Annotated in this window: 49 protein-coding genes (1 of these 49 running past the window's edge); 21 read left to right on the top strand and 28 right to left on the bottom strand. The window is 72.1% G+C overall.

The window, feature by feature from the left end; genetic code table 11:
- Positions 1-8 precede the first annotated feature (8 nt).
- A complete protein-coding gene (locus tag ACH4S8_RS29040; protein WP_398399115.1) occupies positions 9-542 on the bottom strand; it encodes a hypothetical protein in 534 nt (177 codons plus the stop codon).
- A gap of 169 nt (positions 543-711) precedes the next feature.
- Between ACH4S8_RS29040 and ACH4S8_RS29035 the strand changes: the two genes are divergently transcribed.
- Positions 712-1,980, top strand: coding sequence for a histidine kinase (locus ACH4S8_RS29035; RefSeq protein ID WP_398399113.1), 1,269 nt, complete (start codon positions 712-714; stop codon positions 1,978-1,980).
- The gene (locus ACH4S8_RS29030; RefSeq protein ID WP_398399111.1) at positions 1,968-2,618 is read left to right on the top strand and encodes a response regulator; all 651 of its coding nucleotides are present in this window, start codon (positions 1,968-1,970) and stop codon (positions 2,616-2,618) included. The genes ACH4S8_RS29035 and ACH4S8_RS29030 overlap by 13 nt, the downstream gene beginning before the upstream one ends.
- A gap of 191 nt (positions 2,619-2,809) precedes the next feature.
- Here ACH4S8_RS29030 and ACH4S8_RS29025 read toward each other — a convergent pair whose 3' ends face one another.
- The 12 genes from ACH4S8_RS29025 to ACH4S8_RS28970 form a co-directional block, all read right to left on the bottom strand.
- A complete protein-coding gene (locus ACH4S8_RS29025) occupies positions 2,810-4,048 on the bottom strand; it encodes a M20 family metallopeptidase (RefSeq protein WP_398399196.1) in 1,239 nt (412 codons plus the stop codon).
- Positions 4,049-4,473: 425 nt separating this feature from the next.
- Positions 4,474-5,298 (bottom strand): phosphate ABC transporter ATP-binding protein PstB, encoded by an 825-nt coding sequence (gene pstB, locus ACH4S8_RS29020; RefSeq protein ID WP_398399194.1) that lies wholly within the window; start codon positions 5,296-5,298, stop codon positions 4,474-4,476.
- Between the two features lie 351 nt (positions 5,299-5,649).
- Positions 5,650-6,558, bottom strand: coding sequence for a sortase (locus ACH4S8_RS29015; protein ID WP_398399109.1), 909 nt, complete (start codon positions 6,556-6,558; stop codon positions 5,650-5,652).
- A gap of 124 nt (positions 6,559-6,682) precedes the next feature.
- A complete protein-coding gene (locus ACH4S8_RS29010; RefSeq protein WP_398399107.1) occupies positions 6,683-8,677 on the bottom strand; it encodes an Ig-like domain repeat protein in 1,995 nt (664 codons plus the stop codon).
- Between the two features lie 136 nt (positions 8,678-8,813).
- Entirely contained in the window at positions 8,814-11,549 is a 2,736-nt protein-coding gene (locus ACH4S8_RS29005; protein WP_398399105.1) for a hypothetical protein, read from the bottom strand.
- Entirely contained in the window at positions 11,546-13,321 is a 1,776-nt protein-coding gene (locus ACH4S8_RS29000) for a phosphate ABC transporter substrate-binding protein PstS (RefSeq protein ID WP_398399103.1), read from the bottom strand. Before ACH4S8_RS29000 ends, ACH4S8_RS29005 begins: the two co-directional genes overlap by 4 nt.
- Positions 13,321-14,601, bottom strand: a complete 1,281-nt coding sequence (pstA, locus tag ACH4S8_RS28995) for a phosphate ABC transporter permease PstA (protein ID WP_398399101.1) — start codon at positions 14,599-14,601, stop codon at positions 13,321-13,323. Before pstA ends, ACH4S8_RS29000 begins: the two co-directional genes overlap by 1 nt.
- 1 nt (position 14,602) lies before the next feature.
- Entirely contained in the window at positions 14,603-15,697 is a 1,095-nt protein-coding gene (gene pstC, locus ACH4S8_RS28990; RefSeq protein WP_398399099.1) for a phosphate ABC transporter permease subunit PstC, read from the bottom strand.
- A 574-nt stretch (positions 15,698-16,271) separates the two neighbouring features.
- Entirely contained in the window at positions 16,272-17,351 is a 1,080-nt protein-coding gene (locus ACH4S8_RS28985) for a hypothetical protein (RefSeq protein ID WP_398399097.1), read from the bottom strand.
- 38 nt (positions 17,352-17,389) lie between these two features.
- On the bottom strand, positions 17,390-18,328 hold the full coding sequence (locus ACH4S8_RS28980; RefSeq protein ID WP_398399095.1) for an N-acetylneuraminate synthase family protein: 939 nt from the start codon (positions 18,326-18,328) through the stop codon (positions 17,390-17,392).
- Between the two features lie 14 nt (positions 18,329-18,342).
- Positions 18,343-19,650, bottom strand: a complete 1,308-nt coding sequence (locus ACH4S8_RS28975) for a cytidylyltransferase domain-containing protein (RefSeq protein WP_398399093.1) — start codon at positions 19,648-19,650, stop codon at positions 18,343-18,345.
- Between the two features lie 77 nt (positions 19,651-19,727).
- Positions 19,728-21,068, bottom strand: coding sequence for a DUF6716 putative glycosyltransferase (locus ACH4S8_RS28970; RefSeq protein ID WP_398399091.1), 1,341 nt, complete (start codon positions 21,066-21,068; stop codon positions 19,728-19,730).
- 198 nt (positions 21,069-21,266) lie between these two features.
- Here ACH4S8_RS28970 and ACH4S8_RS28965 point away from each other — a divergent pair, with 198 nt between their 5' ends.
- From ACH4S8_RS28965 to ACH4S8_RS28945, 5 genes are all read left to right on the top strand, one after another.
- Complete coding sequence (locus ACH4S8_RS28965; protein ID WP_398399089.1) at positions 21,267-22,247, top strand: glycosyltransferase family 2 protein; 981 nt, start codon at positions 21,267-21,269, stop codon at positions 22,245-22,247.
- Positions 22,244-23,578: an alpha-2,8-polysialyltransferase family protein gene (locus tag ACH4S8_RS28960; RefSeq protein ID WP_398399087.1), complete on the top strand. Its 1,335-nt coding sequence runs from the start codon at positions 22,244-22,246 to the stop codon at positions 23,576-23,578. Before ACH4S8_RS28965 ends, ACH4S8_RS28960 begins: the two co-directional genes overlap by 4 nt.
- 552 nt (positions 23,579-24,130) lie before the next feature.
- Positions 24,131-25,297 (top strand): acyltransferase family protein, encoded by a 1,167-nt coding sequence (locus tag ACH4S8_RS28955; protein ID WP_398399085.1) that lies wholly within the window; start codon positions 24,131-24,133, stop codon positions 25,295-25,297.
- 220 nt (positions 25,298-25,517) lie between these two features.
- A complete protein-coding gene (locus ACH4S8_RS28950) occupies positions 25,518-26,090 on the top strand; it encodes an RNA polymerase sigma factor (protein WP_398399083.1) in 573 nt (190 codons plus the stop codon).
- On the top strand, positions 26,087-27,169 hold the full coding sequence (locus ACH4S8_RS28945; protein ID WP_398399081.1) for a hypothetical protein: 1,083 nt from the start codon (positions 26,087-26,089) through the stop codon (positions 27,167-27,169). The genes ACH4S8_RS28950 and ACH4S8_RS28945 overlap by 4 nt, the downstream gene beginning before the upstream one ends.
- Before the next feature lie 59 nt (positions 27,170-27,228).
- Here the strand turns inward: ACH4S8_RS28945 and ACH4S8_RS28940 are convergent, their stop codons facing one another.
- The gene (locus tag ACH4S8_RS28940; RefSeq protein WP_398399079.1) at positions 27,229-27,888 is read right to left on the bottom strand and encodes a TetR/AcrR family transcriptional regulator C-terminal domain-containing protein; all 660 of its coding nucleotides are present in this window, start codon (positions 27,886-27,888) and stop codon (positions 27,229-27,231) included.
- A gap of 74 nt (positions 27,889-27,962) precedes the next feature.
- Between ACH4S8_RS28940 and ACH4S8_RS28935 the strand changes: the two genes are divergently transcribed.
- Complete coding sequence (locus ACH4S8_RS28935; protein ID WP_398399077.1) at positions 27,963-29,405, top strand: FAD-dependent oxidoreductase; 1,443 nt, start codon at positions 27,963-27,965, stop codon at positions 29,403-29,405.
- Between the two features lie 15 nt (positions 29,406-29,420).
- On the opposite strand, the gene leuE is transcribed toward ACH4S8_RS28935, so the two are convergent.
- The 3 genes from leuE to ACH4S8_RS28920 all read right to left on the bottom strand — a co-directional run bounded on the left by leuE (position 29,421) and on the right by ACH4S8_RS28920 (position 32,377).
- Positions 29,421-30,071 (bottom strand): leucine efflux protein LeuE, encoded by a 651-nt coding sequence (leuE, locus tag ACH4S8_RS28930; protein ID WP_398399075.1) that lies wholly within the window; start codon positions 30,069-30,071, stop codon positions 29,421-29,423.
- Positions 30,072-30,125: 54 nt separating this feature from the next.
- Positions 30,126-30,704 (bottom strand): Uma2 family endonuclease, encoded by a 579-nt coding sequence (locus ACH4S8_RS28925; protein WP_398399073.1) that lies wholly within the window; start codon positions 30,702-30,704, stop codon positions 30,126-30,128.
- A 92-nt stretch (positions 30,705-30,796) separates the two neighbouring features.
- Complete coding sequence (locus ACH4S8_RS28920) at positions 30,797-32,377, bottom strand: methylmalonyl-CoA mutase (protein WP_398399071.1); 1,581 nt, start codon at positions 32,375-32,377, stop codon at positions 30,797-30,799.
- Positions 32,378-32,533: 156 nt separating this feature from the next.
- On the opposite strand from ACH4S8_RS28920, the gene ACH4S8_RS28915 reads away from it, so the two are divergent.
- Entirely contained in the window at positions 32,534-33,409 is an 876-nt protein-coding gene (locus tag ACH4S8_RS28915) for a L,D-transpeptidase family protein (RefSeq protein ID WP_398399069.1), read from the top strand.
- Positions 33,410-33,659: 250 nt separating this feature from the next.
- Here ACH4S8_RS28915 and ACH4S8_RS28910 read toward each other — a convergent pair whose 3' ends face one another.
- The 8 genes from ACH4S8_RS28910 to ACH4S8_RS28875 all read right to left on the bottom strand — a co-directional run bounded on the left by ACH4S8_RS28910 (position 33,660) and on the right by ACH4S8_RS28875 (position 41,750).
- On the bottom strand, positions 33,660-34,748 hold the full coding sequence (locus tag ACH4S8_RS28910) for a hypothetical protein (protein WP_398399067.1): 1,089 nt from the start codon (positions 34,746-34,748) through the stop codon (positions 33,660-33,662).
- Positions 34,748-35,410: an RNA polymerase sigma factor gene (locus ACH4S8_RS28905; RefSeq protein WP_398399065.1), complete on the bottom strand. Its 663-nt coding sequence runs from the start codon at positions 35,408-35,410 to the stop codon at positions 34,748-34,750. The genes ACH4S8_RS28910 and ACH4S8_RS28905 overlap by 1 nt, the downstream gene beginning before the upstream one ends.
- 505 nt (positions 35,411-35,915) lie before the next feature.
- On the bottom strand, positions 35,916-36,719 hold the full coding sequence (locus ACH4S8_RS28900; protein WP_398399063.1) for a hypothetical protein: 804 nt from the start codon (positions 36,717-36,719) through the stop codon (positions 35,916-35,918).
- Between the two features lie 366 nt (positions 36,720-37,085).
- On the bottom strand, positions 37,086-37,703 hold the full coding sequence (locus ACH4S8_RS28895) for an RNA polymerase sigma factor (RefSeq protein WP_398399061.1): 618 nt from the start codon (positions 37,701-37,703) through the stop codon (positions 37,086-37,088).
- A 155-nt stretch (positions 37,704-37,858) separates the two neighbouring features.
- Positions 37,859-38,239, bottom strand: a complete 381-nt coding sequence (locus tag ACH4S8_RS28890) for a hypothetical protein (RefSeq protein WP_398399059.1) — start codon at positions 38,237-38,239, stop codon at positions 37,859-37,861.
- A 183-nt stretch (positions 38,240-38,422) separates the two neighbouring features.
- Positions 38,423-38,995, bottom strand: coding sequence for a hypothetical protein (locus ACH4S8_RS28885; RefSeq protein ID WP_398399057.1), 573 nt, complete (start codon positions 38,993-38,995; stop codon positions 38,423-38,425).
- A gap of 200 nt (positions 38,996-39,195) precedes the next feature.
- Positions 39,196-39,903, bottom strand: coding sequence for a DUF4328 domain-containing protein (locus tag ACH4S8_RS28880; RefSeq protein ID WP_398399055.1), 708 nt, complete (start codon positions 39,901-39,903; stop codon positions 39,196-39,198).
- A gap of 215 nt (positions 39,904-40,118) precedes the next feature.
- Positions 40,119-41,750: a glycoside hydrolase family 20 protein gene (locus ACH4S8_RS28875; RefSeq protein ID WP_398399053.1), complete on the bottom strand. Its 1,632-nt coding sequence runs from the start codon at positions 41,748-41,750 to the stop codon at positions 40,119-40,121.
- 325 nt (positions 41,751-42,075) lie between these two features.
- On the opposite strand from ACH4S8_RS28875, the gene ACH4S8_RS28870 reads away from it, so the two are divergent.
- From ACH4S8_RS28870 to ACH4S8_RS28845, 6 genes are all read left to right on the top strand, one after another.
- Positions 42,076-42,732 carry a 2-oxo-4-hydroxy-4-carboxy-5-ureidoimidazoline decarboxylase gene (locus tag ACH4S8_RS28870; protein ID WP_398399192.1) on the top strand — a complete coding sequence of 219 codons (657 nt, stop codon included), beginning with the start codon at positions 42,076-42,078 and terminating at the stop codon, positions 42,730-42,732.
- Between the two features lie 148 nt (positions 42,733-42,880).
- Positions 42,881-43,261 carry a succinate dehydrogenase, cytochrome b556 subunit gene (sdhC, locus tag ACH4S8_RS28865; RefSeq protein WP_398399051.1) on the top strand — a complete coding sequence of 127 codons (381 nt, stop codon included), beginning with the start codon at positions 42,881-42,883 and terminating at the stop codon, positions 43,259-43,261.
- Between the two features lie 5 nt (positions 43,262-43,266).
- Positions 43,267-43,758 (top strand): succinate dehydrogenase hydrophobic membrane anchor subunit, encoded by a 492-nt coding sequence (locus tag ACH4S8_RS28860; protein ID WP_398399049.1) that lies wholly within the window; start codon positions 43,267-43,269, stop codon positions 43,756-43,758.
- A gap of 23 nt (positions 43,759-43,781) precedes the next feature.
- On the top strand, positions 43,782-45,536 hold the full coding sequence (gene sdhA, locus ACH4S8_RS28855; protein WP_398399047.1) for a succinate dehydrogenase flavoprotein subunit: 1,755 nt from the start codon (positions 43,782-43,784) through the stop codon (positions 45,534-45,536).
- Complete coding sequence (locus ACH4S8_RS28850) at positions 45,536-46,315, top strand: succinate dehydrogenase iron-sulfur subunit (protein WP_339131059.1); 780 nt, start codon at positions 45,536-45,538, stop codon at positions 46,313-46,315. Before sdhA ends, ACH4S8_RS28850 begins: the two co-directional genes overlap by 1 nt.
- Positions 46,316-46,469: 154 nt before the next feature.
- Positions 46,470-47,081, top strand: coding sequence for a Uma2 family endonuclease (locus ACH4S8_RS28845; RefSeq protein ID WP_398399044.1), 612 nt, complete (start codon positions 46,470-46,472; stop codon positions 47,079-47,081).
- Positions 47,082-47,101: 20 nt separating this feature from the next.
- On the opposite strand, the gene ACH4S8_RS28840 is transcribed toward ACH4S8_RS28845, so the two are convergent.
- Positions 47,102-49,567, bottom strand: a complete 2,466-nt coding sequence (locus ACH4S8_RS28840) for a DUF4132 domain-containing protein (protein WP_398399042.1) — start codon at positions 49,565-49,567, stop codon at positions 47,102-47,104.
- Complete coding sequence (locus ACH4S8_RS28835; protein WP_398399040.1) at positions 49,564-49,956, bottom strand: hypothetical protein; 393 nt, start codon at positions 49,954-49,956, stop codon at positions 49,564-49,566. The genes ACH4S8_RS28840 and ACH4S8_RS28835 overlap by 4 nt, the downstream gene beginning before the upstream one ends.
- A gap of 184 nt (positions 49,957-50,140) precedes the next feature.
- Between ACH4S8_RS28835 and ACH4S8_RS28830 the strand changes: the two genes are divergently transcribed.
- From ACH4S8_RS28830 to ACH4S8_RS28820, 3 genes are read left to right on the top strand one after another with little or no spacing between them, the layout of a single operon-like run.
- Positions 50,141-50,548: a hypothetical protein gene (locus ACH4S8_RS28830; protein ID WP_398399038.1), complete on the top strand. Its 408-nt coding sequence runs from the start codon at positions 50,141-50,143 to the stop codon at positions 50,546-50,548.
- Between the two features lie 5 nt (positions 50,549-50,553).
- A complete protein-coding gene (locus tag ACH4S8_RS28825; RefSeq protein ID WP_398399036.1) occupies positions 50,554-51,069 on the top strand; it encodes a thiol-disulfide oxidoreductase DCC family protein in 516 nt (171 codons plus the stop codon).
- Between the two features lie 39 nt (positions 51,070-51,108).
- The gene (locus ACH4S8_RS28820) at positions 51,109-51,894 is read left to right on the top strand and encodes a TetR/AcrR family transcriptional regulator (protein WP_398399190.1); all 786 of its coding nucleotides are present in this window, start codon (positions 51,109-51,111) and stop codon (positions 51,892-51,894) included.
- Between the two features lie 59 nt (positions 51,895-51,953).
- Here the strand turns inward: ACH4S8_RS28820 and ACH4S8_RS28815 are convergent, their stop codons facing one another.
- Complete coding sequence (locus ACH4S8_RS28815) at positions 51,954-54,368, bottom strand: MMPL family transporter (protein WP_398399188.1); 2,415 nt, start codon at positions 54,366-54,368, stop codon at positions 51,954-51,956.
- Between the two features lie 160 nt (positions 54,369-54,528).
- Here ACH4S8_RS28815 and ACH4S8_RS28810 point away from each other — a divergent pair, with 160 nt between their 5' ends.
- The 3 genes from ACH4S8_RS28810 to ACH4S8_RS28800 all read left to right on the top strand — a co-directional run.
- Positions 54,529-55,218 carry a response regulator transcription factor gene (locus ACH4S8_RS28810; protein WP_398399034.1) on the top strand — a complete coding sequence of 230 codons (690 nt, stop codon included), beginning with the start codon at positions 54,529-54,531 and terminating at the stop codon, positions 55,216-55,218.
- Complete coding sequence (locus ACH4S8_RS28805) at positions 55,215-56,672, top strand: ATP-binding protein (protein WP_398399032.1); 1,458 nt, start codon at positions 55,215-55,217, stop codon at positions 56,670-56,672. The genes ACH4S8_RS28810 and ACH4S8_RS28805 overlap by 4 nt, the downstream gene beginning before the upstream one ends.
- Before the next feature lie 284 nt (positions 56,673-56,956).
- Positions 56,957-57,507: the 5' portion of a sulfatase-like hydrolase/transferase gene (locus ACH4S8_RS28800; protein ID WP_398399030.1), read on the top strand. 1,561 nt of this gene lie beyond the right edge of the window; only the first 551 of its 2,112 coding nucleotides appear in the window; the start codon lies at positions 56,957-56,959; the stop codon falls past the right edge of the window.

Genomic DNA, 57,507 nt, shown 5'->3' with positions numbered 1-57,507 from the left:
CCGACGGCTTACGCCTGTCGTCCCAGTGCGCGGATCGCGAGCCACGCGCACAGCGCGGCCAGCGGCAGTTCGGCGCCCAGCGCCATCGCCGCCGCCGTGGCGAGGTCGCTCCCCCCGGCCGCGGTCGTGGTGTCGAACCAGGCGTCGACCACCAGCAGCGTGGCGGTCGCGGTGGCCGCCAGGGCGTGCCGCAGGTGGCCGCGGGCAGCGAGGAGGCCGGTGGCGATCAGGCCGGCCGCCTCCAGCGCGTCGAGGCCCACCCAGGCGACGGGCCAGTGCGCCGCCGTCGCGGTGTCCGGCAGCCCTGTCGCCAGCGCGTACAGCCAGGGCAGCAGAGCGAGCCCGCACACGACCAGCAGCCGTCCGACCCGGCCGACCAGCCGCGAGCCCGGTTCGGCCCCGGCCTCCTCCCGCTCCGACGGCTCCGACGGCTCCGACGGCTCCGACGGCTCCGGCCGAGCCTGGTCGTGCAGGGGAAATCCTTCCGCGCACGCGCCGCCTTCGGCCGCGAACTCCTCCGTGTGTGAGGCCGGTCGTCGCATGCTCTCGTTCCCCTTCCCTCGGGCGCTCCCCTTCACGATCTCCAGCCTCCGCCGCGCACCCGGGCGCCGTCAGTCACGCAGATGCCCGACCCGGGGTGGAGAAAAGTGCACCCCGGCCCCGGGCGAAAACGTCATGGCCCGGCGGCGGCCGCGGTCCTACCGTTCGGACATGCACTTCAAGACGTGGCAACCGGACTTACTGCGGCGGCCGTTCGAAGGCGCGGGCCGCGCCACCGCGTTCCACTGCGCCGGCATCGCGATCCAGTTCGGAGTCCTGTCGGTCCTGGCGCTGCCGTGGATCTACTTCGTGCCGGCTGCGCTCTGGGCCGTGACCGTGGCGGTCGTGGTGCCGTCAGCCGCTCTGGTGCTCGCCGGTCCGCTGCTCACCCGGATGCAACGGGCCCGCTTCCGCGACCGGCTCGGCGTGCTCGTGACAGCACCCGCGGGCCTGGCGGAGCGGCCCGGACGGCAAGGCCTCCGGCAGTGGCTGCGCTCGGCCCCGGGCCGCCGTCAGCTGCGCTACCACCTGCTCGCCGGCCCTCTGTGCGCGCTCGGCGGTCTGCTGGTGACGGTGCTGTGGGCGGCAGGAACCGCTGCGGCTTCGGTCTACGTATGGCTGTGGGTGACCCCGTTGCAGTGGCGGACGGAGCACGCGGGTTACTCGGTGAAGGCGGCGTACGTGACCGCCGCCGGCGTCGCCCTGCTCTACGCGGCCGCCTGGTCGGCGAAGGCGCTCGCCCGCCGCGACACCCGCGCCGCGCACACACTGCTCGGGCCGAGCCGCGAGGAGGAACTGACCCGACGGGTGGCGGACCTCGCCGAGAGCCGGGCCGGCGTGGTCGACGCCGCCGACGCCGAGCGGCGGCGGATCGAGCGCGACCTGCACGACGGCGCGCAGCAGCGCCTGGTGGCACTCGCCGTCAACCTCGGCCTGGCCAAGGCCACCCTCGGTGACCTGCCGGAGGAAGCCCGCAAGGTGATCGACGAGGCGCACCGCGAGGCGAAGGAGGCGATCTCCGAACTGAACGACCTGGTGCGCGGCCTGCATCCGGCGGTCCTGGAGGACCGCGGGCTCGACGCCGCCCTCTCCGGCGTCGCCGCGCGCCTGCCCGTGCCGGTGCGTCTGTCGGTGAACCTGGAGCGGCGCCCGTCACCCACCGTCGAGGCGGTCGCGTACTTCGTGGTCTCCGAGACCCTGACGAACGTGGTCAAGCACGCACGGGCTTCGAAGGCCGACGTGACCGTCGAGCAGACGAGGGGGACACTGTCGATCACCGTCACGGACGACGGCGTGGGCGGCGCGGACCTCTCGGGCGGCTCGGGCACCGGGCTCGCGGGCCTCGCCAAGCGCGTCGCGTCCGTCGACGGCACGTTCTCCTGCCACAGCCCCCTCGGGGGCCCGACTGCCATAGCCGTGGAGCTGCCGTGCGCGCCGTGATCGCCGAGGATTCCGTCCTGCTGCGGATCGGGGTGGTCAAGGTGCTGGAGACGGCCGGCTTCGAGGTGTGCGCCGAGACGGCCGACGCGGAAGGGCTGCTGGCGGCGGTCGACAAGCACCGGCCGGACCTTGCCGTGGTCGATGTCCGTATGCCGCCCGGCTTCACCGACGAGGGCGTACGGGCCGCCCTCATGATCCGCCGGCAGTGGCCGGACACCTCCGTGCTGTTGCTGTCGCAGTACGTGGAGGAGCGGTACGCGGCCGATCTCCTCGCCACCAACACGTCCGGCGTCGGCTACCTGCTCAAGCAGCGGATCGCCGACGTCGAGGAGTTCGCGGAGTCGGCCCGCCGGGTGGCGGCCGGCGGCACCGCGCTGGACCCCCAGGTCGTCGCACAGCTGCTGGTGCGTCGCCACAGCGATCCGCTCGACCGGCTGACGCCGCGCGAGCGCGAGGTACTGGAGCTGATGGCGGGCGGCCGGTCCAACTCCGGGATCGCGGCCGAACTCGTGGTCAGCGACAGCGCGGTCGCCAAGCACATCAACAGCATCTTCACCAAGCTCGATCTGCCCAGGGCGGATGCCGACCACCGCCGGGTACTGGCCGTCCTCCGTCTGCTCGGCGTGGCGGACGCCTAGAGGCGTGTCCGGGCGGTCGCGGTGGAGGATGCCGACGGCCCCTGGTGGGCACCGGCCGCGCGCTGGTGCCGACCGGCGGGAGCGGCCGCGGCCGCTCCCGCCGGTCGGCGTCCGTCGAGTCACCCGCCCCATGCCTGCGCGACGAGCCGACAGGGAGCCCCCCGCTCCCGGATCGGGCGGACAGGTCCCGGCTAGACGGCCGGAGGGGCGGCCGGGGGCTGGTCCAGGAGGGCGGCGGCGGTGAACATCTCGACGCCGACCGTGATCGCGTGCTCGTCGGCGTCGAAGTCGCCCCGGTGCAGATCGCGGGTGGCGCGGTCGCCGGGGCGTCGCACCCCGAGCCGGGCCATGGCGCCGGGCACGTGCTCCAGATACCAGGAGAAGTCCTCGCCGCCGAGGCTCTGCTCGGTGTCCTCGATGGACTGCGGGCCGCGCCGGGCGGTCATGGCGTCGCGCAGCAGCTCGGTGACGGCCGGGTCGTTGACGACCGGCGGGACGCCCCGGATGTAGTTGATCTCGGACTTGGCGCGGTAGAGGTTCGCGATCTCGTCGATGGCCGCGTGGACGAGGTCGGGGGCGGCCCGCCAGGCGTCGAGGTCCAGGCAGCGGATCGTTCCGGACAGTTCGGCGTGCTGCGGGATCACGTTGCAGGCGTGACCCGACTCGATGCGTCCCCAGGTCACCGCGAGCCCGCTGCGGGCGTCCACGCGCCGGGCGACGAGGGCCGGCACGTCGGTCACGACGCGCGCGGCGGCGGTGACGAGGTCGGTGGTGAGATGGGGGCGCGCGGTGTGGCCACCCGCGCCGTCGAGTGCGACTTCGAGCCGGTCGCACGCCGAGGTGATGGCTCCGTGCCGCAGTCCGATGCGCCCCGCGTCGACCCTCGGGTCGCAGTGGACACCGACGATCCGTCCGACGCCTTCGAGCACGCCCGACTCGATCGCGTCCGGGGCACCGCCGGGCAGGACCTCCTCCGCGGGCTGGAAGATGAGTCGCACCCGTCGGGGCAGCAGGCCCTGGGCGTGCAGGTCGGCGAGGACGAGACCGGCGCCGAGCACGACCGTCGTGTGGACGTCGTGGCCGCAGGCGTGGGCGCGGTCGGGCACGGTCGAGCGGTACGCGCAGTCACTCTTCGTGTCCGGGATGGGCAGCGCGTCGATGTCGGCGCGCAGCGCCAGCATGGGGCGTACGTCGTCCGCGTCCCCGATGTCACAGATGAGGCCGGTGCCGATGGAGAGGACCCGCGGCTTCAGGCCCGCCTGCTCCAGGCGCGCCTTGATCGCCGCGGTGGTGCGGAACTCCTGGTTGCCGAGCTCCGGGTGCATGTGCAAGTCGCGACGGAACGCAACGAGTTCGGCGCGCAGTGCCTCGGGCAGCGCGCCCGGGAGCAGCGGCTCCCCGGGGAGATCGGCCTCGGACTCTCGGGACATCAGTTGGTTCACCCTCTGAAGGGTAGGACGATCGGGCGGCCAACTAACCCACGATCAACAAAAGTTCAGCCCGTTAGGGGAAGAAAATCTGGCCGCGCGGCGCATGGTCGGCTACGGGGATGGGTAAACTGGCCCGGCTCTTCGGGCGTTTGGATCTTGCACGGGTGAGGGTGACCGGCCGTGATCCGACTCGGCGGGCGGTGTCCGCCGATGTGCACCAGGGAACGCCCGGGGTGCCCGGGCCCATTCCCCTTCATGGTCCCCACGGTCTCACACCACCGCGACCGGATCCCGGAACGGTCACCGGTTCCGGTCCCTGGTGTCACTTTCCGTGATGCGCGGGCCCGGGACGCCGGTGCCCGGCGGACGCGGGGCGGGTCCCGGCCGGGCGTGGCCGTTCCCGCCCCGGCGCCGCCGGGTACGGCTCAGCCGAAGCGGCCCGCCACGTAGTCCGCCGTGCGCCGGTCCCTGGGGGTGCCGAAGATGTCGGTGGTGGGGCCGTGCTCGACGATTCCGCCCGGGGTGCCCTGCTCGGCGAGGAAGAAGGCGCACCGGTGGGAGACGCGGGCCGCCTGCTGCATGTTGTGGGTGACGATGACGACGGTCACCTGGCCGGCGAGTTCGTGGATGGTCTCCTCGACGCGGCGGGTCGAGGTCGGGTCGAGCGCGGAGCAGGGCTCGTCCATCAGCAGTACCCGGGGCCGCACGGCGAGGGCGCGGGCGATGCACAGCCGCTGCTGCTGGCCTCCGGAGAGCGCGCCGCCGGGCTGCCGCAGCCGGTCCCGGACCTCCTTCCACAGACCCGCCCGGGTCAGGCTCTCCTCGACCAGCTCGTCCTTCTCCCTGCGGCCCGTGCGCGTGCCGGTCAGGCGCAGGCCGGCGACCACGTTGTCGTAGATCGACATGGCCGGGAACGGGTTCGGCTTCTGGAAGACCATGCCGATCCTGCGCCGGGCCTCGGTCAGCCGCCGCTCGGGGGCGTAGATGTCCTCGCCGTCGAAGAGCACCTCGCCTGCCATCCGGGCGGAGGGGATCAGCTCGTGCATCCGGTTGAGGGTGCGCAGGAAGGTCGACTTGCCGCAGCCGGACGGTCCGATCAGGGCGGTGACCTGGCCGGCGGGCATGGTGAGCGAGACGCGCTCCAGCACCAGATGGCTGCCGAACCAGGCCGACACCTCGTGCGCGTCGAGCTCGGCGGGTACCGCCGCCGGGCGGGCCGGGAGGGTCCCGTCCGACGGGACGGGCGGCAGGGCGACGGTGCGGGCCGCGGCGGCCCCCGGGTCGATGAGGGCGGTGGCGGTGGGCCCGCGGCCGGTCCCGGCGGTGGCGGCCGGAACGCTGTCGGTCGGGGCGGTCTCGGTCGCGGCGCTGTCACGCGCGGCGGTCGCATCGGTCACGTCGGACACCTCGGAGCGGAATCGGACCGGGCCCGACAGGGTCCGGCGGTGGGTCGGGGCAGGCTCGGCAGGGGGCACATGGGGCCGGGACGGGCTGGGCAGCTCGCGGGGATCGGGTCGGCCCGGCAAGGGCGCGGTGATCGGGCCGGGCGGACACGGTCACGCGGGTCGGGCGGGCTCGGCGGAGGGCGGGGGCAGGTCGCGTCAGGTCAGGTTGGGGAGGAGTTCCGTCGCGCGGGTCGCGACCTGGAGACCGAGGACCGCGACGACCGGGGCGAAGACGATCCAGGTCTGGTGGCGGCCCCAGCGGTGCCAGGCCCACACCGCGGCGACGGCCGCGGCCACCAGCGCCTGGAGCCACATCACCAGCGGCCACGGCACCCCGCCGGGCCGGGCCAGCGGCTGTTCGTCCCCGGGAAGCGTGCCGGAGCGGATGACCGCGGCCGGGGTCTGCGCCGGCGTGGAGACCAGTTCGGCGTCGACGCGCAGCACCCCGCCGGGCATGAAGTCCGCCCCGGTGGCCGTCAGGAGGACCATGCGGCCCTTGCCCGCGTCGAGCGGGGCGGGCGCGGGGTCACCGGCGCGCCGGACGCCGAAGACGCGGTACTTCGCCTTGCCCTGGCCGGTGGTCACGCTGAACGTGTCGCCGGCGGCGAGGTCGCCGAGGCGCCCGAAGGGACCGCCGTACGCGGCGGCGCGGCCCATGAGCACGCTGGTGCCCGCCTGCCCCGGCATCGGGGTGTCCCGGCGGTGGCCGGGGCCGTCGGCCATGACGCCGGAGTCGGTGCCCTCCAGGACCACCTGGCGGACGTGGAGGGCGGGGATGTCGACGATCGCGAGGGGGGTGCCCGGGGCGAGCAGGGCGCCCTGCTGGTCGGTCTGGGCCACCGGGGCGGTACCGAGGGCGAGTTGGGCGCGCAGGGAGTCGTACGCGGCGTGCTGGGCCGCCCGTTCCTGGAAGCCGCTGAGGAACAGCAGCTGCGCGGTGAGGCCGAGCAGCAGGGCCGCGAGGGTGAGCAGGCCGCCGCGGGCGAGATGCCGGACGGCGGTGACACCGCGAACGCCCGTCCGCGGCAAGGGCGTTGCGAGCGTGGTCTGTACGGCGACCGTCACGGCGGCACGTCTCCTTCACTCGGGTCGAGGAATGGAAGGGGAAGGGAAGGGGTGGGGCGGTCGGGCCTCGCCGGGGGCGTCCAGCGGAACGCTCCCGGCGAGAGGTGGTTCGAGGGGCCGCGGATCAGGTGGACTTGATCTTGAAGTTGGCGCCGTTCTTCGAGCTCACCGTGGTGGAGCCGACGTACCAGGCGTGCAGGGTGTGCGTGCCGCGGGACAGCTTCGGCAGCTTGATCGTCACCTTGCCGCCGCTCAGGGTGCCGGTGGCGATGACACGGGAGCCCTCGTAGATGCGGACCGTGCCGGTCGGCGTGGTGCCGGTCGCGGTGACCTTGGCGGTGACCTTGGCCTGCGAGAGGTGGCTGATCGAGGCCGGCGCCGTGGTGGTGACGCTCGCGGAGGCCTTCGAGACGGTCAGCGAGGCGGTCCCGCCGGACGTCAGGAGCTTGCTGTTGCCGACGTACGACACGGTGAGGCTGTGCGTGGCGACCTTCAGGTGGCTGGACAGGCTGACGGAGACCTTGCCCGTGCTGTCCAGGGTGCCCGTGCCGAGGGTGGTGGTGCCCTCCTTCACGGTGACCGTGCCGCTGGGGACGACGCCGTGCGTGCCGGTGACGGTGACGCCGATCTTCGGCGTCTTGCCGTACGCGGTCGTGACGGCGGTCGCCTTCGTGGTGGTCGTGTACTTGATGTCGCCGGTCCAGGAGGCGGCGGCACCGGTGCCGTTGAGGTTGGCGGCGGAGACCGTGGCCGTGTAGTGGCCGAGGGCCAGAGAGCCGAAGGTGTACGAGGTGGTGGTGGCCGGAAGGTCCTTGACGGCGACGACGGCGCCGTCCGAACCGGTCAGCGTCACGCGGTAGTCGGTGACCGGGAGGGCGGTGGCGGCCGGGGCGGTCCAGTTCAGCTTGACGCTGCTGTCACCGCGGGTCCCGCTCAGGGCGGGCGCGGCCGGGGTCGAGGCGTCGACGCCGGACTCCTCCAGGCCGCCGAGCTTGGCGTGCTTGGCGAGGTTGACCGAGCCGTTGTAGGACTCGTTCACGAAGCCGAACTTGGCGATGACACCCTCGGCCGCGTCGGAGGCCAGGGCGGCCTCGTGGGAGCCGCTGGTGACGAAGACGTCGTAGAGGTCCTTGTCGAAGAAGATGCCGGTCGGGTCGATCGCCCGGGTCGGGACGACGTTGTAGACGTCGCGGCCGAAGGTGGCGTTCTCGTAGTAGGCGCCGACCGGGGCGAGTTTGCCGTTGACGGTGGCGACCGGGGTGGTGGCGCCGCTGTCGCCGGGCAGCTGCACGGCGGCCAGGTGGGCGCCGGCGGCGGCCGCGGTGGTGCTGAAGTCCGGGGAGACGCCGTTGTTCTGGGCGATCCAGCTGCCGACCGAGAACGGGACGAGCGCGCCGTCCGCGTCGAGGGCGCCGTCGGCCTGGTTCTCCTGGACGGTCGCGACGGTCGGGGAGAGCGTGGCGTCGGTGAGGCCGATGGCGCCGAGGAAGAACTTGCGGGTGCCGGAGCCGCTCTGCGGGATCTTCGGGTGCACGGTCTGGCCGTTCACCTCGGTCAGCGTGCCCGAGTAGATGTCGTGCAGCTGGTCGACGGTGAGCGTGTTCAGGGCCGAGCCACGGACCGCCACGCCGACCGCGTCACGGGCGAACGGGATGTAGGTGAAGGCGGTCCCGGAGGAGCTCGGGCCGCTGGAGGAGCGGGCGAAGTCGACCTGGCCCTTGATGGAGACGCCCGAGCTGTCGGGGAACTTGTCGCCGGTCAGCGCCATGCTCAGGGCGAGGCGGCCCTTGCCGGAGCCGTTGGGGCGCAGGAAGGACGGGCCGCCGCCGCGGGTCTGGATGTTCGAGGTGGTGGAGCCGGTGCCGGGCTCGATCGCGTCGTAGGAGGCGACGCCCGCGCCGCTCGCCGACTTCACGGCGGTGGCCGTGTAGGAGTTGCCGTTGACGGTGTCGCCGGCGAGGGCGTTGAGCACGTCCTGGGTGGTGTCCGAGCCCACGCCGACCAGCTTGCGGAAGGTTCCGGCGGGGGTGGGGTCGGCGGACGCCGGGCTCGCCAGAGCCAGCGTGCCGGACACCACGGCGGCGGCGACCATGGCCGCCGAAAGGCGCGTCGTGCGCATTGAGAGTCTCCAGAGGGTGTGCGAGGTGACGTCGGGTGGATCTGGCAGGGTGGTACGGGCCGTCCGCCCCGACTGCCTTTCGGGGCGGGCGGCCGTCTGTGGGGAGCGGGGCCCGGCGGGCCCGCGCTCCGGTGGCTCAGCTCCGGCCGGAGGGCAGCCGTCTGCGCAGCCACTCGGGCAGGGTGAACGCGGGGACGGTCACCGCACGGCCGCCGGGCAGCGGGATGCGCAGCGGGAGCCTGGAGCCGCCCGCGAACGGCGCCCCGATGCCGGCGAAGGCGCCGAGTGCGGCTCCGACCGGGACGGCGTACCGCAGGGAGTTGTCCGGGTCGTCGGGCGTGGTGCCCAGCGCGGTGGTCTGCAGGGCCTTGCCGCCGTCGTAGGACGGTGCGGCGCTCGGCTTCGGGCTCGCGGTGGCACCGGGCGTGGCACTGCTGCCGCCGCTGCCCGCGCCCGTGGGGCCGCCGTCGCCGCCGCCCGTGGAGCCGTCGGCGCCGCTGCCGCCCGATCCGCCGCCGGAGCTGTCGGAGCCGCCGCCCGTGGAGCCGCCGCTCGACGACCCGCCCGTGGAGCCCGGGCCGCCGGTGGGCGTCGAGCTGGGGCCTGTGTAGTGGACGAGGGCGTCGGCGGCCGTGGTCGCCCTGGTGCGCAGGGCGGCGGGGAGCGGGGCGTAACCGGCCGGGAGCAGGCCCGGGTCGGCGCCGCTGGTCTGTCCGTCACCGGCGGCGTAGCGCAGCAGGGCCGCGTAGTCCTTGCGGGCGGCCGCGTCGATCCCGGCCGGCCGGACGGCCGCGTAGACGAGCTGGGCGAGCGGGTAGGCGCCCTCGGCGTCGGCGCCGGCCGGGGTGATCTCGGGGGCTCCGGTGCCGGAGACACCGGTGGCCGCCGCGGTCAGCGAGGTGGTGGCGGGGCCCACGAACTTACCGGCGGTGTTGCGCAGCCGGGCGGTCTGCAGGCCGTAGCGGGCGGCGGAGGCCGCGTCGGTGACGGTGATCACGAACCGGGAGCCGACCGTCTGGGGGCCGGGGCTCTTGAAGGCCGGCGGGTTGGCGAGCGCGTCCCAGCTGGACTTCCAGAGGGTGTCGGCGCGCCGGGTGTGCAGGGCGCCGGAGTGCATGTCCTCGACGTAGGGGTGGAAGTCGGTCATGCACTGCTTGACGGTGGCGTCGGTGCCCGGCGGGATCGTGCACCAGGGGTCGCTCTTGGGGTAGTCGTCGGCGCCCGCGGGGTCGAAGGCGATGCCGGTCGGGTTACGGGACGCGGTGGTGCTGTAGTACGGGTTGACCTGGGTGCCCCAGCCGTCGGCGTCACCGGCGAGGAAGGCGCGGGCGTCCTTGTCGGAGAGGATCCACTGCCACAGCGCACGGGCGGAGTCGCTGTGCCCGAGCGAGGTGATCAGGTCGGTGTCGGTGGACGGGGTCTCGGAGACCGACAGGTCCGCGAACTCGGGGTTCAGGGAGATGAATTCGGGGTCGCTCGCCAGTCCCGCGGGGTTGTTCCTCGCCCAGTCGTAACCGGACGCGGCCGAGTCGCCGAGGACGGCTCCCCAGGGCGAGTTGCGGTACGACTCGGTGAGCAGCTTGGCGACCAGGCGCGGGGTGAGGTCGACGGACTCGACCTTGGTGCCCGCGAGTCTGCGGACGGAGTCCGGCGCTCCCGCCTTGGGTCTGCGTTCGACGGTGAAGCCGATGACGGTTCCGGACAGGGCGACGGGCGCGTACACGGCCGGGTCGGAGGGTGCCGTGGTCCCCGGGTCGGCTCCGAGGGCCCGGGTGGTGAACGCGAGTCCGGAGGAGCCGTCGTTGATGAGCCGGGCGCGGGTGTCCGGCTCGCCCAGCTCGGTGTAGCCGTACACCGTGCCGGTCGGGCACAGGGCCGCCTGCCAGCTGGTCATGGCGTCGGCGGCGAGCTCGCTGCCGGTGGTGGCGCGCTCCTTGGCGCCGAGCGCGCAGTTGGTGCCGACCGGGTTGAAGCCGAGCGGGATCGCCACCCGGTTCTTCCAGTTGGTGGAGGAGACCGGGGATCCGGCGTTGACCTGGCTGTGGTCGGCGTACGGGTTTCCGTCCAGGTCGAGGTGGCCCTGCGGGACGATGACCAGCCAGCAGGAGCGCGGCCTGGTCCCCCCGTTCACGGTGACCGGCACGCCGCAGCCCAGGTGCGGGGCCTCGTTGGCGGTCTGGACCTCGAAGTACTCCTTGCCGGTGCCGTCGGCGCCGGTGCGGGCGAAGTCGACCTCGTTGGTGGTGTTGCGGTTGAAGAAGGCGTTGTTCTGGGTGCCGGAGGTGATCACCGTGCCGTCGACGGACCTGAAGGGAACCTCGCCCGGGGCGTTGGGGTTGCCGGCCCCGTACCGGTCGTCCTGGCCGTAGTTGGCGGGGTCGGCGCTGTAGAAGACCTTGCGGGTGTCGTCGTAGTCGTTGCCGGGCCAGCTGCCCCGGTCGGTGGTCGGGGAGGCGCCGTACTGGCACTGGGTGCGGGAGGGGCCCGGGTCGGAGGGCACCGTGCCGTCGTCGTCGCCCCAGCACTGCATGATCTGCACGAAGTCGGTGTTGAACGCCGTACCGGCGAACGTGGTCGGGGTGCCGCCGGACCAGGAGACCGTGACGGCCTGGCTGGTCAGGTGGGCGGTCCGGTCGACGGTGAACCTCATGTCCTTGAACTCGCCGCGCCCGGAGACGGTGACGGCCGAGGAGGCGGTGGCCGCGGTGCCGGTCGCGGCGGCCGGGGCGGCCGCCTGGGCCACGCCGAGTCCGGCGAGGGCGCCGACGGCGGTTCCGGCGACCAGACGCAGGAACAGCCGCCGTACGCCTGTGCCGCGAGGTGTCGCGGTGCGAGGTCCTGCGCTGTGAGGTCCTGTGCCGGGGAGGTTCATCGCCGCGGCCCCTCTCCGGAGTTCTTTCCGGCGCCGCGTCCGGTGATCGCCCGGGACACCAGGGAGGGCAGCAGGACGAGGCCGAGCACCAGGAAGGCCGCGATCAGCATCAGTGTCTGGGTGCTGGTCCAGCCCTGGCTGCCGGCCACGGAGACCGGTTGGGCGAGCGCGATGGTGTCGCTCGCCGCGCCGCTGCCGCCGCCACTGCCGCTGCCGCTGCCGCCCGAGGAACCGCCGGTCCCCGAGCCGCCGCCCGAGCCGGGCGAGAGCGTCTGGCCGGTGTCCGGGTCGACGACCGGTTCGGAACTGCCGCCGGTTCCGCCTCCCGCGGCGCTGCCGCCGCTGCCCGAACTCCCTCCGGAGGTACCGCCGTCGGAGCCTCCGCCGGTGGAACCGCCCGAGGCGGAGCCGCCGCCGGTGCCGCCCGTGGAGCCCGAACCGCCGGAACTGCCGCCCGCCTTGGCGCCACCGCTGCCGGTGGTGCAGGGCGGGGCGCCCTTCTTGTCGCACGCGGCCGGGTAGGGGGCGGTGTCGGCGAGCTTGTTGTGCCCGTCGCCGGAGAAGGTCGGGTTGTTGCAGCCCCTGATGTTGATGCTCTGGGCCTGGACGCCCGGGATGCGGCGGATCTGGTCGAAGCCCGCCTTCACCAGGTTGATCGGCAGAGGCGAGTAGCCGAGCGAGGGAGCCTGTTGCTGGCCCTGGCACATGAAGTAGTACGAGAACGCGCCGAGCGTCTTGCCCTTGGCCTTGGTGAAGGTGCCCTGCACCTTCAGGGGCAGGATCATGTACGAGTAGCTGGACAGCGGGTAGTTGCGCCTGTCGGAGTCGTTGTAGACGCCGTCGAGCTTCTGCGTGAGGTAGTCCGCGGAGTTCCTGTCGTTGTTGATCTGCGCCTTGAGCAGCGAGACCGCGACGTTCTGCGGGGTCGGCTCGGTGTAGTAGCCCGCGTGGTTGAGGACCTTGGCGACCGGATAGTGCGCGTTCAGGGCGTACGAGTAGTTGACGTACCCGATCGCGCCCTCGCCGTAGTTCTGGGCGACGTAACCCGCGACGCCCAGGTCGCCGGACTGGGCGATCATGCCGGAGACGGTCGGGTAGTACGAGGTCTGCCCGCAGGCTCCGGAGCGGCCGACCCTGTTGCAGTAGGCCTGCCACAGCGCCTTGTGCTGGTTGGCCATCCACATCGTGAACTGGGCGGTGGATCCCGAGCCGTCGGAGCGTACGACGGGGACGATCGTGCGGTGCGGGAGCTGGACGCCCGGGTTGTCGGCCTTGATGACCGGGTCGTCCCAGGTCTTGACGGCCCCGGTGAAGATCTTGGTGACCACGTCGCCGGACAGGCGCAGGTTGGTGAGCCGCTTGCCGTTGACGGTCAGGTGGTACATGAAGACGGTGCCGCCGGCCACGATCGGCATGTAGGCGTAACTGCCGGACGCGGGCCGCTCGGCGGCCGAGCCGTCGGTCGGGTGCGTCTGGAACGGGATGTCCGAGACGGCGAAGTCGACGGTGCCGCTGAGGAACTGACGGCGGCCGTCGGAGGATCCGGTGCCGGCGTAGCTGATCCGCATGCCGTACTGGTTGACGGCGCGCCGCCATTCGTCGACGGCGTTCTCGGCCCAGGTGGAACCGGCGCCGGATATCGGCGTGTAGCTCTCCGCGGCGGCCGGGGCCGCCAGCGGACCGGCCAGCAGCCCGGCGATCACGCCGAGCAGCGCGCCGAGCGTCCCGAGCGCCCGCAGGCGCCCGAGGGCGGTGTGGAGGTGGCTGCGCATCAGTCGGTCTCTCCGGTGGCGGGGGCGGACAGGGCGTCTCCCCCGGGGTGCGGTTCCCCGGGGCTCTCGAACAGGGACAGGCCGGGCGCGTGCAGGTCCTCGAAGCGCCGCACGTCCGCTCGCGAGGCGCGGGCGGTGCGGCGGGCCTGGCGCTTGGTCCGGTGGCCGGGGCCGCGCCCGCCGATCACCCGGGCGATCACGAACAGCACCAGGACGAGGGCCATCAGGACGGCGGCGGCGCCGAAGCCGCGGGCGATCATCGTGGGCTCGGGCGACTTGACGAAGTTGAAGACCGCGAGCGGCAGCGAGACCATCGGCCCGCTGGTCGCGTCCGCGTTGAGCGCGGCCGTGAAGCCGGCGGTGAGCAGGACGGGCGAGGTCTCGCCGATCCCGCGGGCGGTGCCCAGGATGACGGCGGTGGCGAGGCCGGAGCGGGCGGTGGGCAGCACGACGTGCCACACCGTGCGCCAGCGCGGCGCGCCGAGCGCCTCCGCCGCCTCGGTGAGGTTGCCGGGCACCAGGCGCAGCACCACGTCGGAGGCCCGGATCACGATCGGCAGCATCATGACGCTGATCGCGAAGCCGGCCGCGAGGCCCGACTTCTGCATGCCGAGGCCGAGGATCCAGGTGGCGTACACCATCAGGCCGGCGACGATCGAGGGCAGCGCGGTCATCGCCTCGACGATGGTGCGGACGAACCGGGAGAACCGGCCCGGGATCTGGTTCAGATAGACGGCGCAGGCCAGGCCCAGCGGCACGGTGATCGCCAGCGCGATGGTGATCATGGTGAGGGTGCCGAGCATCGCGTGGGCGATGCCGCCGTGGGTGAGCGGGTCGAGGGGGCCGGCGGCCTGCATGTCCTGGGTGAAGAAGTTGCCGTGCGGCAGCGCCTCCCGGCCGCGCCAGGCGGTGAAGCCGACGACCATGAACAGGCCCGAGAACAGCAGCGTGGCCGCCGTCCACAGCACGACCGTCATCACCCGGTCGCGTACGGCCTGCCCGTCCTCGTCGAGCCCGGTCAGCACCGCGTAGACCGCCAGGAAGGCGACGTAGGCGGTGACCGTGAAGCCCAGCGCGCCCGAGAACGGGGCGAGCCGGCCGAACAGCAGGACGGTGACGCAGATCCCGGAGGCGGCGGCACCGCACAGGGACAGCACCCCGGTGCGGGTGACACCGCCGATGCGGCGCGGCTGGAGCGGCTCGGGCGCGTGCTCCACCGCGGCGTCCGCGGGAGCCTCGTCCCGCACTCCGTACAGGGGGGTCTTCTCGATGACGGTCATCTCATGCCTCGCTCTGCGCGCCGGAGCGGCTGCGGGCCACCACGGAGGAGGCGGTGAAGTTGACCGCCAGGGTGAGCAGGAACAGCGCCAGGCCCGCGGCCATCAGCGCCGACATGCCGAAGTCGGAGGCGTCGCCGTAGTGCAGGGCGATCAGCGAGGACACCGAGTTGGAGCCGGTCTGCAGGATGTGCGGCTGGATGACGAAGACCGGCGAGATGATCAGGTAGACGGCGATGGTCTCGCCGAGCGCCCGGCCGAGCCCGAGCATGGTGCCGCCGATCATGCCGCCCTTGCCGTACGGCAGGACGACCGAGCGGATCATGCCCCAGCGGGTGGCGCCGAGCGCGTAGGCGCCCTCGCGTTCGCCGGCCGGGGCCTGCGAGAAGACCTCGCGCATCACCGAGCACTGGATCGGCGCGACCATCAGGGCGACGACGATCCCGGCGACGAAGGTGGAGGCGGTGAACACGCTCTCGGTGGCGAGCGGTTCGCCCGGCTGGGTGCCGTCCACCTTGAACAGGGGGATCCAGCCCAGCCATTCGGACAGCCACCGCGACAGGCCGATGACGTGCTGCTGGAGGAAGAACAGCCCCCACAGTCCGTAGACCACCGAGGGGACGGCCGCCATCAGGTCGACCATGGTCACCAGGGTGCGGCGCAGTCTGCGCGGGGCGATGTCGGAGATGAACAGCGCGGTCCCGACGGCCAGCGGCATGGAGATCGTCACCGCGACGAGCGCGACCAGGACGGTGCCGGTGAGGACGGCCGCGATGCCGAAGTTGTGGACGTCCGGCTGCCATGCGGCGGTGGTGAGGAAGGCGAAGCCCCGGGCGCGCAGCGCCTGGGCGGCCCGCAGGAAGAGGAAGAGTCCGACTCCCGCCATGACGGCGAGGACGGTGACGCCGGTGGCGGTGAGCTGGAACCGGAAGAGGCGGTCACCGAGACCGCGGGCCGCGTTGAGCCGCCGGGGAGTGGGGGGCCGGGTCTCCGGCCGGCCGGAGGCAACGGAACCGTCGCCCCACTCCGGGCCGCCCGGCCCACCGGACTCCTGGCTACCGGACTCTGGGCTACCGGGCTCCGGGCCGCCGAACTCCACGGTGGCGGGTTCGGGGCCGCCGAACCCAGGGCTGCCGGACTCCGGGCCGTCGAACTCCGGGCTGCCGGACTCCGGTCTGTCCGACCCGGGTCTCTGCGACTCCGGTCTGTCGGACCCTGGTCTGTCGAACCCTGGTCTCTCCGGCTCCGGTCTGTCGGACCCCGGTCTCTCCGGCTCCGGTCTCTCCGGCTCCGGTCTGCCGGAGGCCGATTCGGCGGAGGCCGATTCGCCGGAGGCCGATTCGCCGGACTCGGGTCTTCCGGACCCGGGTCTTCCCGACTCCGGTCTGCCGGACTCCTCTTGCGCGGACGCCACGTGCTGCCCCCATTCCGGAACGGAACCCCCCGCGCGGCCGACGGCCGGTACCGCGCGCAGCGATTCAATGGCCGGATCGTGTCGGTCCAACGCGTGACTCATGGAGAACCGGTGAACAGCGCACGACCGTTCGGTGCGTTCGCCGTGGAGGATGCGCGGAGGCGGCCCGGACGATGCGCGTAGATCATGGGGCGGACGGACGGCGGAGCCCGGCGCACCGCGCCGGGCTCCGAAACGCCGAGAACGCTTGTGGCTCGAACTAGACGATGGAGATCGCCGAGAGCCGGTGGACGTCCCGGGCGGTCCCGGTGACCCCGGACAGGAAGCCCTGCGCCCTCGGCGAGGCGTTCTCCGTCAGCCAGGCGGGGTCGATGTCGCAGACCGCGACGCGCACCTCGGTGCCGGCCAGGGCGAGCGGCAGGGTGTGCACGACGGTCGACGGGAAGCTCAGGATGGTGCGGCCTATGGGGCCGCGCCGGGCGATCAGTTCGAGCGGCAGGTCGGGGCGGACGATCTCCAGGCCCGTCTCGGCGGCCAGCCGGTGGAGCTTGTCGACGCTCTCGCGGCGGTGCGCGAAGTAGCGGGTCGCGCCGTGGGCCCTGGCGAGCCCGCGGACCGCGTCCAGATAGCGGTCCGGGTCGACCACGCCCGTCTCGACGAGCGAGGTGCCGACCAGGTCCGCGCTCTTGGTGATGCGCGGCGGGCCGAACCGGGCCCGGGTCCAGGAGAAGTCGTTGGCGGTGATCGTGACACCGTCGGGCGCCGATTCGATCGGCATCGAGGAGAAGACCTCGACCCTGCGGCGGTCGCTGGGCGTCAGCCGTCGGCGGGCCGAGGCGGACACGGGCGCGAAGAGCACGTCCCGGGGGCCGGGGCGGCCACCGCGCCGGTGCCAGCGGACCAGGCGTTCACCGCGGGCGAGCTGGGCGACGAACTCCATCGTCGCCGTGCCGTCGTCGACCACGACCAGGTCGCGCGCCCGGGTGATGGTCAGCAGCAGCTGCACATAGCGGGAGAACGGGTCCCCCATGACGATCCGCCGGGCCCGGCGCAGCAGCGGGGCCAGTCCCCCGATGGTGTGGAAAGGGGCCGTGGTGCCGCCGCGCGCCTCCTCCCAGCGGACCGCGTGGCCCTCGTCGCGGGCCAGTTCCGCCATCCGGCGCAGCTGGCCGCGGGTCATCGGGTCGTTGGGGGACAGGACGACGAGGGTGAGCCCCGCGCCGGGCGCCGCGCCGTCGTGGGCATGTGCGTGCGCCCATTCCAGCACGTTCAGGAGCTGTACCGGGCTCTCGACGAAGGCGAGAGTGGAAGAGCCGGCGGAACCGGCGCGGGGGCTCATCGAGGAACGACCGTCCCGTCGTAAGGAATTCAGGGCGTTCAGACCGAGACGGGCTCGCCCGCGGCCGCGGCGATCTCGGCCTCGGCGACGACGCCCGGGACGCGGCGCAGCTTCTTCATCGGGCCGAGCTCGGAGTCGTAGACCTTCTTGACGCCGTCGCCGAGGGAGGCCTCGATGGTGCGGATGTCGCGGACGAGGCGGGTCAGGCCCTGCGGCTCGACGGAGGCGGCCTGGTCGGAGCCCCACATCGCGCGGTCGAGGGTGATGTGACGCTCGACGAAGGCGGCGCCGAGGGCGACCGCGGCGAGCGTGGTCTGCAGGCCGGTCTCGTGGCCGGAGTAGCCGATCGGGACGTTCGGGTACTCGGCCTGCAGCGTGTTGATGACCCGGAGGTTGAGCTCCTCCGCCTGCGCCGGGTAGGTGGACGTGGCGTGGCACATGAGGATGTTGTCGCTGCCGAGGACCTCGACCGCGTGGCGGATCTGCTTCGGCGTCGACATGCCGGTGGAGAGGATGACCGTGCGGCCGGTGGCGCGCAGGGCGCGCAGCAGCTCGTCGTCGGTGAGGGAGGCGGAGGCGACCTTGTGGGCCGGGACGTCGAACTTCTCCAGGAAGGCGACGGCCTCGGTGTCCCACGGGGAGGCGAACCAGTCGATGCCCTTCTCCTTGGAGTACTCGTCGATCTGGCGGTACTCGTCCTCGCCGAACTCCACGCGGTGGCGGTAGTCGATGTAGGTCATGCGGCCCCAGGGGGTGTCGCGCTCGATGTCCCACTGGTCGCGCGGGGTGCAGATCTCCGGGGTGCGCTTCTGGAACTTGACGGCGTCGCAGCCGGCCTCGGCGGCGGCGTCGATCAGCTTGAAGGCGTTCTCGAGCTCGCCGTTGTGGTTGATGCCGATCTCGCCGACGACGTAGACGGGGTGGCCGGGGCCGGCGGTCTTCGAACCGAACTGGCGCAGACGGGAGTTGGTGCTCATGGTGGAGAAGTTCCTTACTTGTCGAGGGAGTCGAGAGAAGGGCCGAGGATCCAGCTGGCGATCTCTCGGATCGCGCCGTCGCCACCGGGGACGGTGGTGACCGCGCGTGCGGCGCCGCGCACGACGTCGTGGGCGCTCGCGACCGCGACCGGCCAGCCCACGAGGGCGAAGCACGGGAGGTCGTTGACGTCGTTGCCGACGTAGAGCACGCGCTCGGGCGCGATGCCCTGTTCCTCGCACCACTGCTTCAGCGCGAGGTCTTTCCGGTCGATGCCGTGCAGGACCGGGAGCTTGAGCTTCCGGGCCCGGGCGGCGACGACCGGGTTCTGTTCCGAGGACAGGATCAGCATCGTCAGCCCGCTCTTGCGCAGGGCGGCGATACCGAGTCCGTCCCCGCGGTGCACGGAGACGAACTCCCGTCCGTCGGAGTCGATCAGCACCCTGTCGTCGGTCTGGGTGCCGTCGAAGTCGAGGACGACCGCGTCGATGTCGTCGGCGGTCGGGAGGGAACCGGGCCTCGTCGCGTCGAAGAGCGGCGCGAGGGCCCGGGCGCGGGCGAGGTCGTGCGGGTCGTCGATCTCCAGCACGCGGGCCGGGTCGGTGCGCACGAGTTCGGTGCGGCCGAAGAAGCGGTGCCTCGCCTCGCGGAAGCCGGTGGCCTCCATGGCGTAGACCGCTCCGGTCTCCAGGAGGTCCTGGGGGCGGTCCTGGCGGCGCGGGCGGAAGGACTTGTCGTGGTTGACGCCGTAGCCGCCGCTGGTGGCGGTGTCGGCGACCAGGACGCCGGTGCGGCCGTCGACGGCCGCGTGCCCGGTCCCGGCGGCGACCGCGGCGGCGGGCTCGTCGTCCCCGTCACGCCACACGAAGCCGTGGAAGGGGGCCACGGTCAGCGCCGTGTCCGCGCCGTTCGCGACGATCGCGTCCACGACACCGTCCACGTCCTCGCGGATGATGAAGGGGCTGGTGCACTGCACGAGCAGCACCACGTCGACCGGGGAGCCGTGCAGCGCCTCGTGGGTGTCCATGGCGTGCAGGACGGCGGCCTCGGAGGTGGCGGTGTCGCCGGCGATGGCGGCGGGGCGCAGCACGACCTCGGCGCCGGCCTGGCGGGCGGCCGCCGCGATGGCCTGGTCGTCGGTGGAGACGACGACGTCCGTCACGAGGCGGGCGGCGCGGCACTCGCGCACCGCGCGGGCCACCAGCGGCACACCGCCGACGGGCAGGAGGTTCTTGGCGGGCACGCCCTTGGAGCCGCCGCGCGCGGGGATCACCGCGAGTACGCGGCGCACCGGCACGGCCTGGCCGGCTTCCGGGTTGGTCATGCGCTGTTCTCCTTGACGAGGGAGGCGAGGAAGGCGTGGGGGGCGAGGGACGGCGGGGCCGCCCGCTGCCGGGGCGTTCACAGTTCGCCCATCCGCCGGATCACCGGTGCCACGCGCTGGACGCCGTGGCGGTAGGCGCCGCGGGCGGCCTTGCGCACGAACTGCCGTACGGGGCTGGGTTCGCGGTCTGCCGCCGGGGCACCGGGCAGCGGGCTGCCGTCCGGGCCGAGGTGGTGGCGGGCGAGGATGCCGGGCAGATAGCCGGGCGCGGTGACGGGGGTGTAGTAGGGGGCGAGGGGCGGCAGTCCGTCCGCGGCCAGCAGTCCGGTGATGCGTGTCCGGGCGGTGTCGAAGGCGGTCTCGTACGCGCCTCCCTCGGCCGCGACACCCTGCCGGGCCACCCACCGCGCGTCGGGCACCGGACGGTGTCCGGCGTCGAGCTGGTCCCAGGAGGCGAGGCAGCCGGAGCCCACGAAGTGGTGGTTGCCGAGGGCCTCGCGCACCCCGAGGTCGCTGAGGACGACGGTGGGGATGCGGCGGTGCAGGGACTCCAGGGCGGCGGTGGAGCTGATGGTGACGAGCAGGTCGGTGCGGTCGAGAACCTCACCCATGTGCCCGTACACCAGGCGGAAGTTGGCCGGCGGGTCCGCCTTCTGCACCAGTTTCTGGTACGGCAACTCCTCGATGTGCGTGGTGTGTTCGCCCGGCCTGGAGCGCAGCTTGAGCAGGACCTCGCGGTCCGGGTGCAGCCGCGCGTGGCCGATCAGCCGGTCCAGCAGGTACGTACGGTCCTTGCGGCTCTCCGGTACGGAGGGCTGGGCGGCGAAGACGACCGTGTACGGCCTGCCCGCCTGCCGCGCGGACGGGTCGTTCTCCGTGTACGCGGCCCCGCCGAGGAAGGGCAGCGCTACCTCGGTCACCGATCCGGCGTCCGCGCCGACCCCTTCGTACACGGCCCGGAAACGGTCCGCGTCCTGGCGGGAGTTGGCGAGGACGAGGTCCGCGCCGTGTCGCAGGAGCAGCCCGTCGGCGAGCTTCTCGTAGACGACGCCGACATAGCCGGTGACGACCAGGGGCCGCTTCGCCCGTCCCTCCCAGGCACGGGAGAGGCCGTGCAGGACCGCCTGGACGGCACCGCCGACGAGGGCGAGGACGACCACGTCGTAGACGCTGTCCTCCTTGCCCAGCTCGCGCAGGAACTCGACGGCGGTGACCTCGCGGAGGGAGTCCGCTCGGACGCCGACCTCTTCGAGCTGGCGGGGGGTCGGGGTGGCTCGGCCGCGCAGGAGGAATCCGTCGAGGCGGATGTCCGATTCGGCCGGGGAGATGCGGTTCGCGGTGAGCGAGCCCCATTTCCACCTGGTGTCGGAATCCGCGAGGACGGCAACCCGCAGCGACTTCGTGGTACTTGCTGGCACGTCCTAGACGCTAGGAAGCCATTTCGAGGAGCGGCCCAACCCGAATACAACAAACGGTTAACAGCGCGTCGACGAATGGGGAATCAGCCCGGGATCGGCTGAGAAAACGACGTGGTTCACGGTACCGCCACGCGTCGTTCACCTTGCATCTCACCAACGGTAAAGACGAATGCCGGGCTTCCCCCTAACGTCACAGGCGTGGTCAAGCTCTCCGTCATCGTGCCGTTCTACAACGTGCAGCAATATGCGCCCGACACCCTGAAGAGCCTGCGTGCGAACGCACGGCAGGATTTCGAATTCATTCTCGTCGACGACTGCTCGCGCGACGAGACACCGGACATCCTCGCGCGCGCGGAGCGCGAGCTCCCGGGTGCGGTGTATGTCAGACACGAGAAGAACGGAGGACTGGCCACCGCGCGCAACACCGGGATCGACAAGGCGCGGGGCGAGTACCTCACGTTCCTCGACGGGGACGACTGGCTCGCCCCCGGATACTACGAACAACTCGTCTCCTCCATCGAGGACCTGGGCTGCGACTTCGTCCGCACGGACCATGTCCAGTGCACCGCGCGCGCCCGCACCATCCACCGTGTCCCGCACGGCCGCCGCGGAGTCGTCCTCAGTCCCCGCGACGCCATCCTTCCCTCCGACCGTTCCACCTCCGTCGACTACGCGTACGCCTGGGCGGGCATCTACCACCGCCGGCTGGTCGACCGGGGGCTGCTCCACTTCACCGACGGGCTGCGCACGGCCGAGGACCGGCCGTGGATCTGGAAGCTGCACCGGGAGGCGGAATCCTTCGCCACGGTGGGGCTGCTCGGCGTGTACTACCGGCGCGGTGTCGCCTCCTCCCTCACCCAGATCGGGGACGTGCGCCAACTCGATTTCATTCGGGCGTTCGACCAGGTCGTGGCGGAAACCGCCGAGGACCGGGACGCGGAAAAACTCCTTCCCAAAGCCGTGCGCACGTATTGCGCGATTATTTCCCATCACCTGGGATCCATCGAAAGGTTCGAGCCGGCAGTGGCACGGAAACTGAAGTCCATGAGTGCCGTGGCACTGCGCCGTATGCCCCAGGGCGTGCTCGACGAGGCCCTCGACTCGATGGACGTCCAGCGCGCCACCCGGCTGCGCCGGCTGCGCCGACGGCCCGCGCCCGCCGCGGGGGTGGCCGCGTGACCACCCAGATCTTCATGGCGTCCACGCTGTACGGCACGGCCACGCTCGCCGCGGCCCTCGACACCGACGCCTTCGGACCCGCCGACCGGCGCATCCTGCTCGTCTCCAACAACGCGGCGACGCCCGAGACGACGTCCGGCGTGGACGAGATGCCCGGCTTCGAGAAGCTGCGCGGCCGCTTCGACGAGGTCATCTCGTGGAACGGGACCATCTCCCCCTTCCACCCGGGCGGCTGGGCCCCGCGGCCGGACGACGTCCCGCTGTGGGAGCGGCACCTGCGGCTCGCCTGGAACCTCGGCGACGACGACGTCGAACTGGCCGTGGAGTCGATCCAGGTCAACCCGGCGCTCGGCGTCTGCCAGATCTTCATGGGCGCGCCCGTCACGGTGTACGCCGACGGCCTGATGAGCTACGGACCCACCCGCAACAAGATCGACCCGCTGGTCGGCACCCGGGTGACCCGGCTGCTCCATCTGGACCTGGTCCCGGGCCTGAAGCCGCTGCTGCTCACCGAGTTCGGCGTCGAGCCGGAGATCGTGCCCACGGACGCGTTCGTGAAGGTGCTCGCGGAACTCGTCGACACCGGGGACGAACTGCCGTCGGTGGACGAGCCGGCGCTGCTGCTCGGCCAGTACCTCTCGGCGCTGGAGATCCTCACCGCCGAGGAGGAGGAGCAGCTCCACGTACGGATGCTGAAGGGGGCCCTCGCGCTCGGGCACACCCGAGTGGTGTTCAAGCCGCACCCCTCGGCCCCGGCGCGCTGGTCGCGGATGCTGGAACGGGAGGCCGAGAAGCTGGGCGCCGACCTCACCGTCCTCGACACCCCGGTCCTCGCCGAGGTGCTCTACCAGCGGATGCGCCCCGCGCTGGTCGTCGGCTGCTTCTCCACGGCGCTGTTCACGGCGTCCGCGCTGTACGGCCTGCCGGTCGCCCGCGTCGGCACCGGCTCGCTGCTGGACCGGCTCACCCCGTACGAGAACAGCAACCGCGTCCCGGTGACCATCGTCGACGCGCTGCTGCCCGACCTGGCGGACGGCGCCGCGGTCACCGAGCAGCGCCCCGGCATGGACGTGACGGACCTGACGAGACTCCTCAGAGCCGTCGGCTTCGCGATGCAGCCGAAGATCTACCCGGACCTGCGCCCGGCGGCCGAGAGCTATCTGACGGACCGGCTGACCCAGCAGACCTGGCGCTACTTCAAGCGCAAGCGCCTGACCTCGCTGGCCCTGCCCGGGGCGGTCCCGGCCCAGCTGGCCTTCATCCCGCGCAACGCGACCGTGCGCCGGGTCGCCCGCAGGGCGCGCTCGCTGAAGCGGGCGGTGGGCCGCTGAGGGGCGCTCACCGCGCGGGACACCAGGAAGCGGGGCCAGGTCGACCACGACCGGGCCCCGCTCCCTTGCCTGCACCCCCGCCTCAGCGCAAGCCCCTGATCCCCGGAACCGGCGCTCCCACCGCCCCCGGCACGGGGTGCCGGCCCCACCTTCCTCGCCCCCTCCGCCCCTACCCAACCCGTACCTGGGGCTCCGCCCCAGACCCCGCTCCTCAAACGCCGGAGGGGCTGAAACTGGCCCCACGCCTGAAAAGCGGGCTGGACGGGGTGGACGGGCTGGAAAATCCCACCCGCACCCGGGATCCGGCGTGAGGGGCCGTGCCGGTACATCGATGCCCGTCGCCACCGACGTTCACCTCTCGTCCGACGGCGACGGGCTGATGCACCGGCACGGCCCCGACCCACCCACCGCCGGCCGAGTCTTCAACGCGACGGCAACCCACAGATGAACTCCCGTGGGCAAGACGGGGAACCGGCCTCGCCAGGCCGTAAGCATCCCCGACTATCGGACTAACGTGCTGTGGGCCAGCTGAGTCCCATCGAGGGGAACCTTGTGATCGACACGCCCGAGGAGGCCCGCGGGACGTCGACCGGCACCGTGGTCCGTACCGTCCTGCCACCCGCCGAGACGTCCGCCGCCGCCCCCCGACCCGTGGTGCGCCGGGAGAACCGGCTGCGCGCCCTCGACGGACTGCGGCTCGTCGCGGCCCTGATGGTGGCGGGGTACCACTACGGCGGCCGGGACGGCGAGGTCGTCCAGGCCTGGGGCAGTTCGCCGAAGCACCAGTTCCCCACCCTGCACCATCTGTTCGCCTACGGCTGTCTGGGCGTGCAGGTCTTCTTCGTGATCAGCGGCTTCGTCATCTGCATGAGCGGGTGGGGCCGGCCGCTGCGCTCCTTCTTCGCCTCCCGCGCCTCGCGGCTGCTGCCCGCGTACTGGGCCGCGATCATCCTCGTGACGGCCGTGTTCGCGCTGCCCTTCGTCGCGTACAGGACGGTCTCCCCGAGCGACGCCCTGGTCAACCTCACGATGCTCCAGCAGCCGCTGGGCGTCGACCGGGTGCTCGGCGTGTGCTGGACCCTGTGGGCGGAGGTCCGCTTCTACGCCCTCTTCGCGCTGTGCATCGTGCTGCCGGGGGCGAACCGGCAGCGCGTGATCCTGTTCTGCGCGGGCTGGACCCTGGCCGCGGCCATCGCGCAGGGCGTGAACGAACCCCTGCTCACCATGGTCCTGATGCCCGAGTACGCGCCGTACTTCATCGGCGGTGTCGGCCTCTACCTCGTCCATCGCAACCGCCGTGACGCGTACGCCTGGGGCATCGTCGGCGTGAGCTGGCTGATAGGCCAGCACTACGCGGTGCAGCGCCTGTGGCACGCCCCGAACCCGGAGTTCTTCTCCGACCGCTCGTCCCTCGCCATCGTCCTCGTCGTCACCTTCGGCTACGCCGCCGTCGCCGCGATCGCGCTGGGCTGGCTGCACTGGGCGAACTGGCGCTGGCTGACGGTCGCGGGCGCGCTGACGTACCCCTTCTACCTGGTCCACGAACACCTGGGCTGGGTCGTCATCAAGGCCTACCACCGGACCCTGCACATCCCGTCGTACGGCACCTTCCCGGCCACGGTCGCCACGATGCTGCTGCTCGCCTGGCTGCTCAACCGCTTCGTCGAGAACCGGCTCACCCCGAAACTGCGCACGGCCCTGTCGAGGCCGCGCCCGTAGCCTCCCTCCCGGACACCGCAGGGGCTGAGCCGAACCGCTCAGCCCCTGCGGCGTTCCGAGCCCCGGCGAGGTCGATCCCCGCGGGGCTGGAGGAGCGCGGCTCCAGAGGCAGGGTGCAGGGCCCTGACCGGTGGCCGAAAAGCGGCCCTTCTGCGAACGCGCCGCCCGCGGGCCACCAAGCACCGGACGCGGCCGACGCGGCCGCGGAAGGGAAGGTCCGGTGGACACGGACGAAGAACTGCTCATCCGCTCGCTGCGGGATCCCGTGGCGTTCGAACCTCTGGTCACGCGCCATTCCTCGGCCCTGCACGGCTTTCTCGCCCGACGGGCCCCGGCCGCGGCGGACGACCTCCTCTCGGAGACCTGGCTCCACGCGTTCCGCAGCCGCACGACCTTCGACCCCGGCCGCGGCACCGCGCGCGGCTGGCTGTTCGGAGTGGCTCGCGTCGTGGTGGCCGGCCACTGGCGCGGCGCGGCGCGGGACCAGGGGATCGCGTCACGGACCGAGCGGAGCACCGACCCCTGGCACGCCGTCGACCAGCGGCTCGACGCCGCGGCCGTGGCCCCGCTGATCCGCCGGGTACTCGCCGCGATGCCGGAGGCCGAGCGCCAACTGCTGCTGCTCGTCGTATGGGACGAGCTCACCCCGGCCGAGGCCGCGACCGCCGTCGGCGTCCCTCCGGGCACGGCCCGCTCCCGGCTGTACCGGGCCCGCCAGAGGCTGCGGGAGGCCCTGGGAGCCGCGCAGGGAACGGACATCACGACAGACTTCTTGGCGGGAGACCTGACATGACCCAGCACGACGAACGGTACGACGACGACACGTTCGCGCCGGACTTCGCCGGCGCCGGACGGCTGGTCGCCGCCGGACGTGTCCCGCCACCGGAACCCGCCGTGGTCCGAGCCGCGCTGACCGCGGTGCGGGTGGCCGCGACGGAGGAGACGAGGACGGCGCGCGCGGCTACGGCGGAGGACACGAGGACGGCGCGCGCGATCGCCGAGGAGGAGGGCAGGGCCCGGTCGACGGCCGCGGTCCAGGGACCGGTGCGGACCCCGGAGCCGCGTCCGGTGCTGAACCGGCGTCGCATGCTGCTGGCCGCAGGCGGGGTGGCCGCCGCGGCAGCCGGGGCGGTGCTGCTGCCGCGGGCCGGCTCCGGTGAGCGTCGTGAACACACCACGACCGCGCCGGAGTTCCTTCAGCAGGTCGCCTACGTCGCGGCGGGCGGGGCCGGTTCCACGGCTCCCTACTGGAGGGTCGACGCCATGATGACGTCGGGCCCTCCGCCCAAGGCCGCGAGGCTGCACTCGCAGCACCCCGACGGTGAGACGCGGCATTCCGTGACCTGGCTGAGCCGCACCGGAATGATCCTGAAGACCGCGGCCGGCGGGGTCAGCGAGTACCCGACCGACATGATGAGCTGGGACATCGCGGAGAAGGACATCACCTGGGACGACCTGCGCACCCTGCCCACCACCCCGGCCGCCCTCAGGACCCGCCTCCTCGGCAGCAGGCCGAAGCGATCCACCTGGGTGGCGCTCTTCAACGGCGCCGACTCCCTGCTCGCCGGCGCTCCGTCCGGACCGGGGGTGCGGGCCGCGCTGTACGAACTGCTCGCCGAGATCCCCGGCATCCGGCTGCACGGCATGACCAGGGACAGCATCGGGCGCGCCGGAACGGCCGTCGAGCTGAACGACCACGAACGGCGCAGCCGTCTCGTCATCGACCCGAAGTCGGCGCTCCTGCTGGAAGGCGCGGTCTACCAGCGTGGTGGCAAGGAGGACGGCAGGATCGTCAGTCGCGTGACGTATCTGTCGGTGGGCGCGGCACGGACGGCACCCGAAGGGACCGGCACACCGCAACGGCACGCCTGACGTACGGGAAGGCGCCGCCGGACCCCGGTCCGGCGGCGCCGCTCCTTCCGCCGCAGCGTTCAGCCGATCCCGTAGCGCGCCTCGATGCCCGCGACGATCAGGCCGAGTCCTTCCTCGAAGTGCTGTTCGTAGTCCTCGAAGATCTCCGCGCCCGCCGCGGCCGACAGGGGGAAGTCGGCCATGCGGCGGGCGCGTTCCTCCATGTCGTACCCCTCGCGGCGCTCGCCCGGCAGCGGCTGGACGCCCTGCTCCTCGGTGACGAAGCCGATCGTGTACGCGTACGCGGTGGAGGTCGCGCGCACCGCCTGCGTCAGGGTGAATCCCGCCCGGGTGAAGAGCGTCAGCGTCCGCTCCATCTCGACGGCGTGCAGGGTGCCCGTGAAGCGTGAACCGCTGAAGACCTTGGCGCCGTCGCGGTAGCTCAGCAGGGCGGTGCGCAGTCCGCGGTTGGCCGCGAGCAGCCGCTCCCGCCAGCCGGTTCCCCCTGCCGATCCGGGGACGTCGACCATCCGGCGGTACATCTCCGTGGCCATCTCGTCGAGCAGTTCCTGCTTGTTCTTGAAATGCCAGTAGAGCGCCGGCGCCTGGACGTTCAGCTCCTTGGCGATGGCCCGCAGGGTGAGGCCGTCGAGGCCGGTCTCGTTGAGGAGCCGCAGCGCGGTCTCGACGACCTGCTTCTTGTCCAGCCGGGGGGACCGCTGGGGTCTCTGGGTAGCCACGCTTGACAGTTTAACGCCGTTAAGGGCATGCTCGCGACATGGAACTTAACAGCGTTAAGGAGAGGGCTGTGGGCATGACTTCGGAAGCCGGTGCGAACGTGGACGTGGACGTACTCGTCGTCGGCGCGGGTCCGACCGGTCTCGCCCTCGGCGTCGATCTCGCGCGGCGGGGCGTGGACGCGCTCGTCGTGGAGCGGGGCGAGGAGCTCGCGCCGGGGTCGCGCGGCAAGGGGCTCCAGCCGCGCACCATGGAGGTCTTCGACGACCTCGGCGTCCTCGACGCGATCCGCGCGGCGGGCGGCGACTACCCGGTCGGGATGATCTGGCAGGACGGCCGACGGGTCGGCGAACACCAGATGTTCGACCCGGCCGAGCCGACCGAGGACTCGCCGTACAACGCGCCGTGGATGGTGCCGCAGTGGCGTACGCAGGAGATCCTGTACGCGCGGCTGACCGAGCTCGGGGGCCGGGTCGCCTTCGGCCGCGAGGTGGTCGCGGCCGCCCAGGACGAGGACGGGGCGACCGTGGAGTTCGCTTCCGGCCCGCCGGTCCGTGCCCGGTACGTCGTCGCCGCCGACGGCGGCCGTTCCGCGGTGCGGCGCGCGCTCGGGATCGCCATGACCGGCGAGACAGTCGACCCGGACCCGGTCCTCGTCTCGGACGTGCGGATCACCGGGCTGGACCGCGACAACTGGCACGTCTTCCCGCCGCGCGAGGACACCGGAGGCGGCTTCATGGCGATCTGCCCGCTCGCGGGCACCGAGGATTTCCAGGTCGTCGCCCAGTTCCCGGACGGGACGCCGGTCGACGCCTCCCCCGACGGCGTGCGCAAGACCGTCGCCGCCCGCTCGCACCTGACCGCCGACGCGGTGACCGAGGTGCGCTGGGTCTCGGAGTTCCGGCCGCGCGCGGCACTGGCGGACCGCTTCCGCGCCGGGCGGGTGTTCCTCGCCGGGGACGCGGCGCACATCCACTCCCCGGCCGGCGGCCAAGGGCTCAACACCAGCGTCCAGGACGCCTACAACCTGGGCTGGAAGCTCGGCGCGGTCCTCGGCGGCGAGGCTCCCGAGTCCCTCCTCGACACCTACGAGGAGGAACGCCTCCCCATCGCCGCCGCCATGCTCGGCCTGTCCACGAAGATCCACCGCGGCGAGGCCCGTCGCGGCGGGGAGACCCGTCAGCTCGGCCTCGGCTACCGCGGCTCCTCCCTCGCGGTGGAGACACGTACGGACCTGCCGGACGAGGCGCTGCGCGCGGGCGACCGCGCCCCCGACGGAACCGTGGACGGCGTACGCCTCTTCGACGAGTTCCGGGGAGCGCACTGGACGCTGCTCAGCGTCGGCACGGTCACGGAACTACCGGTGCTCCCCGGCGTCCCGACCGCGCGGATCGGATCGTACGAGCGGTACGGGACCGGGGTCTTCCTCGTCCGTCCCGACGGGTACGTGGGATGGGCGGGCTCCGACGCGCGGGACCTGCGGGAGTACGCGGCCCGGGTGGGCCTGGGCGCCGGCTGACCGTGCGCCGGACGACTACGCGCTGGCGAGCGTGAGCTTGACCGCGAAACCGAGGAAGAGGGCGCCCGCGGCGGTGGTGGCGCCCGCGGACAGGCGCTTGCGGCGGCGGAAGGCCGCCGCGAGACGCGTACCGCTGAAGATCAGCGCGGTCAGATAGAGGACGCTCGCGAGCTGGGCGAAGGCACCGAGCACGACGAACGAGAGCGCCGGGTAGGCATAGCCAGGGTCGACGAACTGGACGAAGAAGGCGACGAAGAACAGGATCGCCTTCGGGTTGAACAGGCTGATCACCAGTGCCCGCCGGAACGGCCGCTCCCCCGCCACCGTCTCGGGCTCCGCGCTCTCGGCGACCGGATCCCGCCGGGCCCGCCACATGGCGTGCGCGGCACGCAGCATCCCGATCGCCAGCCAGGTCAGATAGCCCGCACCGGCGTACTTCACGATGCCGAACAGCACGGCGTTCGCCTGGAGCAACGACGCCACACCGGCGGCCGACAGGGTCATCAGCACGGTGTCCCCGCACCACACGCCCGCGGCGGCGGTATATCCCGTGCGAACACCCTTGCGGGCGGCGACGGACAGCACGTACAGCGAGTTCGGTCCCGGCAGCAGGACGATCAGGACGAGGCCCGCGAGATAGGTGGGGAGATCGATGACACCAAGCATGAGAGCGAGTGTCGCACGGGGCTACGACATCGTCTCCGGGCGTCCCATCACAGGTCAGTCACCGTCGAGGAGGGTGTCCACCGGCAGGTCGAGGCCGATACCGACGGACGCGGGGACCGGGACGCTCTGGCCGCGCTTGTGGCGCTCGGGCGCCGGGTACTTGCCGTTGACCGGGTCCCGGTACAGCAGGACCTCGTCGTGCTTGCGGTCGACGACGACGTAGACGGGGACACCGGCCTCGGCGTAGCACTCGACCTTGGGGCCGAGGTCGTCGGACCAGTTCGACGAGGTCACCTCGACGACCAGCCGGAAGACGTTCGGGGCGTAGCAGTTCTTCTGGACGAGGGCGTCACGGAAGTCCTCGTCGACGATCGAGAAGTCGGGGATGGCGAAGTCGTCGGGCAGCGTGGGCAGCCAGAGGCCGACGCCCTGGACGTACCTGAGTCCGGCCTCACGGGCCCCCGCCCTGTCGAACGCCACGACCAGCCACGACAACGACAGCGCATGCGAGCCGTCCGGCGGTGGTGTCACGGTGAGCCTCCCCTGCAGAATCTCCACGCGGTACCCGGGCAGTGCGCGGAAGAGCAGGTCGGCGGCTTCGCCCAACGTCAGCTCGTGTTGCAGTACGGCCACGGCGTCCTCCTTTGCAGGGGTGACTCTCCCTGAGCGTAGCCGGGGGCGCACGGCATTCACCCATGATCATCCGAACGGGTGAACCGCCCGGCTCAGAACGCGTCCGACGGTACGTACGTCCCCCAGATCTCGCGCAGCGCGTTGCAGACCTCGCCGACCGTCGCGCGGGCGCGCAGGGCGTCCTTCATCGGGTACAGGACGTTGTCCGTGCCCTCGGCGGCCTTCTTCAGGGCGGCGAGCGCGGTGTCGACGGCCTCCTGGTCGCGCTCGGCGCGGAGCCGGGCGAGGCGTTCGGCCTGCTGGGCCTCGATGGCCGGGTCGACCCGCAGCGGCTCGTACGGCTCCTCCGCGTCGAGCCGGAAGCGGTTGACGCCGACCACCACCCGCTCGCCGGAGTCGGTCTCCTGGGCGACCCGGTAGGCGGACCGCTCGATCTCGCCCTTCTGGAAGCCCTGCTCGATGGCCTCGACGGCGCCGCCGAGGTCCTCGACCCGCGTCATGAGGGCGACGGCCGCCGCCTCGACGTCGTCGGTCATCCGCTCGACGACGTACGAGCCGGCGAAGGGGTCGACCGTCGCCGTCACGTCCGTCTCGTAGGCGAGGACCTGCTGGGTGCGCAGGGCCAGCCGGGCGGATTTGTCGGTGGGCAGCGCGATGGCCTCGTCGAAGGAGTTGGTGTGCAGCGACTGGGTGCCGCCGAGGACCGCGGCGAGCCCCTGGACCGCGACCCGGACGAGGTTCACCTCCGGCTGCTGGGCGGTGAGCTGGACGCCCGCCGTCTGGGTGTGGAAGCGCAGCATCAGCGACTTGGGGTTCCTCGCGCCGAACTCGTCCCGCATCACCCGGGCCCAGATGCGCCTGGCGGCACGGAACTTGGCGACCTCCTCCAGGAGCGTCGTCCGGGCGACGAAGAAGAAGGAGAGGCGGGGCGCGAAGTCGTCGACGTCCATACCGGCGGCGACGGCGGTGCGGACGTACTCGATGCCGTCGGCGAGCGTGAACGCGATCTCCTGCGCGGGAGAGGCGCCCGCCTCGGCCATGTGGTAGCCCGAGATCGAGATCGTGTTCCACTTCGGGATCTCGGCCCCGCAGTACTTGAAGATGTCCGCGATCAGCCGCAGGGACGGCTTGGGCGGGAAGATGTACGTCCCGCGGGCGATGTACTCCTTGAGGACGTCGTTCTGGACGGTGCCGGTCAACCGGTCGGCGGACACGCCCTGTTCCTCGCCGACCAGCTGGTACATCAGCAGCAGCAGCGCGGCGGGCGCGTTGATGGTCATCGAGGTGGAGACCTTGTCCAGCGGGATCCCGCCGAACAGGACCCGCATGTCGTCGACCGAGTCGATCGCCACGCCGACCTTGCCGACCTCACCGTGCGCGAGCGGGGCGTCCGAGTCGTGGCCCATCTGGGTGGGCAGGTCGAAGGCGACCGACAGGCCCGTCGTGCCGTTGGCGATGAGCTGCCGGTAGCGGGCGTTGGACTCCACGGCCGTACCGAACCCCGCGTACTGCCGCATGGTCCACGGACGGCCCGTGTACATCGACGGGTACACACCACGGGTGAAGGGGTAGGCGCCCGGCGCGCCGAGCTTCTCGGCCGGGTCCCAGCCCTCCAGGGCCTCGGGGCCGTAGACCGGCTCGATGGGCAGTCCGGACTCGGATTCGCGCGCCATGGCTGTGCCTCCCGTGAAACGGTCCGATGTTTCCGTGGTTCTCTTCCACCATGCCGCCCCGTTCGCAACCGGTCACCCGCGGGGAGCATCTCAGGTGACACGACGGCAGGACGGGGGCCTGATGTGCACGACAGGACGGGTGGGACAGGGGTCCGGATGCGTACGACCGGCTTGAGGGGATCGCTGGCCGCGCTCGCGGTGTTCGCCGTGGTGAGCGGCTGCACGGTGAACACCGGGGACGCGCAGGGGAAGGAGTCGCGGATCGCCGGTTCGGCCGACCACGCCTCCGGCACGGACGGGAAGGGCGACGGCGGGTCCGGCGCCCCCTCGAAGGGCGGGGGAGGGGCGTCCGGCTCCGCGGGCACGGGGAAGGACGGGAGCGGGCCTGCCGCCGAGCCCGCCGAGGTTCTCTGGTCCAGGGGCGACCGGGGCGACGACGTCCGTAGGGCGCAGGCCCGGCTGCACCAGGTCGCCTGGCTGATCACCCCGCCGACGGGGACGTACGACGCCCGGACGGTCGCGGCCGTGAAGGGGTTCCAGGGCAAACGGGGACTGCCGCGCACCGGGGATCTGGACACCGTCACCTGGCAGCGGCTGCGGCGGATGACCCACGAGCCGGCGGACTGGGAACTGTACCCCTATGGCGGGCAGCCGGCCGCGAAGCCCGACCCGCGCTGCATGACGGGCCGCGTGCTGTGCGTCAGCAAGACGAGCCGCACCCTGCGCTGGATGATCGACGGCAGGACGGTCTCGGAGATGGACGTCCGGTTCGGCTCGCAGTACACGCCGACCCGCGAAGGTGTGTTCAGCGTCTACTTCAAGTCACGCCACCATGTGTCGACGATCTATCACACGTCGATGCCGTACGCGATGTTCTTCAGCGGCGGCCAAGCGGTGCACTATTCCTCGGACTTCGCGGCCCGCGGCTACTACGGCGCCTCGCACGGCTGCGTCAACGTACGGGACGAGGGCAAGGTCGCGGCGCTGTTCGCGCAGGTCCGCACGGGCGACAAGGTCGTCGTCTACTGGTGACGGACGGGGCGGGCCCCTGCGCGAAGGCGGGGCGGACGTGTGGGGCGCGGGCGGGACCGGGGGAACGTGTCCCGCCCGCGCCAGTTGCACGAAGCCGTGGGTACGGGGGGAACCCCGGCTCCGCGCTACGGCCGATGACCAGTCGGCTCATCACGTACTGCGTCGCGGCGGCCGAAAACGTCACACCCAGCCGATAAAAATTTCAACGAAATACAAAAGTGCAGGTCAGAGCGCTACCGGAGGACGGGAGTCAGGCGGCTGACGGCACGTCGGCCGACAGGCTCGGCGTCTCCCCCGGCGTCGGGCCCGTCGGCCGGGTCCAGGTCGGCGCGACCGGCAGGAGCGACGTCAGTCCCGGGCGCAGCACGGACGGGGTGCTGACACCGTTGCCACGAGGGTCGTTGCCGCCGGGACCTATGTGGTGGCCGTCGCCGTCACCGCCGCCCGAGTCCCCCTGATCGCCCTGGCCGGAGCCCTGACCCGTCCCCTGCTCGCCGCCGCCGTCGTTGCCGTCGCCCCGGCCCGGTCCGCGGCCGAGGACGCCCGAGCAGTACAGCCTCACCCGGGCCCCGCCGCCCGCCACATGCTCCAGGGCACGCCTGCGGTCCGCGTCGAGGTCCTTGCCGTCCAGGACGTCACGGCAGTACGACCGCGTACGGGCCCACCACTCGCGGGTGCGGTCGGCGTTCCCGGAGGAGTCGGGACGCGGCAGACCGCTCGCGTAGCCGGGGTCCGTGGGTGAGGCGGTGTCCGCGGAGGGTGTGCCCGACGGACCGTCAGGCGTCGGCACCACGGCGCCGTTGCCGCCGGAGACTCCGGGTGAGGGCGAGGGCGGCAGCGAGACGAGCGGACGGTCCGGGGTCCGTACCGCCGTGACCGTCGCGGCCGGGCCCGGGTGTTCACGGGTGAACGGGGTCGGCAGCACTCCGGTTCCGGCGGCGACGGCGACTCCGCCGACCATCCCGACGGCCAGGACCGCGGCCAGCCCGAACCGGGTGGGCCGTCCCCAGCGGGTCCGGCGTCCGTGTGCGGCGGGACGGCCGATCCGTACGAGACCGGCGTCCGCGGCATGCGCACCGGATCGCGTGCGACCGCGGTGGCCGAGCTGCGCGGCGACGCCGTCGCCATCCGCGCGCGCCTTGCGGAACGCGGCCAACGCGACGGCCTCGCCCGGGAGTTCGTCGCCGCTCGGCGCGGGTTCGGCGGCCAGTGCTCCGAGGGCCGCGGTGAGCCGGGCCACCTGGTCACGGCTGTTGGGGTCGACGGTTTCCAGCGGCTCCCCGTTCATCAGACGCTCCGCCGCGTCCCGGTCCAGCCACCTGTACTGCTCGTCGGCCATCACATGTCCTTCTGCGCCCGCGAACGCGTATGCGTCACACCGGCGGACGTCACCGCGCGGGCGCGCGAACCTCGTTGCGGGGGAACGGCGTCGAGCGCGCCGACCGATTCCGGATCGGTGCCGAGCAGTTCCGCGAGCCGTTTCAGACCCCGGTGGGCGGCCGTGCGGACGGCTCCGGGGCGCTTGCCGAGGGTCTCGGCGGCCGTCTTGGCGTCGAGACCGACGACGACCCGCAGGACGACGGCCTCCGCCTGGTCCTGCGGGAGCTGCGCGATCAGCGAGAGGGTGCTGCCGGTGGACAGCGCCTCCATGGCCTCGGTCGCGGTGTCCGACTCGGCGGCCTTGCCGGTCAGTTCGGTCTCGTCGCCGCCTATCGCGGGACGGCGCCCGCGCATGCGTATGTGGTCCAGCGCCCGGTTGCGGGCGATCCTCGCCGCCCAGCCGCGGAAACGGTCCGCGTCCCCGCTGAAGCGTTCCAGGTCACGGGCGATCTGGAGCCAGGCCTCGGACGTGACGTCCTCCGCGTCCGGCTCGCCCACCAGTGTCCGTACGTATCCGAGCAGGCGTGGATGCACCGCTCGGTACACAGTCCGGAACGCGGTCTCGTCCCCGTACTGTGCGGCATGTACCGCGGCGGTCAGCTCCGCGTCGTCCCCCAGCACCCCCGCGCCCCTCTTTGCGCCTCGGCCGGCGCCGCTCTCGCGGACCGGGTCATCGCCGTCGTGCGTTCCTCGATGGACGGTTCGGTCTCAGGTCCGCGTGATTCTGGTCTTCTGCGCCGCGCGGTTCGGTCGAGGCCCCACGTGGTCACGGTCCCAGGGTCCACACGGTCGTGGTCCCAGGTCCCCCGTGGTTGCGGTCGTCCTGTTCTCCGCACCGGCGCGAAAGGCACGTTACGGCCTGAAACAGCTCCCCGTCCATGTTCGTACAACGTGCAACCACGCGGTGACGGTGCGAGGTGTGACACAAAACGCAGTCGCGGCGCTGTAGGGAGTACGGGTCGCCGCGCGGCCCGTGCCGCGCGACGGTCGGGGCCTCTCCTGTGGGGGGTGGCGGCCCCGGCCGTTGCCATCGGCGAGGACGGCCGCCGTCATCGGCGGAGGCGCACCACCACCGGGGCCAGGACGTCCGCCGCCCCGGAGCCCGGCCGTCACGGCCGCCGACCGCCTACCGCCCGCTCTTGGACTTCGCCGGCTTCGGCGTCGCCGCCGGGCTTCCCGGAACCTGGGTCCCGGCCGCTTTCCCGGAATTCCCCGCGTCCGCCGCGCCCTTCGCACCCTTCGAGCCCTTCGCGCCCTTCGTCCCGTTGTCCGCGGCCAGTTGCCCGGCGCAGAACGCCTCGACCTTGTCCTCGCCGCCGGCGGCCGTGACGAGCCGCTGCCAGGCCCGCGAGTCCAGGGCGTCGCCCCGGCCGCGCACGGACGCGTACGCACGGCAGTGGGCCTCGGTGTCCTGGGCCCGCGGCGGACGGCCCACGGGGCCACCGGGCGCGGCGGCGGCACCGGGAGCACCGGGACCGACCGGCGGCGCGGACGCGGGGAACCGGTCCGGGACACCGGCGGACGGCCGGGCCACGGCTCTGTCCCGGCGGCCGGTGTCGTCGCCCGCTATCGGCCCGATGGCCGCGACGGCCACGCCGCCCAGCGTCAGACCGGCCAGCAGGACGGCGAGCACGGCCCTCAGCGAACGGCTCGGCCGCCTCTGCTCCTCGGGACGCCAGTCGTCCCGCCGCCGGGTGCGCGCGGTGTGCGCGCCGCCGTCGCGTGCGGCCCGGAAGGCGGCCACGGCCCGCGTCCGCGCCGCGGTGTCGTCCGCCCGGCCGCGCATCGCCGCGGCGAGGAGCGTCTCCAGAGCGGGCCGTCCGTCCCGGGGGTCCGCCGGACGCGCGGCGCGAGGGCCCGGGGCCGTGCCGTCGCCGGCACGGCGTTCAGCCGTGCCCGGCCGCGCGTCCGGTTCCCTGTGGGATTCCACGTCCGGTTCCCTGTGCGGTTCCACGTCCGGTTCCCTGTGGGATTCCACGTCCGGTTCCCTGTGCGGTTCCACGTCCGGTTCCATCTCCGCCTGTCGCTCCGCCCTGCAACCCCTCGCCGTACCAGGACTCCGCTTCGCGCTCCACGCCGTACAACGGTCTCGCCCCACGCGCCGGCCGGCGGCCGGGGGACGGCACTGCGCCGCCGGGCGCCCCGGCAGCGGGCGGCGGCCCACCGCCGCGGGGCAGCCACCCTCCGGGCCACGGCCGTCAGCCGTGCACCATCCGTACACCGGTCGACTTCCTTCCGCCGTACGACGATGCCGTTCCGGACGACGGCTCGGTGCCGGCCGTTCCGGACGTACTGCTCACCCCGACTCCCCCAGCGTCCGGGACTCCTCATCCGTCACACCCGCGACGCCGAGCTGGCGCGCGAGCCGCTTCAGCCCCCGGTGGGCGGAGGTCCGCACCGCGCCCGGACGCTTGCCGAGCACACGTGCCGCGGCCGGTCCGTCGAGGCCGACGACCACCCGCAGGAGCACGGCCTCGGCCTGGTCGCGCGGCAGCCCCGCGACCAGTTCCAGGGCGTACTCGGTGGACAGGCTCTCCAGCGCCTCGTCCTGCGTGCTGTGCCTGCCGGGCAGGTCCAGCGCGTCCTGTTCGAGGGCGGTTCCCCGGGGCCGTACCCGCAGCCGCCGCAGATGGTCCAGTGCCCGGTGCCTGGCGATGGTCGCGGTCCAGCCGCGGAACCCGGCGCCGTCTCCCCGGAACCGCCCCAGGTCCCGGGCGATCTCCAGCCAGGCGTCGGACGCCACGTCCTCGGCGTCGTCGCCGACGATGCCGCGCAGATAGCCCAGCAGTCCGGGCTGCACGATCCGGTACGCGGTCGCGAAAGCGGCCTCGTCCCCCTCCTGCGCCCGCGCCACGGCCACGCCCAGTTCGGCGTCGTACGGCTGCGCGCGGCGGGGTTCCCCTCCCTGGCCCAACACTGTCCTCGTTCGCACCGAGTCCGCCCGAATGTGCCCTGCCGACACGGCCGTCCGCGTCGACACCCCCATGGTCATCAGCGTCGGGTCCCACGGAAGTGTCACAGTGCGTCAGACACTCCGGCCCGAGGGCCCGGCGGGGCCTCGCGAAGCGCTCAACGGGTGGCCTCGCGGCACAGCAGGCGCAGGGACCCGTCGCCCGCGTAGCAGCGGCGGGCCTCTTCGATCGGGTCCCACAGCCGTCCGTCGGCCGTGCGCAGCCAGTGCTCGCCGCCGGTCTCCCACCACTCGGCGCCCGAGTGACGGGCGACGACCTCCCCCGCGTACGCCCCGAATCCGCGCAGCACGCTCTCGACGGCGGCGTACGGGGCACCGTCCCGGCGTATCTCGTCGATCACGCGGTCGACGCGCCACAGGCTCTGGGCCGAGTAGTCGAGGCGCAGCCGGGCGCCCTCGCGCATGGCCACGACCGTGTCGACCGCCCAGCGAACGGGCTTCGTCGCAGCCGAGGGCCGCGTTGCTTGAGTTGCGTTCACATCCGGTAGAGCGCGACGGCCGCCGGATTCGTCACGCGTCGGGGCTGGGGTTCGCGACACCGGCCCAGGACCGCCATCTCCGCCCCGGGACCATCACAGAAAACTCTCAGGAACAGGGTTTGGGGTGCGCCGGAGCCGGTACCGCCTCCGGCGCACCCTCGTGCCTCGCACGCTCGTCCTGGACTAGGCCCGTCCTCGTGCCCTGCGGGAGACCACCGCTCGCAGGACGCGCCGCCCCTCCGTCGACGCGTCCAGCGCGAGCCGCAGTCCGCCCTTGCCGTGCTCGTTGAGCAGTTCCAGGACGGAGACCTGGCGGCGCAGTTCGGCGGCGACGAGCGGCGACATGCCCTCCGTGCGCCCCTCACGGCGTGCCGTCACGCACGCCTCCGCGTCGTCGGCGTGGTCGAGGAACCGGTGCACCTGCAGGGCCGCCACCGAGCAGGCGTCCGACCAGGCACGCAGCTCCTCCTCGGAGGGCTTCGCGGGGACGGCCTGGAGCATGCCCCGGGCGAGCAGTGCCGCGTGGTCCTCGTCGGTCACGGCCGGCTCGGGGTCCTCCGCGTCCATCTTGGCGCGCGCCTCCTCGAGGCGTGCTCCCCACTCGGCCCAGGCGTCCGCCTCGGACAGGCTCGCCCACAAGGGGCGCAGGACGTCGTCGTCACCGCCGAGCAGCGGTACACACCGATCCAAACAAGCCAGACCACTCGCTGCCAGACCTCGCTCGTCGGCCTGAGCGATCAGTTCCACCAGACTCATCACGACTCCCTCGAAATGCCACGACAGGGCGCCCTTGCCTTACGGAGCCCGCACTTCCCCTTACTGCGTGCAACGGACCAGGAGTGTCACAGTGCAACCCCACCCTGCCGGTCGGGGAGCCGAATGAACAGGTTTTCGGCCAAAGACGCTCTTCGGGACCGGCCCGGATCCAGTGTGCTCCCGTACGTGTCCGCGCGTGGTCAGCCGCCGGCCGCGACCGGGTCCTCGCACGCCTTCCGCTCCTGCATCCGGGTCAGCCCGAGGACGACGGCGATGGCGAAGACGGCGGTCACGATGTCGAGGGCGTGGGTGAGCACGAGCCGGCCCGTGCCGGCTCGCATCTCCGCGAGGATGTCGGCCCCGAGCTTCGGGGTGGGGACGGACAACCTGGCCAGCATGTCGACGACCCAGAGGGTCCACCAGGTGTTGAGGAGCCCGTACCCGCTCCGGGCACCCTCCGGGCGGCTCGCGTCCCAGATCTCCTGCATGATCCGACGCGGGAACCACAGGTTCACCCCCGGGGCGATCCAGCCCCAGCGCGCCCAGGCGCGGGACATGGTGTGGCCGAACGGGTCGAAGACCTCGGCGTTGGCACGGACCCGCAGGAACCAGTTCAGGTAGATACCGACGGTCGTCAGAAACGCGGCCGTCTGCGCATACCCGGCGGCGGTGCGGTACGACTCCGCCGCTTCGACCCGCTGCCAGGCCGCACGGCCGGACGTGCCGTCCATGAAGGCCGCGATCGCGGCGTGCATCGAGAAGTCCGCCCAGATCGAGTAGAGGTCCACGGCGATCATCAGGCCGAGTGCCCCGGCGGCGGCCCGGCCGAGGGCCACCGGCGAGCGCAACCGGGCGAGCCCGTACGACGGCGCGAACGACGACAGCGGCACGGGAAGCCCCGAGGTCATCGCCCGCGCCCGGGGGCGCGGAGAGGCGGGCCCCTCCGGCACGGGTCGCGGCGACGGCGGCATGGTCATGAGACCCCCAGATGTGCGGCACCGCGATGGCGGCGCGGAAAGCCGGACGCGCCCCTCCCCAGGGTCACGCCCGGCATGCGAACAGGGCCGGAAGATACGGTTCCGCAGGTCACGGCGTCCAGTCCGTGCCGGCGGGCCGGGGCCGCTCAGCCCAGCCGGCTCGCCAGCGCCTTGAACTGCGTCCAGGACATGGACGGCGTGCGCGGGTCCCACAGTTTCTGGGTCAGGGCGCGCAGCGGCATGCGGATGCCGGCCGCGACCTGGTCCTGGGTCTGGGAGTTCGCGAGGTCGCACCAGACGGCGAAGGACCCGCCGAGGATCTGGGAGTCGTACCGCGCGGGAACCGGCGTGGTTCCGCGCAGGACGAGAGGGGTCCACTGCTCGTAGATGCGCTGCCCGGTCGGGTAGACGAAGGTCTGGGGTTCGCCGAGGACGTAGTACAGGTACTCGTCGTTGTAGTTGACGACCTTGCGGCCCGCGCTCAGGTACTCCACCGGCTGCCGGGCCCCGAACTCCTTGCCGGTCCAGTACCCCACCCGAAGGCTGCCGTCGGCCGGGACCGTGCTGCTGCGGAAGAAGCCGTCGTTCCAGGCCCGTGCCGTGCGGCCGTGCGCGTGGACCACCTTGGCCCGGTCGTTCAGCCAGCCGGTCGTCAGGTCGGCGACGCCGGCCCCCGCCCCGTACCTGTTCCTCGCCGCGGTGGCCAGCTGCGGGAAGGACGCCGCCGGGTTCGCCACCGTCAGGGCCTGGTACTCGTCGCCGCCCAGGTTCCAGTCGGTGCCGGGGAACAGATCCGCGTACTCGTTCAGCAGATCGTCGACGATCTTCGCCGCCGCGGGCTTGGAAATGTCCACGGCGCCGCGGACGGGGACCCCCGACACATTGCGCAGCTGGAGCTCGGGGTGGGCCGCGATGACCGCGCCGAGGTGTCCCGGCGAGTCGATCTCGGGTACGACGGTGATGTGCCGGCTCGCCGCGAGGGCGACGATCCGGCGCACCTCGTCCTTCGTCAGATGCTGCTGCGACACGATCTCGGGGTGCGTGTCGGACTCGATGCGGAAGCCCTGGTCGTCCGAGAAGTGCAGGCCGAGCTGGTTGTACTTCAGGTCGCCGAGCTCGCGCACCCGGTCCTCGATCCAGGCCGCCGTGAAGTGCTTGCGCGCGATGTCGAGCATGAACCCGCGGACCGGCTTCGCGGGCCGGTCGCGCACGACGCCCTCCGGGGCCGTACCGCCTCCGTGCACCTCCTGCTCGAGGGTGCGCGTGCCGTAGAAGACACCTGCCTCGGCGGGCCCGGTGACGGTGACCCGGCCGTTCTTGACCGTGAGGGTGTACGACTCCGGGCCCGCCTTGCTCTTGTCGAGGCCCAGTTCGACGTCGCCGGCCTTGGCGCCCGCCCGCCCCGCGTACGCCAGCTTCAGTTCGCCGGCGAGCAGTTTGCCCTCGTCGGCGAGGCCGTTGTCGTCCACGACCACCCGGGCGCCGGCGGCCGGGCGCCAGCCCGGACCGTGGGCCGCGGTGTGCTCGCGCACGGCGGGGATGGTGCGAGGCGCCACGGAGAGGGGATAGCTCCGGGTCGGCGAGGGACTGGCGACCGCCACGGCCCCCGACCGGTCCGCGGACGACGCCCGCGCCCCGGACGGCTCTCCGCCTCCGCCGGGCCAGACCGCCACCGCCACCGCGACGACACCCGCGACCGCCAGACCTCCCGCGACGAGCCCGGCCCGCCCGCTCCGCCTCGCCCGCCGCCGCGGCGCCCGCCGCCTGCCACTGCTCACTCCGCCACCCTCGTCTCACCGCGCCCTCTTCCGGACGCTCACTTCACCGCGCCCGCCTCCGGGCGCTCACTCCATCGTGCCGTCACCGGGCCGGTGCTCCGTTCAGGTGTACTCCCCCGCGAGACGTCCGCCTCTTCGGAACACCTCGCCGGTCCGACCCCCCACCCCACCGTGAACTCTGCCCCGGCCGTCACCACAACCGTCCACCACACGCTCCGAAACTCTCCCGTGCGGGTGAAATCCGGGCATCCGTCGGACAGGTCGCGACACAGCTCGATAGCGTGAGCAGCACAGCTTTCACTTCTCCCCCTGCCGAAACACACGTATCGCACGCACGTCACGCTCACCGGACGTCGCGCGTCCCACCCCACCCCCACGCCGAGGAACCACGCTGACGTCTCACCGTCTCCCACGCCTCCCCGGCCAGGTCGCCTTCCCCGAGCAGAAGAGCGCGGTACCGTCCCCGGTCCGCCTCGACGGGTTCAACTCCGCACCCGCCGGAGAGGTCACCCGCGCCCTGCTCACCTGCTGCCGCAGCCTGCGCTGGGTCCACCGTCTGGCCGACCACCGCCCCTACCCGGACCTCGGCGCCCTGCTGGCCGCGGCCGACGAGGCGGCGTACGACCTGACCCCCGCCGACCTGGCCGAAGCGCTGGCCGGCGAGTCGCTCACGCTGCTCCCGGACGGCGCGTACTCCGCCGCCCACACCGCGCTGAGCGCCGCACATGCCGCGTACGAGAGCAGATTCGGACATGTCTTCGTCATCTGTCTGGACGAATTCACGCCCGGGGAGGCTCTCGACCAGGTGCTCGTCGGAATCCGCTCGCGACTGGCGAACGATCCCGAGGAGGAGCGGGTCGTCACCGCCGACGAGCTGCGCCGACTGGCCCGCGGCCGGCTGACCCGCCTCGTCCGCCAGTTCGCCCACGAGCGCGAAACGCCGATATTCGGCGCCCGGAATAGCCCGAACGTGCCTGATTGATTGCCAGTTTGATCACATTGATAGGGCCGCTGTAAGCGTTCCGACAACACGTCGCTACGATGGCCGGGGCCGGTGGACCGTACCCGGCCGGGCCCGACCGACAGAGAAGCCGGCGCGGCCCCAATCCCCGCTCCCGGAGGGTTCTTCCGTGCCGGCTGGAACGCTGTACCGCGGCCGGGAAGGAATGTGGTCCTGGGTGGCTCATCGAGTCACCGGCGTCCTCATCTTCTTCTTCCTGTTCGTACACGTGCTGGACACCGCTCTCGTCCGTGTCTCCCCCGAGGACTACGACAAGGTCGTAGCCACGTACAAGACGCCGATCGTCGCGCTGTTGGAGTACGGCCTCGTGGCCGCCATTCTCTTCCACGCGCTCAACGGCCTGCGTGTCATCGCCGTCGACTTCTGGTCCAAGGGCCCGCGCTACCAGAAGCAGATGCTCTGGTCCGTCGTCGGTATCTGGGTCGTGCTGATGTTCGGGGCCCTTTACCCCGTCCTCGGTCACGCATTCCGCGAACAGTTCGGGAGCTGACGCAGATGTCCACTACTGACACTGCCGCTTCCGGCATCGGCCCCGTGGAGGGCGCCGGAGACCACTCGGCCTACAGCGTCGACAATCCGGCCCCGTTCATCGAGGCCCCGCGCAAGCGCACCAAGAAGACCCCGAAGTCCACCCGTGGCAACTTCGAGATGTACGGCTGGCTCTTCATGCGCCTGTCCGGCATCGTCCTGGTCGTCCTGGTCCTCGGCCACCTGCTGATCCAGCTCGTCCTCGACGGCGGCGTCTCCAAGATCGGCTTCGCCTTCGTGGCCGGCCGCTGGGCGAGCCCGTGGTGGCAGGCCTGGGACCTCGCGATGCTGTGGCTGGCCATGCTGCACGGCTCCAACGGCCTGCGTACCGTCATCAACGACTACGCGGAGCGCGCGAGCACGCGCCTGTGGCTGAAGGGCCTGCTGTACACCGCCACGGTGTTCACGATCCTGCTGGGCACGCTGGTGATCTTCACCTTCGACCCGAACATTCGCTAGGCACGGGGCTGAGGCAACCACTCATGAAGATCCACAAGTACGACACCGTCATCGTCGGCGCCGGCGGCGCCGGCATGCGCGCCGCCATCGAGGCGACGAAGCGCAGCCGCACCGCCGTGCTGACGAAGCTCTACCCCACCCGCTCCCACACGGGCGCCGCGCAGGGCGGCATGGCCGCCGCGCTCGCCAACGTGGAAGAGGACAACTGGGAGTGGCACACCTTCGACACGGTCAAGGGCGGTGACTACCTGGTCGACCAGGACGCCGCCGAGATCCTGGCGAAGGAGGCCATCGACTCGGTCCTCGACCTGGAGAAGATGGGCCTGCCGTTCAACCGGACGCCCGACGGGACGATCGACCAGCGCCGCTTCGGCGGTCACTCCCGCAACCACGGCGAGGCCCCGGTCCGCCGGTCCTGCTACGCCGCGGACCGCACCGGTCACATGATCCTCCAGACGCTGTACCAGAACTGCGTCAAGGAGGGCGTGGAGTTCTTCAACGAGTTCTACGTCCTCGACCAGCTCATCGTCGAGGTCGACGGGGTCAAGCACTCCGCGGGCGTCGTCGCCTACGAGCTCGCGACCGGCGAGATCCACGTCTTCCAGGCGAAGGCCGTGATCTACGCGTCCGGCGGCACCGGCAAGTTCTTCAAGGTGACCTCCAACGCGCACACCCTGACGGGTGACGGCCAGGCGGCCGTCTACCGTCGCGGGCTGCCGCTGGAGGACATGGAGTTCTTCCAGTTCCACCCGACCGGCATCTGGCGCATGGGCATCCTGCTGACGGAGGGCGCCCGCGGTGAGGGCGGCATCCTCCGCAACAAGGACGGCGAGCGCTTCATGGAGAAGTACGCGCCGGTCATGAAGGACCTCGCGTCCCGTGACGTCGTGTCCCGCTCCATCTACACGGAGATCCGCGAGGGCCGCGGCTGCGGTCCCGAGGGCGACCACGTCTACCTCGACCTCACCCACCTCCCGCCGGAGCAGCTGGACGCCAAGCTGCCCGACATCACGGAGTTCGCGCGGACCTACCTCGGCATCGAGCCCTACACGGACCCGATCCCGATCCAGCCCACCGCGCACTACGCCATGGGCGGCATCCCGACGAACGTCGAGGGTGAGGTCCTCTCGGACAACACCACCGTCGTCCCGGGCCTGTACGCCGCCGGTGAGGTCGCCTGTGTCTCCGTGCACGGCGCCAACCGTCTCGGCACGAACTCGCTGCTGGACATCAACGTCTTCGGGCGCCGGGCGGGCATCGCGGCCGCGGAGTACTCGGCCAAGGCCAGCTACGTGGAGCTGCCGGAGAACCCGGCCGAGCAGGTCGTCACCCAGGTCGAGCGCCTGCGCAACTCCACGGGCACCGAGCGGGTCGCCGCGATCCGCCTGGAGCTGCAGGAGTGCATGGACGCCAACGTGATGGTGTTCCGCACCGAGCAGACGATCAAGACGGCGGTCGAGAAGATCGCGGAGCTGCGCGAGCGCTACCTGAACGTCTCGGTCCAGGACAAGGGCAGGCGGTTCAACACCGACCTGCTGGAGGCCATCGAGCTGGGCAACCTGCTCGACCTGGCCGAGGTCATGGCCGTCTCCGCGCTCGCCCGCAAGGAGTCCCGCGGCGGCCACTACCGCGAGGACTACCCGAACCGCGACGACGTCAACTTCATGCGCCACACCATGGCGTACCGCGAGGTCGGCGAGGACGGCACCGAGTCCATCCGTCTCGACTACAAGCCGGTCGTCCAGACCCGCTACCAGCCGATGGAGCGTAAGTACTGATGGCTACTCCCACTCTGGACAAGGCGGACGCGGCCGGCGCACCCGAGCCCGGTTTCGCCGACTCCCCCTACATCACCGCCACGTTCCGCATCCGCCGGTTCAACCCGGAGGTCTCGGCGGAGTCGGTCTGGGAAGACTTCCAGCTGCAGATCGACCCCAAGGAGCGTGTCCTCGACGCGCTGCACAAGATCAAGTGGGACCAGGACGGCACGCTCACCTTCCGCCGCTCCTGCGCGCACGGCATCTGCGGGTCCGACGCCATGCGGATCAACGGCAAGAACCGTCTGGCCTGCAAGACGCTGATCAAGGACCTCAACCCCGAGAAGCCGATCACGGTCGAGGCCATCAAGGGCCTGACGGTGCTGAAGGACCTCGTGGTCGACATGGACCCGTTCTTCCAGGCGTACCGCGACGTGATGCCCTTCCTCATCACGAAGGACACCAACGAGCCGACGCGCGAGCGTCTGCAGTCGGCCGAGGACCGCGAGCGGTTCGACGACACGACCAAGTGCATCCTGTGCGCGGCGTGCACGTCGTCCTGCCCGGTGTTCTGGAACGACGGCCAGTACTTCGGTCCGGCCGCCATCGTGAACGCCCACCGCTTCATCTTCGACTCGCGTGACGAGGCCGGGGAGCAGCGCCTGGAGATCCTCAACGACAAGGACGGTGTGTGGCGCTGCCGCACGACGTTCAACTGCACGGACGCCTGCCCGCGCGGTATCGAGGTCACCAAGGCGATCCAGGAGGTCAAGCGCGCGCTGATCACGCGCCGCTTCTGAGGTCGGCCTGTACGTCGCGTGGGCCCCGCTTCCCTCCGGAAGCGGGGCCCACTCGCGTACGGGGCCACGAACGGGTGGAACGGACCGATCACGGCTCAGGGAGGTCGCCGGGCCTACGATGATGCTCTCGACACCAGCCCACAGGAGGCACGTGATGTCCGCAGCATCCGTCGAGCGGCCCCACGACGACCGTCCGCTGATCGCGGAGGCGAACCGTCTCATGGACCGCAACCCGGGCTACCGCGTCGAGATCATCGAAGGTCAGATCCTCGCGTCTCCGCCACACGACGGCCCACACGCCGAGGCCTTGACCAACCTCATGCTCCCCTTCCTGGCAGCCGGATCGCACGGTGCGGAGTCACAGGTACTCCAGGGCATCGGGCTCTGGCTGCCGTCCGGTGCGGAGGACTACGCCGTCCCCGATCTCGCTCTGGTGGACACCGACTTCCAAGAGCACCTCGTCGAGAACAACTGCTACGACCCCGTCTGCTTCCGTCTCGTCCTGGAAGTCACGTCGAGCAACTACCAGTCCGATCTGCGCACCAAGGTCTCGGCGTACGCCGGCGCCGACGTGCCCGTGTACGTCATCGTCGACCGCAGGCACCAGCGCCTCCACGTTCTCACCGACCCGGCCGGAGGCGCATACGGCAACCACCGCGTCCACGCTCCCGGCGAACTCGTCGCACTGCCCGACTCCATCGGCGCCAAGGTCACCCTCGACGTCGCCGAGATCCTCGCGTCGGGCGGCACCGAACCGGCAGCCTGATCAGAGGAACCGGCAGCCGATCAGAGCTGGCTCAGGATCGTCGGGTCCGTGATGTTCAGGTCGTCGGCCAGCAGCATCGCCTTGCTGAGGATCACCGCGAGCATCCGGTCGCCCTCGAACGGCAGGTAGCCCGGCTGGGGGCCTGTCGCGGCGGACTTCGGGACGATGCACAGGTACTGGTCGTTCGGGGTCATCAGGATGTTGCCCGAGCCGAGATGGATCTTGTACGTGTGCCGCTCGCCCTTCACGTGCAGGAAGCGGCCCTCCAGCGTGCAGCGGTCGGCCATCGCCAGCCGGGGGATCAGCCGGTCGAGCAGGGCGCGGCGGGTCTGCGCGGTCTCGGTCAGGTCGCCGAAGCCGTACGACGTCCAGTACTCCTGGAAGCGGCCGCCCGGACCGCCGTCCTGCCAGGTCGGGTCGTTGCCGACGCTGGAGACGCCGACGAACAGGTCGATGTCGCGCAGGACTTCGGACAGGACGAGCGGTGGGATCCCGGTGAGGGGCAGTGGCTCGACCGGGCCCCGGCCGTCGCGCAGCCGCATGCGGTACTCGCCGCCGTAGCAGTGCGCCGAGTTCTCGGGGGCGTCGAGGGGGTAGAAGCGCACCTGGTCGGTGCGCAGCCGCAGATAGCTGCCGGACTCGGTGGTGTCCTCGCCGTACTCGCCGTCGCCGGTGATCCAGTACTCGGCGCGCAGCCCCCACTGCGGCAGTTCCCGGGTGGCCGGGGGTGCCTCGTCGTCGACGCAGAGGCGGAGCTTGTTGCGCCAGCCCCTGACGGCGGCCAGGGAGTTGAACTGGTGCTGGCGCACGAAGTGGGCGGCGAAGCGGTTCGAGTAGGTGCCGGTCGCGCGCTCGGCGTCGGTGAGGAGGTACACCTCGCGGTGGGCCTGTTTGAAGGGCTGGGTGATCCCGTGCCGCTCCAGCCAGTCCCGCCAGGCGACGACCTCCGCGGGTTCGCGGTCGGCCGGGTGCCAGAGGGCGACTTCCCCGCCCGAGGTCACCGGGTCGCCGGTGAGGGTGGCCAGTTCGCCGTTCGCGAAGCCGACCGGGGTGCCGTCGACCGTCCACAGGAGCCGGCGGGCGAGGGTGCCGACGAGCGGGTGGTCGAGGTAGCTCTTGCGCCAGGCGTCGTACGCCCAGGTGCGCCGGCCGAGGAACTGCCGGTCCAGGCGCTCGCTCTGCGCCGAGAGCATCTTGTCGATGTCCTTGACGGCCGCCTTGAGCTCCTTGAGCTCCTCGGCGTGGTCGCGCCGCACGGCGGCGGGCACGCTCCTGACGGCCTTGCCGCTCGCGTTGCGCCAGCTCAGCACGGCGCGTGAGCCCTGGACCTCGAGAAGCGCGGTGGTGTCACCGAGTTCGTGACGTGCCTGTCCCACCTCGGTGAGCCCGTACGCCGGGACGGCCAGTTCCTCGATCTCCTCGCGGCTCAGGCCGAGGGCGGCGGCCTTCGCCTCCAGGAAGCCGTCGACCATCTTGGCCGTGGCCTTGTACGTCACCCGGGTGGCCAGCCGGGCCAGTTCGGCGAGGGCGGCCTCGCCGTCGATCCGGGACAGCGCGATCACACCGGCGTTGGCGACCTTCGGGTTGCGCGGGCCGAGTCCGGTGACCTTCTTCAGGGAGGTCTCGACGAGCGCGCCGAGGGCCCGGGCGGTGTCGGGGTGGGGCGGCAGCAGGGAGACCAGCCAGGCGAGGCCGCGCAGGGCGTCGGCGTTGTAGGGGTCGTAGGCGTTGTTGATGTCCGCCTCGTACCCCCGGATCTCCAGCGGGTGGGTGCGGGGGCGGCCGACGAGCACGAGCCAGGTGAGCGCGGCGGTACGGACCCGGTCGGTGCCGAGGGCTTCGACGAGGGCGAGGGCCTGCCGGTCCCACTTGGCGGAGGGCTTGGAGGCGGTGGCCGTCGTCAGATGGGTGAGCAGGGCCTGCCCGTCGGGGCTGGAGGAGTCCCTCATGGCCTGCTCGGCCCATTCCTCGCCGACGTTGAGGACGGGGCTCGTGAGTTTCTTCAGCAGGGCGGCGACGAACCCGCGGCGGTAGGTGTCCGTGCCGGTGCGCCGGAGGACCGCGACGACGGTCGGGTCCAGGTCGCGGCCGGCCGCCAGTTCCGCCTCGGCCAGGACGTCGACCCGTGTCGTCGACCAGAGGGTGTTCTGTCGGCCGAATTCCTCCAGTTGCCTCGCCCGCTCGTCGGCGAGCGGATCCTCCTGGAGGCCGTGGGAGACGGCGGCGAGCAGGGTCAGCACCTGGTTCCGGGGTTCCGATCGGCTGCCGACCGTGTGATAGCCCTCCGCGAGGGCGCCGGCCAGCCTCTCCCTCTCGTCGGCGGGGAGCGCGCCCAGCAGTTCGAGGATCTCGCCCCAACCGGGGCCCCATTGGACGGGGATGACCAGGGCGCCCCTGAGGAGGTCGGCGGCCAGGGCGCCCATGTTGCCCTCGGCCGCGTTCGTACGGATCCACCCCAGTTGCATCGTGGTGTCGGCCATCGTCATCCCCCCACCAGTGCGACGAGCTTGAGGAAGGTGACCTCGGTGCCGAGGGCCAGCTCGATCTCCTCGTCCGGGTCGGTCACCTGCCGGTCCCCCACGAGCACCAGGAAGCCGTTCCCCGCGAAGGCCCGGAGCGCCAGCTCGCTCTGGGCCTCCGGGTCGATCCGGCGGGGCGTGCGCAACGCGTAGCCGTTCAGCACGCGTTCGGTGTCCTCGGGCTGCACGAGCCCCTGGAAGACCGGCGGCATGCCCGCGTTGTACTCGGCGACCTCCTGGAAGACCCGCCGCCGGATCAGCTCGCGCACCGCGAGCCGCTCCTCGGCGATCTCGATCCCCCAGCCCGCTCCCCGCGTCCCACTGGTCGTCTCGTCGACGAACGTCACCATTCCCATGCCGACGACAGTACGAGCCCCCACTGACAACGGGTCATCGGGTCCCGCTTCGTTCCGGGACGGCCGCGCCCCCGGTGGCCGCCCCCGCCGTCCCACCGCCCCCGATCCGACTTGAACATGTTCAAAAGCAGGTCTACATTCATCTCCGACAGCGTTTTGAACGCGTTCAAGAAGGGGTGGGGACATGGACCTCACAGTCGTCGCGTACGTCATCTACCTGCTGGTCAGCATCGCGCTGACGGTCTGGGTGGCGCGCACGCTGAGCCACAACGGACGGATCTTCCTGGCGGACGTCCTGCACGGCGACGAGAAGCTCGCCGACGCCGTCAACCACCTGCTGGTGGTGGGCTTCTACCTCGTCAACCTGGGCTTCGTCGCGCTCTATCTGCACCAGAGCGACGAGATCACCGACGCCCGCGAGATCTTCGAGGCCCTGTCGACCAAGCTGGGCGTCGTCCTGCTGGTGCTCGGCGTCATGCACCTGGGGAACGTCTACGCGCTCAACAAGATCCGGCGGCGGGGCGTCATGGAGCGCGAGCAGGTCCCGCCGGTGCGGCCGACGGACTGGGCCGCGCCCACGGCCGGGGCGTGAGAGCGGTGACCGGCACACCGGCCACCAGGGACCGGGACGCCTCGCGCGTCCCGGTCCTCGGGCTCACCGTCCTGTACGACCCGCGTTGCCCGCTGTGCGTCTTCCTGAAGAAGTGGCTCGCCGCACAGGCCCAGCTCGTGCCGCTCCGGTTCGTTCCGGCCGGCTCCGAGGAGGCCGCCCGGCTCCATCCGCGGCTCGACCACCGCGCCACCCTGGACGAGATCACCGTCGTGGGGGACGCCGGGCAGGTCTACCAGGGAGCCGCCGCCTGGATCGTCACCCTGTGGGCGCTGCGCGAGTACCGCGCGCTGGCCCATCGGCTGAGCACGCCCGCGGGTGCCCGGCTGGCCAGGGGCGCGACCCTCGCCGCCGCCAAGTGGCGCGAGGCGCAGTCGTCCCGGCGATGGGGCGGCGGCGTGTACGACCGGGGCGACGGCTGGCGCTACGACCCGGCCGTCGGCTGGACCTTCGAGCCGCCCGCCTGTGACAGCGGCGCGTGTCCGGCCGTTCCCAGTCGTTAGGCTCGTCCCGTGCCAGCACCGACAGACAGCCCCGGCCCCATCAGGTCCTCCGCGGCCTCCGAGCCCGCCAAGTCCCCGGGCAAGGAAGCGAAGAGCCCGGCGAAGAGCGAACAGACCCGGACCCTGATCCTGGAGACCGCGATGCGGCTCTTCCAGGAACGGGGGTACGACAAGACGACGATGCGGGCCATCGCCCAGGAGGCGGGAGTCTCCGTCGGCAACGCGTACTACTACTTCGCCGGCAAGGAACACCTGATCCAGGGCTTCTACGACCGGATCGCCGCCGAACACCAGCAGGCGGTCCGGGACGTGCTGGACCGCGAGACGGACCTGGAGGCCCGGCTGGGCGGCGTGCTGAAGGTGTGGCTCGACATCGCCACGCCGTACCACGAGTTCGCCGTGCAGTTCTTCAAGAACGCCGCCGACCCGGACAGTCCGCTCAGCCCCTTCTCGCCCGAGTCGGAGCACGCGCGCCTGGAGGCGATCAGCGTGCACAAGGAGGTACTGGCCGGGGCGAAGACCAAGGTGCCGGAGGAACTGCGCGAGGTGCTGCCCGAGCTGATGTGGCTCTCGCAGATGGGGCTCGTCCTGTACTGGGTGTTCGACCGGACCGAGGGCCGCGAGCGCAGCTACCGGCTCGCCGAGCGCGGCGCGCGGCTGACGGCGCGCGGTGTCTCGCTGGCCCGCTTCCGTCTGCTGCGCCCCCTCGTCCACGAGGTGCACGAGCTGTTCACGGACTTCCTGCCGGGGATGACGAAGGCCCTGCCGGACCCGGCGAAGAAGACGGGACAAGAACCTTCCCGGCCGGCCGGGAAAGCGGACTGAGGGGCGCCCGCCGAGGCGGGCACCCCCGTTGTGCCGGAACGCTCCGGCCGCGAGCGGCCTCAGTTGACCGCGTCGGCGTCCACCTCTCCCGGCGCCAGCTCCACGTCGTGCACCAGCGGCTCGTCCGTGACGACGACGTGCTGGGCCCGCGCCCCGTACGAACGGGCCGTCGCCGACAGCAGGTACGTCCCCGGGGCCGGGACCGAGACGATGTAGGACCCGTCGGCCAGCGAGGTCACCCGGTCCAGCTGACGGCCCCCCTTGGACAGCAGCGTGAGGACCGCCCCGTCGACGGCCTCGCCCTCCGTGTCCCGGACGAACCCGTGCACGGCCGAGGCCCCGCCCCCGGCCGGAGCGGCGTCCGCGGACGGCTCCTCGGCGGGCTCCACCGCCAGGTGCGGCAGCCGCCGGTCCAGGGCCGCGGGCAGCCACCAGTTGGAGTTGCCGAGCAGGTGCATCGCGGCGGGCACCAGGGCCGTACGGAGGATGAAGGCGTCCAGGGCGACCGCGGCCGCGAGGCCCACCCCCGCCATCGCCGCCCCGGAGTCACCGCTCAGCACGAAGGCGAGGAAGACGCACACCATGATCAGGGCGGCCGAGTTGATGACCCGGCTGGTCTCCGCCAGCCCGACGCGCACCGCGCGCGCGTTGTCCTTCGTGTGCACCCACTCCTCGTGCATCCGGCTCACCAGGAACACCTGGTAGTCCATGGAGAGACCGAAGAGCAGCGAGAGCATGATGACGGGCAGGAAGGCGTTGATCGGCCCCTCCTTGCCGAGGCCCAGCACTCCCAGGCCCCAGCCCCACTGGAAGACCGCGACCAGGACGCCGAAGGACGCGGCGGCCGCGATCAGGTTCATCAGCGCGGCCGTCAGCGGGACCACCAGGGAGCGGAAGGCGATCAGCAGGAGCAGGAAACCGAGGCCGATGATCGTGGCGACGAACCAGGGCAGCCGGTCGCCGGTGATCGTGGCGAAGTCCTTCGACACGGCGGTCACCCCGCCGACGTGGGCGCTCACCCCGGCGTCCGGGATCACCCGGTCCCGCAGGGTGTCGATGAGGTGGTCGGTCCTCACCGACTGCGGTGAGGTCGTCGGCACCACCTGGATCACCGTCACCCCGTGCGCGGGCGGCAGCGCGGCGACCGCGGCGACCCCGGGCGTGCCGCCGATGCTCTTCGCCAGGGCGGCGGTGTCACCACGGGTCACGACGACCTGCAGGGGGCCGTTGAAGCCGGGCCCGAAGCCCTCGGCGAGCAGGTCGTAGGCCTGCCTGGTCGTCGTCTTGGCGTCGTTGTTGCCCTGGTCCGTGGCGCCGAGGTGCAGCGACAGGACGGGGACCGCGAGGACCGCCATCACGGCCAGCGCGAGGACGGCGATCGTCCGGGGCCGGCGCTGGACCGTCGTCGACCAGCGTGCCGCGGCCCCGCTCGCCCGCTCCGGCTCGGGCCCCTTCGCCGCCAGTTCGCGCCGCTGGCGGCGGCTGAGCACCCGGGTGCCGAGGACCCCCAGGAGCGCGGGCAGCAGCGTGGTGGCCGCGAGCACGCTGAACACCACGGTCAGGGAGGTGCCGATGACCACGCCGTCCAGGAAGCGCAGGTTCGTCACGAGCATGCCCGCGAGCGCGATGCACACCGTGCCGCCCGCGAACAGCACCGCCCGCCCGGAGGTGTTGAGGGCGACGACCGCCGACTCCTCGGGCGCCAGGCCCCGCAGCAGACCGCGCCGGTGCCGGGTGACGATGAACAGCGCGTAGTCGATGCCGACACCGAGGCCGATCAGGGTGGCCAGCAGCGGGGCCAGGTCCGGGATGTCCGTGGTGTGGCTGAGCAGTTGGGTGGAGAACAGGCCCGTACCCACCCCGAAGATCGCGATGCCGATCGGCAGCAGCATCGCGAAGAGCGAACCGAAGGCGAGGAAGAGGACGACGGCCGCGGCCAGGATGCCGACCATCTCGGCGAGCCCGGTGGGCGGCTCCTGCACCCGCTGGATCGCCTGTCCGCCCAACTCGACCTGGAGTCCGGCCCGTTCGGCACCCTGCGCGGTGTCGACGACCTTCTGCACCAGGTCCTTGGGCACGGCGTTCGCCTGCTCGGCGAAGGTGATCTGGGCGTAGGCGATCCGGCCGTCCTTGCTGATCTGCGCGGCGCCCCGCTCCCCCTGGTACGGCCCCGCGACCTGGCCGACACCCTTCATGCCGGCGATCTCGTCCAGCACCGGCTGGATCCGGGACCGCACGGAGGCGTCCTTCACCGTGCCGTCCGCGACCTTCCACACCACCGTGTCGGTGTCCCCCGCGCTGTTCGGGAAGGCCTTCTCCATCTGGTCGTACGCACGCTTGGAGTCCGTGTTCGGAAGGGAGAACACATTCGCGTAGTCCGTGCCCGCGGTGGTCGCCGCGAAGCCCAGACCGAACAGCACACCCACCCACAGCAACAGGACCACCAGCCGGTGCCGATAGCACCACCGTGCCAATACCGCCACGTTCAACGCTCCTTAGTCGGTCGGTCCCCCAGGTCCTGGTCACCAGCATTCGCGGCCCCGTACGCGCGTGGACACGACCCGCCCATGACTCTCAAGGAACTCCAAGGCACGAACGGACCCGGTCGCCGACAGCCCGGCCGATACTGGGGACATGACCGCTCACGAGGGAGCCACCGTCCTCGTCGTCGAGGACGAGCCGAGCATCGCGGACGTCCTCACCATCGCGCTGCGCTACCACCGCTTCGAGGTGATGGCCGCGGGAAGCGTCCGCGAGGCCCTCGCCCTCGCGGAGCGCACCCGCCCCGACGCGGCGCTGCTCGACGTGATGCTCCCGGACGGCGACGGCCGGGCCCTCGGCCGTGAACTGCGCCTGCGCCGGCCCGACCTGGCCGTCGTCTTCCTCACCGCGCGGGACGCGCCCGCCGAGATCGTCGGCGCGCTCGGCTTCGGCGACGACTACATCACCAAGCCGTTCAACATCGACGAGGTCGTCGCCCGGATCACCGCCGTCCTGCGCCGCACCCGGCAGGGCGACGTCCTGCCGCAGCGCCCGCCCCTGCGCTACGGAGATCTGGAGCTGGACGAGACGACGTACCAGGTCCACCGCGCGGGCACCACCGTCGAACTCACCCCCACCGAGTACGCCCTGCTGCGCTTCCTCGTCCGCAACGGCGGGCGGATCGTGCCCAAGGACCAACTCCTGCGCCACGTCTGGCAGTACGAGCACCCGGCCGAGTCGACGGTCGTCGAGACCTACATCAGCTATCTGCGGCGCAAGCTCGAACCGCTGGGCCCGCCGGTGATCCAGACCCGCCGGGGCGTCGGATACGGACTCGCGTGAACCTGCCTGTCCGGCCCGGCTGCCGCCCGCCCCCGCGCTCCCGGCACGGCGTCCATTCGCTGCGCGGCAAACTGACGATCGCCAACGTGGGACTGCTGGCCGTCGGCATCGTGGTGGCGACCGCCGTGAGCCTGATGGGCATGCGGCACTACCTGCTCGACCAGGTGGACGCCCAGCTCCTCAAGACCCGTGACTCGCTGGGCGGTTCACAGCTCACCATGCGCCAGATCGACTCGCTGAGCGCCCTCGCGTTCGTACACGACCGGATCGGTCCGGCGGCGGACGAGTCGCCGAAGCCGGACTCGATCTTCGCGGCCGTCGACCGGCACGGCGAGGCGATCGAGGTGGCGGGCTTCCAGCCCGGGGACACACAGCGCGCGTTCGCCGCCGCCGTCGACGACCCCGCCGCCCTCGCCCGCGCCGGCGAACCGCGTGACGTCACCGTGCACGGCGCCGCCTACCGGGCGACCGGCGCCCGGCTCTCCGACGGCACCTACGTCCTGTTCGCCGCCTCGACCGACGGACTGCACAAGGGCATCGCGAAGGCCCTCAGGCTCGATCTGGCCGTGGGCACCCTGCTGCTGGCACTCCTCGCGTGTCTGACGATGTTCAGCGTGCGCCGCCGGATGCTGCCGCTGGAGGCCATGGTGGAGACGTCGTCCGCCATCGCCGAGGGCGATCTGACCCGGCGCGTGCCCTCCAGCCATCATCCGACCCAGGAGGTCGAGCAGCTGCGGCTCGCCCTCAACTCCATGCTGCACCAGGTCGAGTCGGCCTACCGGACGCGCGAGGACAGCGCCGCCCAGCTGCGCCGGTTCGTCGGGGACGCCTCGCACGAGCTGCGCACCCCGCTCGCGGCGATACGCGGCTACCTGCAGCTGTACGAGAAGGGGATGCTGACCGATCCCGCCGAGCGCAGGCGGGCCTGGGACCGGATGAACGCGGAGGCCGACCGCATGGGCCGGCTCGTCGACGAACTGCTCACCCTGGCCCGCCTCGACCAGCGGCCCGAACTGCGCTTCAGGAACGTCGACCTGAGCCGGCTCGTGCGGGACGCGGCAGCGGATCTGCGTGCCCAGCAGCCCGGCCGCCCGGTGACCGTGGACGCCGACGGCACACTGCTCGTACGGGCCGACGAGTCGGGGCTGCGGCAGGTACTGGGCAATCTCGTGGGCAACGTACGCACCCACACCCCCGACGACGTGCCGGTGCGGCTCGGTCTGGAGCGCGCGGACGGGATCCTGCGGCTGTGCGTCGCGGACAAGGGGCCAGGGCTCGCGCAGGAGGACGCGGCGCGCGTCTTCGACCGCTTCTTCCGGGCCGGCGGCGGCGCGGGCAGCGGGCTCGGCCTGGCGATCGTGGAAGGCGTGGTGCGGGCCCACGGGGGGAGCGTCGCGGTGTGGACGGCACCCGGTGAGGGCCTGGCGGTGACGGTGACGCTGCCGGTGCGGTGAGGGCGCCACGGGACCGGTGAGGTTCTCTCCGTTCCCCGCGTGCCGCTCCTCCAGCCCCGCGTACGGCACCTCCAGTCGCCCGCGTGCCGCTCCGGAGACCCCCGTCCCGGGCGGGAAGCCCTCGCTCGCACCGCTGTGACCTGCGGAAACGGACTTGGGCAGAAGCTGACCGAGGCGGTTGAACACGGGCCGCCCAGGCCCCGTACACCACGATGAGGGCGAATCGGTCGCAACCGATCGGCCCGCCACGCCACCGCCGCGCATCGCACGGAAGGACCGCCGGGTTGTCGTCCAACACGAACTCTCGACAGCTGCCGAACACGGACGAGACGCCTCCGCGCGATGAGCCGGCACCGGAACCGCTCGCGGACACGGACACGAAGGGGGACGAGGACGCCGCCGCCTCGGGTGAGGGAGAGGCAGCGGCCGGGGCGGCCCCCGAGATCGCCATGACCGACGGGGCCGCCTCTTCGGCCTCCGGGGCCCCGGAGGAAACCCCGGCGGAAGCCCCCGCCGGCGAACCGGAGGACCCCGCCGAGGCCGACAGCGACACCCCGGACGCGGTGGTCGCGGCCGCCGCGACGGACGTCGACTCCCCAGGCAGCGCCTCGGAAGCGACCGCTTCCCCGGCCGGTGAGGCCCCCGCCGACGAGACCCCCGCCGGGGAAGCCCCGGAAGCAGTTGTCGGCGACGGGGCCGGTGACGGGGAGGAGCCCCCGGGGGACGAGCCGCCCGGGGACGGCCCGGGGCGGGGGTGGCGGGGCCGGTATCCCGTCGCCGCCCGCGTCCTCGCGTGGACCACCACCCTCGTCGCCGCCGCGCTCGTCCTGTTCGC

This window comes from Streptomyces sp. NPDC021080, assembly GCF_044333225.1.
Classification (GTDB): Bacteria; Actinomycetota; Actinomycetes; order Streptomycetales; family Streptomycetaceae; genus Streptomyces.
Note: the sequence above shows the minus strand (reverse complement) of the source record. Positions and strands in the feature narration are given on the sequence as shown.

Excerpts from the sequence above, each read along its gene's own strand:
- ACH4S8_RS29025 (WP_398399196.1), bottom strand. The coding sequence starts at position 4,048 with ATGTCCCGAGAGTCCGAGGCCGATCTCCCCGGGGAGCCGCTGCTCCCG.
- ACH4S8_RS28840 (WP_398399042.1), bottom strand. The coding sequence starts at position 49,567 with ATGACGATGGCCGACACCACGATGCAACTGGGGTGGATCCGTACGAAC.
- ACH4S8_RS28850 (WP_339131059.1), top strand. The coding sequence starts at position 45,536 with ATGGCTACTCCCACTCTGGACAAGGCGGACGCGGCCGGCGCACCCGAG.
- ACH4S8_RS28845 (WP_398399044.1), top strand. The coding sequence starts at position 46,470 with ATGTCCGCAGCATCCGTCGAGCGGCCCCACGACGACCGTCCGCTGATC.
- ACH4S8_RS29035 (WP_398399113.1), top strand. The coding sequence starts at position 712 with ATGCACTTCAAGACGTGGCAACCGGACTTACTGCGGCGGCCGTTCGAA.
- ACH4S8_RS28920 (WP_398399071.1), bottom strand. The coding sequence starts at position 32,377 with ATGGCGCGCGAATCCGAGTCCGGACTGCCCATCGAGCCGGTCTACGGC.
- ACH4S8_RS28935 (WP_398399077.1), top strand. The coding sequence starts at position 27,963 with ATGACTTCGGAAGCCGGTGCGAACGTGGACGTGGACGTACTCGTCGTC.
- ACH4S8_RS28835 (WP_398399040.1), bottom strand. The coding sequence starts at position 49,956 with ATGGGAATGGTGACGTTCGTCGACGAGACGACCAGTGGGACGCGGGGA.
- ACH4S8_RS28985 (WP_398399097.1), bottom strand. The coding sequence starts at position 17,351 with ATGAGCCCCCGCGCCGGTTCCGCCGGCTCTTCCACTCTCGCCTTCGTC.
- pstA (WP_398399101.1), bottom strand. The coding sequence starts at position 14,601 with ATGACCGTCATCGAGAAGACCCCCCTGTACGGAGTGCGGGACGAGGCT.
- ACH4S8_RS29000 (WP_398399103.1), bottom strand. The coding sequence starts at position 13,321 with ATGCGCAGCCACCTCCACACCGCCCTCGGGCGCCTGCGGGCGCTCGGG.
- ACH4S8_RS29040 (WP_398399115.1), bottom strand. The coding sequence starts at position 542 with ATGCGACGACCGGCCTCACACACGGAGGAGTTCGCGGCCGAAGGCGGC.
- ACH4S8_RS29010 (WP_398399107.1), bottom strand. The coding sequence starts at position 8,677 with ATGCGCACGACGCGCCTTTCGGCGGCCATGGTCGCCGCCGCCGTGGTG.
- ACH4S8_RS28860 (WP_398399049.1), top strand. The coding sequence starts at position 43,267 with ATGTCCACTACTGACACTGCCGCTTCCGGCATCGGCCCCGTGGAGGGC.
- ACH4S8_RS28810 (WP_398399034.1), top strand. The coding sequence starts at position 54,529 with ATGACCGCTCACGAGGGAGCCACCGTCCTCGTCGTCGAGGACGAGCCG.
- ACH4S8_RS28975 (WP_398399093.1), bottom strand. The coding sequence starts at position 19,650 with ATGACCAACCCGGAAGCCGGCCAGGCCGTGCCGGTGCGCCGCGTACTC.
- ACH4S8_RS28880 (WP_398399055.1), bottom strand. The coding sequence starts at position 39,903 with ATGACCTCGGGGCTTCCCGTGCCGCTGTCGTCGTTCGCGCCGTCGTAC.
- ACH4S8_RS28945 (WP_398399081.1), top strand. The coding sequence starts at position 26,087 with ATGACCCAGCACGACGAACGGTACGACGACGACACGTTCGCGCCGGAC.
- leuE (WP_398399075.1), bottom strand. The coding sequence starts at position 30,071 with ATGCTTGGTGTCATCGATCTCCCCACCTATCTCGCGGGCCTCGTCCTG.
- ACH4S8_RS28980 (WP_398399095.1), bottom strand. The coding sequence starts at position 18,328 with ATGAGCACCAACTCCCGTCTGCGCCAGTTCGGTTCGAAGACCGCCGGC.
- sdhA (WP_398399047.1), top strand. The coding sequence starts at position 43,782 with ATGAAGATCCACAAGTACGACACCGTCATCGTCGGCGCCGGCGGCGCC.
- ACH4S8_RS28915 (WP_398399069.1), top strand. The coding sequence starts at position 32,534 with ATGCGTACGACCGGCTTGAGGGGATCGCTGGCCGCGCTCGCGGTGTTC.
- ACH4S8_RS29005 (WP_398399105.1), bottom strand. The coding sequence starts at position 11,549 with ATGAACCTCCCCGGCACAGGACCTCACAGCGCAGGACCTCGCACCGCG.
- ACH4S8_RS28910 (WP_398399067.1), bottom strand. The coding sequence starts at position 34,748 with ATGGCCGACGAGCAGTACAGGTGGCTGGACCGGGACGCGGCGGAGCGT.
- ACH4S8_RS28830 (WP_398399038.1), top strand. The coding sequence starts at position 50,141 with ATGGACCTCACAGTCGTCGCGTACGTCATCTACCTGCTGGTCAGCATC.
- ACH4S8_RS28885 (WP_398399057.1), bottom strand. The coding sequence starts at position 38,995 with ATGAGTCTGGTGGAACTGATCGCTCAGGCCGACGAGCGAGGTCTGGCA.